We start from the raw sequence: 57671 nt of genomic DNA on the forward strand, positions 1-57671 counted from the left end.
TCTGCAGAACGCCGAACAGCGAGATGAATACAAAGCCGGTGAGCAGGCACCCCACCGACGCCCCCAGCGTGTTCAGCGCATACAGATACCCCACCTGCGTGCCGAGGCGGGCGTCGTCGGTGACGTAATACTTGCTGATGATGGGAAGCGTCGCGCCCATGAATGTCGTCGGCACGAACATCAGCAGAAACGCCAGCAGAGCTTTGATGGCCGCGAACAGCACGGGCGAGTCCGGGACGAACTGGTGGAACCACGCGTAGAACACGTGGAACTTGTAGAAAATGAGGCTGAGCAGCGCCGCCGAGGCGAAGATCAGGATCTCGATGAATGCATAGACGACGAGCGGCGGGTGCTTTTCCTCCTCCACCGCGCGGTCGATGACATGGCCCCACACGTAACTGCCGAAGCCCAGCCCCGCCATGAACGCCGCAAGAACCACCGAAACGGAGTACACCGTGTGGCCGAACACGAGCGTCAGCATCCGCGTCCAGATGATTTCGTAAACCAGGGCCGTGATCCCCGAAACGAAGAAAAAGCCGTAAACCATTGGGGAACGGTGGATTGAGCTCATGCGCGCGGGGCCTTCCTGATCGTTGACATTGTAATGGGGGTGAAGTAGTGTAAAATCAGTCTGTTTCCGATGTGACCTTAAATCAAAAATGCGCTTTATTTCAAGCCCGCATTTTGGGAAAATACCGCTATGCAAGAAGATTACACAGCCCACGAAAAAGAAATCGAGGCCTCCGACCGCATCGATCACCCGTACGCCGACGAAAACGGCGTGGAGTGGACGGTCGAAGCCTGGGAGCGGGTCAAGCACGCGCCGGAGTTCGTGCGTCCCGGCATCCGCAAGTTGATGGTCCAGCGGGCCGTCAAGAGAAACTACAAATATATCACGTCCGACTTCCTCACAGAAATCCGCAACGAGTCGATGATGCTGGTCTCCAAGCGCGTCCGGCAGTTCGGCTTCGAGGAATTGTCGATGGGCGCGTTCGACGTCGCCAAGCAGAAGATGGCCGAGAGCCCGCGCAAGGTGGAAGTGATCGAGGAGATCCAGGACTTCCTCGCGCTCCGCACCGAAAAGAAAGAAGACATCGTCGACAAGTTCAAGAACTACATGGAATCCGCGCCGACCAGCGGCATGCCGTGGACGCAGGACGCCATGGAGAAGATGGAAAAGGTGCCGCCGTTCGTGCTGGGCATGGCCAAGCAGACCATCGAGGCGCGCGCCCGTCAGCGCGGCGACAAGATGGTGACGCCGGATATCATCGACGAAGTGTTCACCAACGTCATGCCCGCCTCCGCCAAGGAAGCGATGGGCATGGAAGTGACCGAAGAGGACAAACAACGCGACGTCGACTACGCCAACCAGCAGGACGACGAGCCGGATTTCGGCATGCCGTGGGACGACGACGCCAAGGCCAAGGTCATGCGCATCCCCATCCCGTTCATTCGAGAAATGGCGATCCAGCGCATCGAGCAGGAAGTGTCCAAGGAAAACGCCGAACGCGTGACCATGGACCTGTTCGAGAAATACCGCTTCTCGTTTTAATCACGGGCCGGCGGAACCCGGAGGGACCGGAAACAGGGCGGCATCGCCCACCTCCCTCCCGTACTTTGAAAGGAGCGCGTCATGACGTTCGCCAACGTGGATGGATTGCTGGTGCTGGGAATGATGGTGTTCGGCTTCAGCTTGTGGTTGTTCTCGAAAGGCGCGCCCACGCCGCAACGCATCCGGCGCGACGACGACCGCCGCTCCCGCAGGCGCTGACCGCACCGCACGATACCGAATAACACAAAACCGGAACCCCCGAGCGGGGTTCCGGTTTTTTTTGTTTGATTCACAAACCGGTCGGGTAGTCGAGGAAGGTGGTTTCCAGACCGAACTGCTCTTCGAGGTGTTTGCCCACGGCCTTCACGCCGCCGGTTTCGGTCGCATAGTGCCCGGCGAACATCAGGATGCACCCGTTCTCCATCGCATCGTGAAACTGGTAGGCATCGCCTTCGCCGGTGATGAAGCAGTCGAGTCCTTCACGGATGGCCTCGCCCAGAAGTTTCCCCGCGCCGCCGGTGACCAGCCCCACCGAACGGATCACCCCGTCGCCGATCACGCGCACGTTCGCGCTGAGCGCTTCGGACAACATGCCGCCCAGTTCGTGCCCCGTCTTCGGCGCAATCGTCCCGCGCAGGCCGATGTGCTGGCCGTCGTGAAAAGCGAATTCCTGCAGGTTGCCGAGGCCGATCACATCCGCCAGTTGACGGTTGTTGCCGAGCACCGGATGCACGTCCAGCGGGATGTGCGCCGAGTAGAGGCCGAGGTTGGCTTCCATCATGTGCGCGAGTTTTTTGTAATGCGCGCCGCGCACCGGTTGCAGTCCGCCCCAGAACAGTCCGTGGTGGACGAACATCATGTCGCATTCGGCGTCGATGGCCATGTCGATGGTGGCCTGGCAGGCATCGACGGCCAGCCCCACTTTTTTGATGTCGCCGGTGCGTTCCACCTGCAATCCGTTGACCGCGCGGGAGGCATCCTTGATATTATGGATGTCGAGAAGTTGGTCGAGGTAATGGCTGATCTGTATAATGTCCATGCTCGAAGTATAGCAAAATGCCGGGCCGGGGCAACCGACCGCAACGTCACAAATTTTAAAGCCGTTAAATGACCGCATTCATCATCCGCAATATCGGCCAGCGCATCATCCTGCTGGTGTTCATCTCCATCATCGCGCACACCATCGTGCACCTGGCGCCCGGCGAGCCGAGCCTGGTCGATCCCGCCAACCCGCGCATGAAGGCGGAAGACATCCAGCGTATCCGCGACGCCTTCCACCTCGACGACCCCATGCACGTGCAGTACTTCTACTGGATGCGCGACCTGTTCACCGGGCAGTTGAAATCGTTCAAGGACAACCAGCCGGTGCTGGCGAAAATCTGGGACCGTTTCCTGAATTCCCTGCCGCTGTTCCTCGTCGCCACGCTCATCACCTGGAGCATCGCGTTTCCCATGGGCATCAAGGCGGCGATCCACCGCAACTCGGCGTTCGACCGCTCGACCACGTTCCTCTCGTACGCATTGATCTCGATCCCCGGCTTCTTCCTCGCGTACATCCTCATCATCTTCGTGGTGCAGAACCTCAACGTGTCGGTGATCGGCAGGCAGACGTTCGGTTTCGAGGACGCGGGCCTGCTGTTTAAGTCGATGGACTACGTCTGGCACCTCACCCTGCCCTCCCTGATGACGGCCATCACCGGGCTCGCGGTGCTGTCGCGTTACGTGCGCTCGCAAATGCTGGAGGTGATCAATCAGGACTACATCCGCACCGCCCGCGCCAAGGGACTGGACGAAGACACGGTGATTTACCGCCACGGCCTGCGCAACGCCTTGTTGCCGTTCATCACCATGTTCGGCCTGATGATCCCCGGCCTCATCGGCGGGTCGGTTATTTTCGAAACCATCTTCGCCTGGCCGGGCATGGGACGCCTCGGCTACGAAGCGATCCTGGCGCGGGATTTCCCGGTGATCCTCACGCTCAACTTCATCGCCGCGGTGCTGACGCTCATCGGCACGCTGGTGTCGGACATCCTGTACGCGGTGGCCGACCCGCGCATCAAATTCTGAGGACCGTATGAACGAAGCCGCATCGCCCACAGCCGAAACGCTTGCCGCCGAAGGCATGGTGCCGGAGGAGACTCCGTTCCAGGAACGCTGGCGCGTCTTCAGTCGAAACAAAATGGCTCTGGCGTCGATGTGGTTCCTCGCGTTCCTGTTCGTCGTCGCCGTCGGCGGCAAACTGCTCACCATGCACCACGAGCGGTTCGATCCCACCACCGTGCGGCTGGCGGAAAAGTTCAAACCGCCCATGACTCCCTACAACACCGAACTGGTGAAGGAGGCCGAACGGCCTTTGATGGGCATCTATCTTCTGGGTACGGACGAGTTGGGGCGCGACGTGTTCGCACGCATGCTGGAAGGCACGTTCGTGTCGCTCACCGTCGGTTTCGTCGCCGTCGGCATTTCCGTCACCGTCGGCATTTTTTTGGGCGGGCTGGCGGGGTTTTACGGCCGGGTGCGGCTGGGATTCATCACCGTCGATACGATCATCATGCGTTTCGTGGACATTATGCTGTGCTTCCCGACGTTCTTCCTCATCCTCACCGTGGTGGCGCTGTTGCCGCCCAGCATCTACAACATCATGATCGTCATCGGCCTGACCAGCTGGATGGGCACGGCCCGGCTGGTGCGCGCCGAGTTCCTGGCGCTGCGCGAACAGGACTACGTCCTCGCCGCCAAGAGTCAGGCGATCCCGGAAATGCGCATCATCTTCCAGCACATCGTGCCGAACGCCATCGCGCCGGTGCTGGTGTCGGCGACCATCGGCGTGGCCACGGCGATCCTCACCGAGTCGGCTTTGAGTTTCCTCGGTTTCGGCGTGCAACCGCCGGACGCGACATGGGGCAACATCCTGTCCGACGGCAAGGCGTTCATCTTCGATGCGCCGTGGTTGACGTTCATTCCCGGCTTCACCATCCTGTTCGTGGTGCTGGCGTTCAACCTGTTCGGCGAAGGCCTGCGCGAAGCGTACAACCCCAAACTCCGCCAGCGGTGACTGTTTTCAATCCATGATCCAACTTCAGAATCTCAAAAAACAATACGGACCGAAGGTGCTGTTCGACGGCGTCGGGTTCCACCTCAAGCCCGGCGAGCGCGTCGGCCTCGTCGGCGAAAACGGCATGGGCAAGACGACCCTGTTCCGAGTCATCGTCGGGCAGGAGGAAATCGATGGCGGAATGGTTCATATCCGCAAGGGCGCACGCGTGGCCATGCTGTCGCAGGAGTTGGAGACGGTGAATCAAACCGTGCTGGAACGCGTGGTGGAGGGCGATGCTCGTTTCGCCGAAGTGCAGAAGGAAATGGAACGCCTGCACAACGACACGGCGTTCCACGACAGCAAACCGGAAGAATGGAGCCGCCGCTACGGCGACCTGCAACACGAGTTCGAACGCCACGGCGGTTATGAACGCGAGTCACGGGCGCAGTCGATTTTGTCCGGACTCGGTTTCCGCGCCGACCAGGTGAACAAACCGCTGGAGACGTTTTCCGGTGGCTGGCGCATGCGCGCCGAGCTGGCTCGCCTGCTCCTGCAAAGCCCGGACGTGCTCCTGCTCGACGAACCGACCAACCACCTCGACCTGCAATCGGTGGTGTGGCTGGAATCGTTTCTGAAATCGTATGAAGGCAGTCTGCTTTTGATCTCGCATGACCGGCGGTTTTTGAACGCGCTGGCCGGGCGCATTGCCGAACTCGACCGCGGCAAACTCACGGTGTACACGGGCAACTACGACGACTACGAACGGCAGAAGGCCGAGCGCATCGCGCAACTGGAAGCCGAAGCCGCCAACCAGCAGAGGCGCGTCGCCGAAATCGAGCGGTTCGTCGAACGCTTCCGCGCCAAAAACACCAAGGCGACGCAGGTGCAAAGCCGCATCAAGCAGTTGGAGAAGATGGAACGGGTGGAGACGCACCGCGGCACCAAGACCATCCACTTCCGTTTCCCGCAACCGGGCAGGACGGGCCGTATCGTGGCACGTCTGGAAAACGTGGACAAGGCGTACGGCCCGGTCACCGTGTACCGCGACTTTTCCATCCAGATCGAGCGCGGCATGAAGATCGCCTTGGTCGGACCCAACGGCGCCGGGAAATCGACGCTCCTCAAACTGCTGGCGGACCAGGTGCCCGCCGACGCCGGGACCATCGAGCTCGGCCACAACGTGACGCGCGCCTACTACGCCCAGCACCACGTCGAGACATTGAACCCGAAACACACCGTGTTGCAGTCTCTGGACGAAACCGCGCCACAGTTAACGCTCACCGAACAGCGCAACATCCTGGGCGCGTTCCTGTTTTCCGGTGACGACGTGGACAAGAGAGTCGGCGTGCTCTCCGGCGGCGAACGGTCGCGTCTGTCGCTGGCGCGCATGCTGGCCGCGCCCGCGCCGTTTCTCCTGCTCGACGAACCGACCAACCACCTCGACATCCGCTCGTGCGAAATCCTCGCGGCCGCACTTTCGGATTTCGACGGCACGGTGGTGACGATTTCCCACGACCGCTATTTCCTCGACGGGCTCATCAACCGCGTGTGGGAGGTGGACGGCGGACAAGTAAAAGAATACCTCGGCAACTTCAGCCATTACGAATGGATGAAACGAAAAGAGGAAGAACGCGCGGCGGAGGTGGAGCCGAAAACCCCTGCCTCCGAAACCGCCACACCCGCCCGCCGCGACAAGGAACAGAAACGCAAAGAAGCAGAAGAACGGAACCGGCGGTACCGTCAATTGAAACCGCTCAAGGAACGCGCCGAGGCGCTGGAGAAAAAGCTGGAGGACGTGATGGGTGAAAAGGCCGAACTGGAAGAACGGCTCGCCGACGCCGACATCTACCAGGACCGCAACAAGGACACGCTCCTGCAGGCCCTCACCAGGCAAAAGGAGTTGACCGCCGAGGAAAACGCCCTGCTCACCGAATGGGACCGGGTCCACTACGAGATCGAAGCTCTCTCCGACAACGCTTCCACCTCATGATCGCCGACGTTGCCTCGTTCCTGCTCCTTGCCCTGGCGCTTCTTCTTGCGTGGGTGGTGCTGGGTCCGGTGTTCTTCGGCGCGCCGTGGCACTGGACCGGCCAAGGCGCCCTGCGCCGCGCACTGGACCTCGCCGACGCCCAGCCCGGCGAGACGCTGGTCGATCTCGGATCCGGCGACGGACGCGTGCTCATAACCGCCGCCCGGGATTACGGCCTGAAGGGGGTGGGGATCGAGATCGATCCCGTCAAGGTCTGGGTCTCCCGCCTATGGGCGAAACTGTCGGGTGTGAGCGACCGCGTTGTCATCCACTGGGGCAACGTGGCAGACCACCCCTGCAAAGAAGCCGATATCGTGTACCTCTACCTCAGCCACCAGGCGGTGGACCGCCTGTTTCCGGCCCTATTTGCATCGCTCAAACCCGGCGCCCGGGTGGTAACCCAGCGCTTCTGCCTGCCGGGCCTGCGTCCGGACAAAATCGATTGCGGTGGCACCCTCTTCCTTTATACTGGACGGAAAGGACAGAACGTGGACGGGTACCGCTGATCCCCGGAAATTGGGCCTGCGGCGAAACTACAGTTTTCCCGTAAATCGCCGATATGGTAATAGTTTCCAACTCCTTATGCTATACTTCGGACATCGAACCCGTGTGATTTTGAGTGGGAGCCCCGGTGCCGGAGGGTTATTGGCTTTCGGTGATCCCGTGAATTCAAGGTTGCAGACATGAAACTCAAAATTCTCGTCGCTGACGACAGCATCAGCATCCAGAAACTGGTGGCCATGGCCTTCTACAACGAAGACATGGAAGTCGAGGGCATCAGCGACGGCATCAAGGCCTTCAATTACCTCTCCGATTACAAGCCCGATCTCGTCATGGCCGACATCTATCTCCCCGGCATGAACGGCTTCGAGTTGTCCAAGAAAATCAAGAATTCCGACGAATTCCAGAACATCCATGTCCTGCTTTTGACCAGCGATTTCGAGGAACTGGATGAGATCATGTACGCCGATTCGGAAGCGGACGGCTATATCTCAAAACCGTTCAAGACCGACGAGATCATCCGCATCGTCAAGCGGTTGTTGGACGGTGAGGCTGCGCCGGAACCCATCGCCGAGGAAGAAAACGAAGAATACGAAATCGAGGGATTCGACCCCAATTCCGAGGTCGAAGTGGAAGTGGATGCCGGGGACGAAATCGAAATCGAGGCGGTGGATGAAGAGAACGAGGGGGATGGACCGAATTGGATTGAGCTCTCCCCCGAAGACCTGGTTCCTCCGGACACTTCCCCAAAAGAGGAACCCCAGGCCGAAACCGCGGTAGAAGCCGTTTCGGATTCTATTGAATCCGGCGACTCGATTCCCGCTGCCGTGCCCGACAGACAGCAACGGCAGGCTGCCTTTCAGGAATCCATGGATGAACTGGACCTGTTTTTCCGCCAGTTGACGGAAACCACCGCAACCCGCGCACCCGCCGAGGAGCAGGAATCCGCCGAGCCACGGATCGAATCCCCCCCCCACCCGGACCTGATCCAGGAAGCGCTGGCGATGATGGGCGAGGAGTCGCCTTCCTCCAACGGCGGTCATGGCTCCACCCCAACCCGGGCGGAACCGGTTCCCGTACCCGGACTGAACGGCGATCCCCTGCAGGACGTCGTGCACCAGCACATTCGCTCGACCCTGCGAACGGAGATGGCCGGCCTCTCCGGCACCATCCGCGAGACCGTGCGGCAGGTGGTGGAGGAAGTGGCACCGGACATCATCCGGGAGGTGATTCAGGAAGAAATCGCACGCCTCAAGAAGTCGGAAACCCTCTGAACGAGAGCCCAAACTCCCGGGCACCCGGTTACAATCCAATCGCGCGTCGGCCCGGGCGCAGCACCCTTTAAAAAAATCGCTTTGAGATTTAAAGGGCCGGTGGCACACTTTCATTCCCCGTCATGACCTTGGGACACACGAAACACCCTTTTTTCGGTTTATGATTCAACTCGACAAGAAATACCAGCCGCAGGAAGTGGAGGACAAGTGGCTTCGCCACTGGGCGGAACACCGCCTGGCGCATGCCGATGAAACACGCGACGGCGAAACCTTCTGCATGGTCATCCCGCCGCCCAACATCACCGGCTCCCTGCACATCGGCCACGCCTTCAACAACACCCTGCAGGACATCCTCGCCCGCTGGAAACGCATGCAGGGGAAAAACACCCTGTGGCAGCCGGGCACCGACCATGCCGGCATCGCCACGCAGAACGTGGTCGAGCGCCAGCTCGCCGCCGAAGGCACGACGCGCCACGACATCGGCAGAAAAGCCTTCATCGAGCGCGTGTGGAAATGGAAAGGCGAGTCCGGCGGCAACATCAACAAGCAGCTGGTGCGGCTGGGCTGTTCGCTGGACTGGGAACGAGACCGCTTCACCATGGACGAGGGTTTGTCCAAAGCAGTGCGCGAGGTGTTCGTCACGCTCTATGAAGACGGGCTCATCTACAAGGGCGACTACATCATCAACTGGTGCCCCCGTTGCCAGACGGCGCTCTCGGATCTCGAAGTCGAGTACCAGGAAAAACAGGGGCACCTGTACCACATCCGCTATCCCTTTCAGAACGGTGGGGATCATGTCACCGTCGCCACCACGCGTCCGGAGACCATGCTGGGCGACACCGCGGTGGCCATCAACCCGGAAGACGAACGCCACGCCGGGAGAGGAGGCAAGATTCTGCTGCTCCCCATCCTCAACCGCGAACTGCCGATCATCGAGGACAGCTACGTCGATACCGAATTCGGCACCGGGGCGTTGAAAGTGACCCCCGCACACGACCCGAACGACTTCGAACTGGGCCGCCGGCACAATCTGCAATCAATTAATGTCCTGCATCCCGACGGCACCATGAACAGCGAGGCGGGACCGTTTGAAGGCCAGGACCGCTTCGAGGCGAGGAAGAACGTCGTCGAAGCACTCAAGGACCGCGACCTGCTGGAGAAGATCGAAGACCACACGCATTCCGTCGGCCACTGTTACCGTTGCAAGACGGTGGTCGAGCCGTACCTCTCCAAACAGTGGTTCGTGAAGACCGAGCCATTGGCCAAACCGGCCATCGAGGCCGTACGAAGCGAACAGATCAAAATTGTCCCGAAGTTCTGGGAAAACACGTACTTCGAGTGGATGGAGAACATCCGCGACTGGTGCATCAGCCGCCAGATCTGGTGGGGTCACCAGATTCCCGCGTGGAACTGCGGCGACTGCGGCGAGTTCACCGTCGCCCGCGAGACGCCCGCCGCCTGCAAACAGTGCGGCGGCAAGAAACTCACGCAGGAAACCGACGTGCTCGACACCTGGTTCAGTTCCGCCCTGTGGCCGTTCTCGACGCTGGGCTGGCCGGAGCAAACCGAAACGCTGAAGAAATTCTACCCGACGACGGTCCTCTGCACCGGTTTCGACATCCTGTTCTTCTGGGTGGCACGCATGATCATGATGGGCCTCCGGTTCCGGAAGGACATTCCGTTTGAATACGTTTACATCCACGCCCTCATTCGGGATGCCGAGGGACAGAAGATGAGCAAGACCAAGGGCAACGTCATCGATCCGTTGGTCATGATGGACAAGTACGGCACCGATGCGCTCCGCTTTACCCTGACGGCGTTCGCCGCACAGGGACGCGACATCAAGCTCGCCGAGGACCGTATCGACGGCTATCGTAATTTCTGCAACAAGCTGTGGAACGCGTCGCGCTTCGTGTTCATGAACCTGGAAGATTACACCGGCACCTGCGATTTGCAGGAACACACCGACCGCAGTCTTGCCGACCGCTGGATTCTGAGCCGCCTGAACAAAACCTGCACCGAGGTCAACGCGGCGCTGGAAGCATTCCGCTTCAACGACGCCGCCAACGCCATTTACAAATTTTTGTGGAACGAGTACTGCGACTGGTACATCGAACTGTCGAAGTCACGCTTAAATGGCTCCGGGCCCGAACGCACCACCACGCAGAATGTCATGCTTTACGTGCTGGAGTCGTCGCTGAAACTCCTGCACCCCGTCATGCCGTTCATCACCGAAGAGATCTGGCAGAAACTACCGCGCGAGGGGGTGAGCATCATGGTCGCGCGTTACCCGTCACCCGATCCCTCGCTGAACGACGAAAACGCGGAAAAGGCATTACAGGTGGTGATGGACGTCATCACCCGGGTGCGCAACATCCGCGGCGAAATGAACTTCAACCCCGGTCAAATGCTGGAGGTCCACATCAAGACATTCGATAAAGACCAGGAGCGCTTGATCGAAAATAACAATGGGTATATCAGGGATTTGGCACGGGTTTCGGAAATGATTCTCGGTCCCAATATCGAAAAACCGAAAGCCGCCGCGTCCGCAGTTTTAACAGGGCTGGAGCTTTATGTCCCTCTGAAAGGGTTGATGGATTTCGACGAGGAGAAAAAGCGGGTCGAAAAAGAGTTGAAAAAAATCGACAAAGACATGGTATTCTTAAAGAAGAAACTATCCAACCCAAACTTCGTAGACAAGGCGCCTCCCGAAGTCATCGCAAAGGATCAGCAAAGGCTTGAAGAGTTGTCCGAAAAGCAGGCCAAATTGCAGATTCATTTAAAAACGATTGTTGAAGCGACGTCCTGATTCAATCCCCTGCATCGTATTGACGTCTTGATCTTGTTTCGTGGCCGGACTCACGCATGGATGCCACCAGTGAACTGTTGACCCGTGACCAGGTTCCCGAGAACGCAAAGTGGGACCTGAAGGGCCTCTACTCCTCGAATGAAACGTGGGAAGCGGATTTCCTCTCGTTGGAATCTCAACTGGAAACCTACGCTACCTACCAGAGCACGCTTGGGGAGTCCCCCGCGCGGCTGAAGCAGTGCCTCAAGTTTGATATGCAATTTTCGCAGACGCTGGATGCGGTGTACACCTACGCGCACCTTCGAAGCGACGAGGACAAGACGCATCCCGGCAACCAGGCGAATCACGAACGGGTGTCGCGGCTGCTCACGCAATACCAGCAGGCGCGCAGTTTCATCAGTCCGGAGTTGATGGCGATTCCGGAAGAGACGATGAAGACGTTCCTGGAAGACCCGGAACTGGAGTTCTTCCGTTTTCATCTCGAAAAGGAACTGCGGTACCGTCCGCACACGTTGCCGAAATCCGAAGAGGCGCTGTTGGCCTCGGCCTCGGAGGTGGCACAGTCGCCGCAAAAAGCGTTCACCATGCTGGACAACGCCGACCTGCAACTGGGGTCGGTTGAAGACGCCGAGGGGCGCCGGATCACGATCACGCACGGCAATCTGCAAAGCCTTCTGCAGAATTACGACCGCAACCTGCGCAAAAACACGTTTGAGACGTTTTACAAGGCTTACGAGGCACACCAGCACACGTATGCGGCTTTGCTGGCAGGCAGTATCAAGAAGGATATTTTTTTCACGCAGGCACGGAAGTTTCCATCGGTTCGCGAGAAGGCGTTGTTTTCGGAAAACATTCCGGTGGAGGTGTACGACAACCTGATCGACACCGTCCACAACAACCTGAAACCGCTGTACAAGTATTTTGACCTGCGCAAGCGTGTGCTGGAACTTGATGAACTGCACGTGTACGACGGAAGCGTGCCGCTGGTGCGCGACTTCAAGTGGGAGATGCCCTACGAAGAGGCGGTGGAGGACATTGCCCAGGCTCTTGCGCCCCTGGGGGAAGAATACGTCAATACCCTCAAGCGCGGCCTGCTCGACGAGCGCTGGGTGGACCGGTACGAAAACAAGGGCAAGCGCAGTGGCGCGTATTCATCCGGGTGTTACGACTCGAACCCGTTCATCCTTATGAATTACCACAGCGACCACATCAACAGCGTCTATACGCTGGCGCACGAGGCCGGCCACTCGATGCACACGTACCTGTCGAAGAAAAACCAGCCGTTTTTGTACGCGGACTACACGATCTTTGTGGCGGAGGTGGCGTCCACCTTCAATGAAGCGCTATTGACCCGCTATTACCTCGGCCGCGAATTGAGCCGGGAGATGAAAATCTACCTGCTCTGTCGGGAAATCGACAACTTTCGCGGCACCCTGTACCGGCAGACCATGTTTGCCGAGTTCGAACACCGCATTTACGCGGCGGCGGAAGCCGGAAAACCGCTCACCGTGGACACCTTCAAGGCGCTGTACCACGAACTGCTGACGGTTTACTTCGGCGAGGGGGTCACACTGGACCCGTGCCTCGACCTGGAATGCTTCCGCATCCCGCATTTTTATTTCGGCTTTTACGTGTACAAATACGCGACCGGAATTTCCGCCGCGTATGCGCTGGCCGAACGGGTGACCCAAGGCGGCAACGCCGAACTGGCGGACTACCTGGGCTTTTTGAAGTCGGGCGGCTCCGCTTACCCGATTGACCTTCTCCGCAACGCCGGGGTGGACATGGGTTCGCCAAAACCCGTAGAAACCGCGCTCGGCAAGTTCACCGACCTGGTGGACCAGCTCGAAACGCTGATGGGTTGAAACCCTGCCCCCGGCCAGCAACGCGGACGGTCAAACAGTCCCGGTTCGACATTCCCTGCACAACGGAGGCCTGTCGTTCCGATTAAAAACCTTTCGTAAAGGAACTCAGATCTTGCGAAATTCCAATTCCACGAACCAACCCAACCGGCAGAACAAAAATCGTCCCCGGTCCGGGAAAAACAACGACCAAGGCAACCGTCAGCGTTCTCAAGGCCCCGCCCGCAACCGGCAGGCCACGGAAATGTGGATGGACTCGAAGACCCTGACCTCGCACATACCTCAGGCAAACCGGTCCAACCAGAAATCCAACGGACGCCGCAACGATTCCCAGAACAACGGCAACGGCCGTCATAAAAACCACAATCAGAACGGTCCGCAGAAAAACCGCGCGTCCACCAATCGGCAGGACAACCAGAACCGCCCGCGCAACGACCGCAATCAATCCCGCCCGGCACAGCAGACCGAGCCACGCGCACAGACAGCACCGCGCAACGGCGATACCGCTTCGTCCGCTCCGTCGGGCAAACTGGTTGCGGGCATCGAACCGTTCGAGCTGTTCTGCGCGTACCACCTGGGCATCACCCGGGACAAGGGTTACAAGCCGTCCAACATCAACGAAGTCGCACGACGCTTCAACAGTGAACCGGCCATGGTCAAGCAGGCGCTGCAGGAATACGACATGGATCCGGGCTCTTTGCTCGACCGCGACTTCGACATGGCACTTGCGCAGTTGGACATCCAGGTGGCTCCGGAAGGAGTGGACCGGAAGGAACTCGCTAAAAACATTTACGAGGATTTTCAGAACGCCCCGCGCGCCAAGCGGGACTGGAAAAAGCTGCTGGAAGAGGACAGGAAGGAAAACCAGAAGATTTTCAGGGATTGATTGGGAAGGTTTCCACCTTTTGGTTCGACGGTGCCCCTGCGTCCGCACCACCACTCCGTTTGAAACGCAGGGCCAGGTCCAGAATATCGTCCTCCAGTTTCATGGCCTTTCCGTTCGAACAATTCAAATCGTTCAATAAAATCGAAAACGCAAAGCGTTCTCCATCCATCGACTGAAAATACCCCGACAACGCGCTGACGTGGTTCAGCGTGCCCGTCTTCGCCCGGATTTTCTGCGCGTCCCGGATGCCGTTCATGCGGTCGATCACGCTGCCGTCGATGCCCATCACCCCCAAGGCGGCAATGAACTCCGGAAAGATGGCGAGGTCGCGGTACGCGTCCTCCAGCACCGCCACGATCTGATCCGGCGACACCATGTTCTGCCGCGACAGGCCCGACCCATCCACCACATTGTAACGGTCGTCATCGAATCCCAGGCTTCGCATGTACGCTTTCACCAGCTTCACACCGTTTTCCGTGGTGCCCGGCGCGCCATACACATCCGCCGCCATCGTGCGAAGAATCTGCTCGGCGATGAAGTTATTACTGAACTTGTTGAGCCCGCGCAGGATGTCGGCCAGAGGCGGCGACTCGTGTTCGTAGAGAAGCCGCGCACCATCCACCACCCGGCCGCGCTCCAGGCCGCCTTCCACCGTCACCCCGGCCTGCTCGAGGTATTTGCGGAACACGTGCAGGGTGTACCACTGGGGGTCGGTGACATTCAGAAAATATTTCTTGCGCGCCATGGTTTTCGGCAGGGTGCCGGTGACGATGATTTCATCGTAGCCGCGCCGGGGCAACCGGTTGACGATCAACCGTTCGTGATCACGCCGGTTCCCCACCGTCCGCGCCGTGTTGTGGATGCGGATGTATTCGGTTGCGGGGTCCACCACCACGACAGGCGGCTCGCCTGCAACGGGCGCCGGTTCCACGTACACGGTGACGGTGTTGAAGTTGAAGGACAACGCCCCCATCGGCGCGAGGTACGCCTCCGGCCCGCGATAATTCGCCCACGTCGCCACGCGCTCCTGGTCCTCAAAAAAATGATTGTCGGCGATGAGGTTGCCTTCAATTTTCTTGATCGGCAGGTTTCGCAACCCGTTGACCAGCACCCACATCTGTTCCGTCACCAGCCACGGGTCGCCGAAGCCTTTGATGAACAGGTCGCCCTTTAATGTGTCACCTTCAATTCTGCCGTTGGTGTACAGCCGCGTGAAGAAACGGTAGTCCGGCCCGACGCGTTTCAGCGCCATGGCTGAGGTGATCATCTTCATGTTCGAGGCGGGCGTGAACAGCACGTTGCTGTTTTTGGAAAGCAACGTCGTTTTGCGTTCGAGCGAGTACACCTTCATACCGATGCGTGTGGTTCCGTTGCAGTCGCGTTGCAAAACGGATTCGATGTCCGACCACAACTGCACCGCCGCGGGATCGTCGTCCATAGGCTGTGCCGCCGCCACTGCGGCCCACGCCAACGCCGCAAGAACTACCAACAATTGATTGATTTTTATCATTTTATTCAACATGGCCTTCAGATTTTACAAAGGACCCGCGGGCATTGCAATCTTTCATTGGCTTCCACCCAGGGCAACACCCGGGAACAACGCGTTTTTCGCCGCCCGGTTGACCTCCGCCGCCGCATGCGGTAGTTTTAAACCCTCACCCGGAATACAATGCATCCCATAACAAGGTTAGGAGGAACATGAGCTACGATCTGGTTGGCATCGGCAATGCGCTGGTGGACATTGAAGTGCGCGTCAAGGACGATTTCATTCAACAGTACAAGTTCACCAAAGGGGGCATGACCCTGACCTCGCTGGAGGACCAGAACAAACTGCTGGAGGAATTCGACGGCGCGGCGCACAAAATCTCTTCCGGCGGATCGGCCGCCAACACAGTGCACGGCATGCGCGTGCTCGGCGCCAACACGTATTACCTCGGTCGTGTGGCCGACGACCGCTACGGAAAACACTACACGGAGGACATGCAGTCCTGCGGCGTGGGCTTTCCGGGTCCGGACGCGGCGGATACAGGCACCGGCACCTGCCTCATCCTCGTCACGCCGGACAGCGAACGCACCATGCTCACGAATCTCGGCATCTCCTGCGAACTGCACCCGGACAATGTCGACGAAACCATCGTCAAAACCGCCAAAACGGTTTACATCGAAGGCTACCTGTGGACCGGCGACGAAACCCGCGCGGCGGCGATCAAGATGGCCGATATCGCGCGCAAGAACCGCATCCCCGTCGCCTTCACCTTAAGCGACGCGTTCGTCGCCAACACGTTCAAGGAAGACCTGCTCGATTTCATCCGGTGGAAAACCGACATCCTGTTCTGCAACGACGTCGAGGCAAAAGCCATGGCCGATTCGGAGGATGCCGAAAAAGCGTTCGACAAATTGAAGCACCTTGCGGGAACCGTCTTCATGACGCGCGGCAAGGAAGGCTCCTGGGTGGGCAGGGACGGCGATGACACCATCGCCGTCAACGCGTTCACGGTGAAGGCGGTGGACACCACCGGCGCGGGCGACCTCTACGCCGCAGGCGCGCTGTACGGACTCAACCAGGGCCTCAGCCTCAAAGAGTCGGCCATCATCGGTTCCTACTGCGCGGCCCAGGTGGTGACGCATTTCGGCGCGCGCATGCCTGCGCACTCGCACACCGACATCAAAAAAATCCTGGAAAGTTATTCGGAGTGAGCCCGGAAGGATATCAGGGTTGGGGACCGGTCTTCGGTCCGCCGGCCGTATCCGCGGGCGGTGCTGGCGGAATGTGTTTGGCCACCCAGGCTCGGCAGTGCGCCGGCCCCAGTTCGCGGAACCCTTTCAACCGCCCGCCCCAGTGCATGGCCAGCAGGCGGTAGCATTCGCGCGCCAGCAGGTCCTCCTTTTCACGAAGCCGTTCCGGCTCGACCCGGATTGAGGTACCGAGCCAGGCGTCCTCGCCGAAAACACGCATGGCGGCGAAGCGGAACGCGCGGTAGCCGTCTTCATAAAACTTGAGGGTGCGTTTCAGGTCGTCGTGTGAACCGGGCCGGTCGCCGTGTCCCGGCACATAGGCGAGGAAATCCATCTGGTTCAACCGTTCCAGCACCAAAACCCGGCGCTCGATGGGCTCGCCTTTTTCCAAATGCGGCACCCAGTTGGGAATGGCACGGTCGGGAAGCAACCCCACTTTCAGGTCCGGCACGAGCACCAGCGTGTCGCCGTTGCCTTCGCCGCCGATGTGGTGTAATTCCAGCGTCATGAATTCGGTCGCCAGCCGGTAATCAGTGGTGAAGCTCATGTGCGGCAGCGGGACCTTTGCGGGGTTGTTTTGCTTCAGGCGGAGGGCGATGACCTCCTGCGCGATGACCGTCACCTTGTCGCCGAAGCGCGAGGCGTCGCCGATGTGCCGCGGGCTGTCGTTGGAATACACGATCACCGTCACCGGAAGTTCCGTCACCTCACGCATGGCTTTTTTGATGAGTTCCGCCGAGCCGAAAAGGGGATCGACCAGCACCACCCCGTCCGCCGTCACGGCAAACAGGGTGCAATCGGTGCCGTTCGAAAAAAAGTACACGTCCTTGGCCAGCGGTTTCAGCAGGTAACCTTTTTCCGGAAGCGTGGACAGCACCCCCTCCTTATCCGAAAACGCGGAAACGGGTTCGATCAACGCGTGCAGGGGATGGTTTTCTTCGGGAACGCTTTTTTGAACGGCGGGTTTGGTTGCACAGCCCCACCCGAAACCCACAAAAACCAGAAACAGCAGAACGAACGTACGGCTGGCGGGACCCATGCGGCGGGGATTATACATTTTCGCGGGAATTTGATACACTGCTCGTGACTTTCTCCAAATACGAGGCGACCGTTTACAAAGTATTGCAGGCATTTCGCCGCCTGGCAACCTAATTTGAGGAGGCCCCGATGGATCGACGACGCATTTCCCTTTTTGCTGTACTTGTGATGCTGGCTGGACTGACCGCCTGCGGCACCGTGGGCCGCGACTTCGACAACACGAACGTCGAAAACATCCACAACAACGTCACCACCAAAGCCATGATCGAGGAATGGTTCGGCGAACCTCATTCCACCGGCCTGCAGAACGGCCTGATGATGTGGACATATCAATACGACCGCTACAGCGCGTTCGGCAAGGACTGCTCGAAAGAACTGGTGGTGTTGTTCGATGCGAACGAAAAAGTGAAAGCCTACCGTTACAGCACCAACATCGAAGAAGACAAGAAAGAATAACGCCCCCTCCCCCGCCTTCCCGGCGGGGTGGAACGCATCTTCCCTCATGACCCCATTTTCGCTTTACGTGTTTGACTTCGACGGCACGCTCGTTGACACCAAGCTCGACATCGCCCATTCGGTCAACCTCGCCCTGCAGGAAATGGGACGCGAGCCGTTGCCCAAGGAAGTCACCTTCGGCTACGTCGGCCGCGGCGTGCGCCACCTCATGACGCAGGCGCTGAACGGCGACGGCGGTGACAGCGATCTCGAACGCGCCGTCTCGCTGTTCATGAAGCATTACGAACAGCACCTGATGGACCAGACCGACTTCTTTCCCCACTGCCGCGACCTCATGGATCACTACGCGGACAAACAACTCGCCGTGGTGTCCAACAAACCGGAAAAATTTGTCGAGCGGATCCTGGTCGAACTGAACAGCCGGGAGGCGTTCCAGAGCATCGTCGGCGGCGACACGTTCGAGAACAAGAAACCGGACCCGATGGGCCTGCGTCATGTGATGCAGGTGGCGGGATTGAATCCGGAGGACGTGCTGATGGTGGGCGACAGCGAGGTGGATGTCGCCACCGCCCGCGCGGCGGGCGTGAAAGTGTGCGGCGTCACCTACGGCCACGCATCAAGGGAAGAGATGGCATCCTACCACCCCGACTGGCTCATCGACGACATCCGCGAGATGAAGGAGTTGTTTGGATGAACAAAGCTTTTCTAAATTTAAATTATTAATTTGTTTTTTAAGATAATTAAGGAACCCTCTTAAAAAGAATGCATTTTTAACAGATTGAAAATATACCTTAAGAAAGGTTTTGAAAAAGCTTTGCGCAACTAAGGGTTCTCATAAATGGTCTATCCAGATTTAAATTGGTATACCTCTATTAGCAAGGAAAATAGTCTGATTCCACGTTGCCCCTTCGCTACCGTTACTGAATGCCCTAGGTTTTTTCAAAGTCTTTCTTTATTAAAAGAGCTGGGGACAACCGAATTATCTCCTCAAGAGGACGAAAAACTTCTCAACCTATGGGAAAAATCTGATCTTTGGCCAAAAATTAAAGAGGAGGCTACTTCCGTATGGGGTGGGAAATATAAAAATTTATCGAACTTCTGCCCGGAAGTTTCATACTTAAGATACGGTTTATTTGCGTCCGATTTACATAGTTATAGCGATGAAATAGACTTAGAAGTAGCACACCACCGACTTGGGAATCAGAAAAGTTTAGTTGAAGATTGGAGGTGGGAATGGGAAAAAATAAGAGAAATGCACTATACCGACTGCCCCTTATATTCACCTCTAAAGTTTCGCTCAAGTCTCAATTCTAAAACTGAATCAAAAATATTGAGCTTAACCCCTAGTCTCTACGGAATAAAATTGGATATACCGGCTTTGTGGCACCGTAAAATAAAGCCATGGTTAGATCGTCTAATACGTTAACCACATTTGAGAAAAAGGCTAACTGCACATTAAATATACAAATTAATTCTTTCGATGCTTTTCCATCCATTCTCTGGCTAACCTTTGCGCTTCGGCGACTTGCTCTTTTGTCATAAGTTTTTCAACTTGATCCCTATTGATTCGACCAAATGAATATCCCATTGCTGACCCAATATTAAACCACATGTGAGCTTTTATATAATCTTGAGGAAAACCTTTCCCATTTGAATACATTAGCCCAAGGCTATTAAAAGCATTACCAAATGAATATTCTGAAAACAAATGATTCCAAAACTCAAGCTCAATTGGAAGCTTAGCCACTTCCCGTTTTGCGGCCTCACGGTACCATTTGATTGCCTCTCTATAATTTTGAGGCATACCTATCCCATATTCATACATGTAACCAAGCTTAAATTGGGCAATCGGAAAATCTTGATCGGCCGCCTTGCGATACCATTTAATAGCCTCCGCATAATCTTGTGAGGGCCACCAAATATTATCGTCTTCAAATAATTCCCCAAGAAGATATTGAGCCAATACATTATTCCCCTGATCTGCAGCCTTACGATACCAATGATAGGCTTCCTTATTTTCCTTGCTTACAAGCTCGTTATACTTCTCTTGAGACCAATCTTGGGACCAATCAAATGAATTTATATTGTGTAATTCTCTCCGATCATATATCCGTCCTAACTTTGCCTGAGCCATAGAACTTCCCTGCTCTGCAGCTTCACGAAAGGATTTAGCTGCCTTACGAAACCATTCTAAAGATTTTTTCAAATCTTTAGAAAAATTTTCCCCACGCAAGTACATAAATCCCAAAAGCCACTGTGCATCTGCATTACCTTGATTTGCACATGACCTAAGCTTTCCGTACTCGCTGTGTTTATAAGCTTCAAAAGCGTTACATTTATGTTCCTGAGCATTAAGCGGTGTTATAAAAATTAGAATAACGGTAATAGCTATAAAAAATTTAGGTAACTGCAAAGAATTTGCCTCAAAAGTAATTTGCTGCATTGTCAGCTTTTTATATGATTCGAAAGATCCAAGTTAATTTGAGTAATTTATCTCAAGTAAACCTTAAGTTGGACCCATCTTCCAAATACAGCTCAATCGCTTCTTTGATGTTTGCGATGGCTTCTTCGCGGGTTTCGCCCTGGGAAATACAACCACGGAGGGAGGGAACATAAACGGTGAAACCGCCTCCTTCCTGCGGTTCCAGAACGATGGCGAGTTTCATAGAGTTACCCTTGATTGAATAGGGATATTTTTGTGTCCTTAAATTATAGGCATAGTGGGCAAAACTGGCAAACCGGGTTTGAATTTCTCACTTCCCGCCCTGAATCCACCCACCGCAGGCAACCAAACATAACCCTTTGTTTTAAAGCCCTTTCTATCACCCTAACTCTTGACTTTACCGTGAGTTGGGCCTAGAATTTCTGCTTCCATGAAATCCGAATCCGACGCCCGCCAATCCATCTACCTCATCGCCGTCTGCGGCACCGGCATGGCTTCGCTCGCGGGCCTGCTTAAAAAAGCGGGCCACCGCGTTCTGGGCTCCGACGCCAACATCTACCCGCCGATGAGCACCCTGCTGGAACAGATGGGCATCGAAATCCGCCCCGGCTACAAGGCAGACAACATCACCGGCGACATCGACCTCGTCGTCGTCGGCAACGCGGTCTCGAAGGACAACGCGGAGGTCCTCGCCGTCCAGCAGGCGGGCATCCCGTACATCTCGTTCCCGCAGGCGCTGGCGCGGTTCTTCCTTGAAGGGCGCACCTCGCTCGTGGTCACCGGCACGCACGGCAAAACCACCACCACCGCGCTCCTCGCGTGGGTGTTCGAGGCGGTGGGACGCAAGCCGGGCTTCATGGTCGGCGGCTGGCACAAGAATTTCGACAGCAATCATCAAGTCCCGCAGGGCGATTTCTTCATCACCGAAGGCGACGAATACGACACCGCATTCTTCGACAAGGGGCCGAAGTTCCTGCACTACCGCCCGCACGGCGCAATCTTGACCGGCATCGAGTTCGACCACGCGGACATCTACCGCGACCTCGACCACATCAAGGACGCCTTCCGCCGCTTCGTGGAAACCGTTGACCCGGAGGGCTTCCTTCTGGTGGAATGTGCCGACGGCAACATCAAGGACGTGCTGGAGGGCGCGCGATGCAAGGTAGAGACCTACGGCTTCAGCAAGGACGCGGACTGGCACATCGCCTCCTTCGCCTGCACCGACGGCGTCAGCGAGTTCGACCTGCACCATCAGGGACGCTACATCGCGCGCTTTTCTTTGCCGATGATCGGCCGTCATAATGTTCTCAACTGTGCGGCGGTTATCGCGGTGGCGCGGAACTCCGGCATCTCGGTGGAAGAGATCGCCTCCGCCCTGCCCTACTTCAAAGGCATCAAACGGCGGCAGGAAGTGGTCGGCGAGGCTGACGGCGTGGTGGTGATCGACGATTTCGCGCACCACCCAACGGCAATCGACCTCACCCTCGAGGCGGTGAAGGAAGCTTGGCCGGAGCGCACGCTGTGGGCGGTGTTCGAGCCACGCTCGGCCACCTCCAAGCGCAACGTGTTCCAGTCGCGCTTTCCCGACAGCTTCCTGAAAGCGGACAGGACGGTGATCGCGGCGGTGCCTGCGCCCGAAAAGATAAAAGACGATGAACGGCTCGATCCTGCCGCCATTGCCGAAGCCCTCAAAGCGCGCGGCAAAGAGGCCTGGCATATTGAGTCGGTGGCGGGTATCGTGGACCATATCGCACAACACCACACGTCGAACGACGTCGTGCTGGTGATGTCGTCCGGCGGCTTCGACGGCATCCACCAGAAACTGCTCGACCGGCTGGGAGCACAATGAACACGCTTGGGAAACTGAAACTCGATCTGATGGGACGCGGCGTCGTGCTGCCTGAAGCGGTGCGCAAGGACGAACTCGTCGCCGCCTCGATGTACAAGGACCGCGGGCGCGACGAGTTGGCGTTTTTGCTGTCGGAGGATTTCTTCGTGCGCGCGGCGGTGCAGTCGGAGGGCGCGGACAGTCCGACGCTTCATATCGAGAAGGACCGCTTCGTACTCAGCCACGGTCCGGGCGAAACCACTGTGCGGCTCATCCCGCCGCCGCAGTTTCTGCAGGTGGCCGATCCGGCAAAAAAACCGGTGGCGGCGAACATTCAAATGGACGGCTACTGCCTGAACCTGTTCCTGCGCTCCGACCCCAAGACCGAAAAGCTGAACATGCCGGAACGCGACATCATCTCCCTCATCCGCTCGGCGTTCGAGGAAGGCGTGGCCGACCTCGTGCAGTTGAACCTGGAGTTCTGCGAAAAGGAAGACCGCTGTCTGCACGCCATGACGCCGGTTATGAAAAGCATCAAGAAAAATTTCCGCACCTTCGTCGCCCTGCGCGGCTTTTTGCCGGACGACCTGGCGACCATCGACCACATGTACGCCGCCGGGGTGGATATCATGGTGTTTGCCTTCACAGGCGGCGGTCATTCGAGCGAAAAAGAACAACGCGCGCTGGAATACTCGACGGGGGTGTTCACGCCGGGGTCGGTGTTCATCGAGGTCGGGTTCGGGCACGGCGACCTGTCGGCGGTGCAGGATCAACTCACCCACCTGACGAAAATGGGCGTCATCCCGCTTCTCAAACTTCCGGAGGACGGTGTGCGCGACCCGGCGGAGTTCGAGCGCATCCACACGCTGGTGGAGCATCTCGCAAAGAGCGCGCAGAAGGATCGCCTCAACCTGAAATGGCTGTATCCGTCCGGGCGGATGGTGACCCCACTCGACGCGCCGTTTTTCATGGAACCGCCGGAGACCGCCCGGCTGGCCCTGCGACCCGTGTACAAATCGCGCCTCGGCCGCACTGCGCTGGAAGGCTTCGCCGCCCTGCGCCGCAAACTGCGCGTCAAAAACATCAGCGACTCGTACGAGTCCGCCGGCCTGTAAGCCCCTGTAAGTTTTCCCCGACCGCACCGACTCACCTCCCAAGCGGCCCCAACCGGGCCCTAATGAAGTTGAACCGTAAATTCCCTTTCTGTTAGGATGGCACTATGGAACTCGCACCGAAGGTCCCCATTCCAGAGCAGGCGCCGGTGATCGAAAAGGTCCCGGAAGTGCCGATGACGGGGCTCGAAACCCTATGGCTCCAGATCGGTGGCACCTTGTGCAACCTCGCCTGCACGCACTGCTTCATCAGTTGCCATCCCAAAAACGACACCATCCCGTTCATGACGCTGGAGCAGACCCGCTGGCGGCTGGAGGAATCGAAGCGACTCAACGTGAAGGATTATTACATCACCGGCGGCGAGGTGTTTCTCAATCCGGAGATCTTCGAAATCCTGGAAGCCATTCTTGAATACGGGCCGTGCACCATCCTCACCAACGGCCTTCTTTTGACGCCGAAACGTGTCGAGCGGCTGGTTGAAATTCAAAACAAGGCCGCTCACGAAATGCATTTCCGCGTGAGCCTCGACAGTCTGGACGAGAAGGAAAACGACGCCATCCGCGGCGAAAACTGTTTCCGACTCGCGCTCCAAGGCATGGCCAATCTTTCCAAAGCGGGATTCTCGACGCACCTGACGATGGTGCGAAGCTGGGACGATGAGGAGGACGCCATCTGGGAAAAGAAAGCCCTCGCTTTCATGAAGGAACATCACGTGCCGGAACCGCAGGTGAAGTTCCTGCCCGGCTTCCTGATGGGCGAACTGGCGCGCACCGAACGCGGCTATCACGAAAACGAACGCGTCACTGAAAAATGTTTCGAGAACTATCCCATCACCAACTTGCAATGTTCGTCGTCGCGCATGGCGACGTCGCAAGGCGTGTACGTGTGCCCCATCCTCGTCGAAGAACCGTCTGCAAAAATGGGCGACACGCTGGAAGAAACGATGCGCCCGTTTCCCCTGGGTCATCCCGCGTGCTACACCTGCCGGATTTCCGGCATGACCTGCAAAAGCTGACCCCTCATTCCGGTCTGTTTCGTATTTCCATTTCCGGTTGAGTCCCCCCGGACCGCGTGCTAGCATGGATTCATTCCAGAATGCCACGCCCCAACAGGCGTCCGGCTCGCATGCATACCGGACTTTCATCCATAATAAGGAAAGCATCATGGCATTGGCCCATTCTACGATGGTTCCCCTGGGAACCCAGGCACCTGACTTTTCCCTGCCCGGCACCGACGGCAAAACGTACTCTCTGGACAGCTTCAAAGACACGGAAGTGCTGGTGATCATTTTCATGTGCAACCACTGTCCGTACGTGAAAGCGGTTCTGCCGCGGCTCATCGACCTGCAGAACAAATTCGCAGACAAAAGCGTGCAGATCGTAGGCATCAATTCCAACGATGCCGTGAAGTATCCGGACGACTCGATGGAAAACATGAAGAAGATCGCGATTGAAAAGAACATCCCGTTTCCATACCTGTTCGACGAGACGCAGGCCGTGGCGAAAACGTACGACGCCGTGTGCACACCGGATATTTACGTTTTCGGTCCGGAACGGAAACTCCTGTACCGCGGCCGCATCGACGACAACTGGGAGCATCCGGAACAGGTCACACGACGCGACCTGGAAGACGCCATCAACGCCATCCTCGATGGTCAGCCCATGCTGGAGGAACAGATTCCTTCGATGGGATGCTCCATCAAATGGAAATGAACGGATAACGAAATAATCTTATGAAACTGTCCCGCAAATGGTTCGTGACCCTCGTCGCAGTGGTCCTGTTTTTCCTGCTTTTCACCGAGAAGCTGGTTACCTTTTATATCGATCTGGTCTGGTTCGAAAAATATGGATTGTTGTCTGTCATCTGGACCATCCTCGGCTCGCAGTTCGGCTTTGGTTTTCTGTTCGGTGGCCTGTTTCTTGCCGTGACGTTCGGTACTCTTCGCCGGGTGTACCAGAAAACGTCGCACCTGCCTGTGATCCTCGCCGACCAGACTCGCCGCGACATGCCGTTTCTGGAAATGGTCGCCGACAACCTGAAACCGCTGATCCTGCTGCTGCCCCTGATCTTCAGTGTGTTCGTCGGCCTCATCGCGGCGGAACGCTGGGATGTGACTTTAAAATTCCTCAATCACGTCCGCTTTGGCGAAGCCGACCCGATTTTCAACAAAGATTATTCGTTTTACATATTCGTTCTGCCGTTTCTGGAAATGATCAAGAGCTGGCTGTGGGCGGGGCTGGCGTTGATCGGTTTCGGCGTCTCGCTCATTTACTTTTTCAAGCAGTACATTTTTTTGTCGCCGAAAGGATTCGCCACGCTCCCCGAGGCGCGGCGCACGCTTTCATGGCTGGCGGCGTTTGCGTTTCTCAACCTGGCCTTCGACATCTATTTGCGCCGTTACGGGCTGCTCATTCAGTCGCAGTCACAGGTGGTGGCGGGTATCAGCTACGCCGACGACTGGGGACGCCTGCCGGCTTATAACCTGCTCATCGCGCTGGCGTTCGTGGGAACCGCATTGAGCATTTTGAACATCAACCGCGAAAACCTGCGGCGCATTTTCATCTGGGCCGTTGCGGTGACCGTGATTTACGCCACCGGCAACGTTTATCCCAGCCTGCTCAAACGGTTCGTGGTCGACCCCAACGAACTTGAAAAGGAAACACCGTATATCGAGCACACCATTGCCGGAACCGTGCGCGGTTACGGCCTGACCGATGTCGAGGAAAACGTGCTGACCGGCGCCAATTCTCTGAAAGCCTCCGCCATTCAGAAAAACTACCTCACCATCGAGAACATCCGCCTGTGGGACCAGGATCCTTTGCTGGATACTTTGGGGCAGATCCAGGAAATCCGCACTTACTACCAGTTCAGCGCCGTGGACAACGACCGTTACATGATCAACGGCAAATACCAGCAGACCCTGCTGTCGCCGCGGGAACTGGACTCCACCAGCCTGCCCAACCGAACGTGGATCAACGAGCACCTGACCTTCACCCACGGCTATGGCGTGTCAATGAGCCCCGTGAACCAGGTGACGCCGGAAGGCTTGCCGGTCCTGCACATCAAGGACATCCCGCCGCAATCCTCCATCGACAAGCAGATCACGCGGCCGGAGATTTATTACGGCGAGCTGACCAAGAACTACGTGTTCGTGAATACGGGCACCGAAGAGTTCGATTACCCCAAGGGCGAGAAGAACGTTTACAAGAATTATGAAGGCAAGGGAGGCATTGCAGTCAATTCCTTCATGCGCAAGGTGCTGCTGGCAGCACGCTTCAAGACGCTGAAGATTCTTTTCTCAAACGATATCATGAACGAAAGCCGTGTGCTTCTGTACAGGAACATCACCGAGCGCGTGGAGAAGGTCGCGCCGTTCCTTCGACTGGACCGCGACCCTTATATGGTGATCAACGATGAGGGAAGGCTGGTCTGGATTTGCGACGCCTACACCACAAGCGACAAGCTCCCCTACTCGCAGTCTATCCGCGACCCGGAAGTGATCCGCGGTGTGGCCAATTACATCCGAAACTCGGTGAAGGTCACCATCGACGCCTACGACGGCACGATGACGTTTTATGTTACTGATCCCAAGGACCCGATCATCGCCACCTATCAGAAGCTGTTTCCGGTCATGTTCCAGCCTTTCGAGAAAATGCCGGAGGACATCCGCAACCACATCCGCTACCCGGCAGACCTGTTTGCCATCCAGGCGTTCGTGTACGGCACCTACCACATGGAAACACCGCAGGTGTTTTACAACAAGGAAGACCAGTGGCAGATCCCGATGATCGACGGCAAACTGATGCGGCCTTATTACACCATCATGAAACTGCCCAGGAAGGAAAAGGAGGAATACATCCTCATGCTTCCCTTCACTCCGCGCAACAAGGAAAACCTGTCTGCATGGATGGTCGCCCGCAGTGACGGCGAAGATTACGGCAAGATGGTGGTGTATACGTTTCCGAAACAGAAACTGGTGTACGGTCCGTCGCAGATCGTGGCGCGCATCAACCAGGACGCAGAAATATCACGTCAGATTGCCCTTTGGGACCAGCGCGGCTCCAACGTCATCCAGGGCAACCTGCTGGTCATTCCCGTGGACGAGTCGTTGATTTACGTGCGCCCGCTCTACCTGAAAGCCGAAGGCGGGAAGATTCCGGAACTGAAGCGCGTGATCGTCGGTTACCTGGACCAGATTGCCATGGAACGCACGCTCGATGAGGCGCTGGGCAAGATTTTCACGAACCTGGGTACGCTGAAAGAGGCGCCGTCTTCATCCGAAGACCAGTTCACAGGAAAAGAAGAAAGCGAATCGGGCACCCTGCAGGCGAAAGTGCCTTCGGGAACAATTGTGCTCAAGCGGTCGGATTACCTGAGGATCAAGGAATATTACCAGCGCACCCTGCGCTCGCAGGCCCTTCTCGACAATGCGATTTCGGGTTACAAGGAAGACCTGAAGGATTTGGGGGCTTTGCTTGAAAACGCAGAGGTGGTGGAACCCACCATAGAGAAGAAAAAGGCCACCGTTCCGCCGACTGAAACGCCCTCCCCCTGACGAAAACCTGCGTGAAGGGCCTGTGTGCTCCGGAGGAGTCACACGTCCGGCGTTTCGCTCCCGAACAGCTGCAGTTGCACCGGTTGATGGCCGCGGCCGTCGATGTCCACCGGGTACTGTCCATCGAAACACGCCGAGCAGAACTTTCCACTGTCCTCGCCCATCATATTCAGCATGTTTTCCAGGTGCAGGTATTCCAGTGAATCCGCCGTGATGAAGTTACGCGTTTCCTCCAGCGTGTGGCGGGAAGCGATCAGCTCGTCGCGGTTGGGCGTATCGATGCCATAAAAACATGGAAACAGGGTCGGCGGTGAACTGATGCGTACGTGTACCTCCTTCGCTCCGGCATCGCGTACCATCTTCACGATCTTGCGGCTGGTGGTGCCCCGCACGATGGAGTCGTCAATGATGATCACCCGCTTCCCCGATATCAGCTTCTTCACCGCGTTCAGTTTCACCTTCACGCCGAAGTGACGGATGGGTGACTGCGGTTCGATGAACGTGCGCCCGACGTAGTGGTTGCGGATTAGCGCCATCTCGAACGGAATGCCGGATTCTTCCGAGTAGCCGAGCGCCGAGAGATTTCCCGAGTCCGGTACCGGCACCACGATGTCCGCCTCCACCGGCGACTGGTTCGCCAGCGCTTTTCCCATACGCTTGCGCACCGAATAGGTGTACTCGCCGAAAATCAGGCTGTCCGGCCGTGCAAAATAGATGTGTTCGAATATACAACGCCGTGTCTCCTGCCGGTGAAACGGGAAAAAGGACTGCAATCCATCTTCATTTATAAGCAGGACTTCGCCCGGCTCCACTTCGCGCAGGTATTCCGCTTCAATGAGGTCCATGACACAGGACTCCGATGCCACAATGTACGCTCCGTCCAATCTCCCGAGGCACAGCGGGCGGAACCCGTGCGGGTCGCGGGCCACAACAACTTCGTGTTCTGTCATAAGCGCCAGCGAATACGCCCCCTGCACTCCGGCCAGCGCCTCGATCACACGGTTGACGAAAAGTTCCTGGTGGCTGTGCGCGATGAGGTGGACGATCACTTCACTGTCGTTGCTGGACTGGAAGATCGCGCCTTCATCGACCAGCGCTTCGCGAATCTGGTCGGCATTCACCAGGTTGCCATTGTGCGCAAGCGCCATTGAGCCTTTGGCGTAGTTGATGAGGCAAGGCTGGGCGTTGACGATCTGGCTCACGCCCGCGGTGGAGTAACGGTTGTGGCCAATAGCGATGTTACCGGGAAGCTTTTTTATGCGCTGGGAGGTGAAGATGTCCGCCACCAGGCCCATGCCCAGTTCAACGTACATCTTGCCGCGGTCGCTGGTGGCGATGCCCGCGCTCTCCTGCCCCCGGTGCTGGAGGGCATAGAGTCCGAGGTAAACGAGGTTGGCCGCTTCGGGGTGACCGTACACGGCCACCACGCCGCACTCCTCGTGAAACTTATCGTTAGCGGGAAACTCGATTGGCATAACCGCTCAAAGAATGTTTCCAGATATCGGCGAGCGTCTCCACATCTTCCTGGATGTACGCTTCGCCATTGATGCTGAACCGGAACCCCGACCCGCCGACCGTGCCCAGCGTTTGAAACGCGACACCCGCCTTTTCCGCGTCGGATTGCAGGCGCGTTTCCTGCGACTCTTCAAAAGAAACCACGATGCGCGACTGCGACTCGCCAAACGCCAGCGCATCCGGCCGCAATGTGGTTTCCATTTCCACCACCGCACCCAGCGGTTCGAGTCCGGAGAAGCAGGACTCCGCCAGGGCCACCGCCAACCCGCCTTCGGAACAGTCGTGCGCCGACGCGATGAGGCCGTTCCGAATCCAGTCGCGGCACACCCGCTGGACGTCCATTTCTTCCTTGGGATTCAATACGGGAGGTTTGCCCTGGCACCGGTTGAAAATGCGTTTCAGGTATTCACTGCCGCCCAACTCTTCCAACGTCAGGCCCAACAGACCGATCCTGTGCCCCGGCCGTTTGAACCACTGAGTCATGTGCCGGGACCGGTCCTCCAGCAACCCCACCACCGCCACGGTGGGCGTGGGAAATATCGCTTCGCCTTTAGTTTCATTATAGAGACTGACATTGCCACTGACCACAGGAATGTTGAAAAAGCGGCAGAAATCGCCAAGACCCTGCACCGCCTGCTGGAACTGCCACATGATTTCCGGGTTCTCCGGGTTGCCGAAGTTGAGGCAGTTGGTCACGCCGATGGGCTCCGCGCCGGAGCAGGCCAGGTTGCGGCAACCCTCGGCCACCGCGATCTTCGCTCCCTGAAAGGGGTCGAGGTAACAGTAACGGCTGTTGCAGTCCACAGAGATGGCCAGCGCCTTGTCGGAGTCCGGCACGCGCAGAACGGCGGCGTCCGACCCCGGCAGAACCAGCGTGTTCAATCCCACCATATGGTCGTACTGGTCGAATACGATTTCCTTGCTCGCAATGGTCGGGCTGGCCAGCAGTTTTTTGAGCGCGTCTCCGCCGGGGTCCACCACCTCGATCTCGTTCAGGTCCAAGTGCTGGACGGCATCGAGGTATTTGGGTTTCCGGGTGGGGCGGTGCGTCTCCGTCGCGCCGTGCACCACCACTTCGATGGGCAGGTCCACCACCACCTCGCCGCCGAAGCGGATGCGCATGTGGCGGTCGTCGGTGACGCGCCCGATGACGGCGGCGTCGAGATCCCACTTGCGAAAAATCTCCAGCGCTTCGTCCTCGTGCCCGCTTTTGATGACGAACACCATGCGTTCCTGCGATTCGGACAGCATGATCTCGTAGGCGTTCATGCCCTCCTCGCGCATCGGCACTGCGTCGAGGTCCAGTTCCACCCCGCTGTCGGCGCGCTCGGCCATCTCGAACGATGAGGAAGTCAGCCCCGCCGCGCCCATGTCCTGCACACCCACCACCCAGTCCTTCTGCATGATCTCGAGGCAGGCTTCGAGCAACAGTTTTTCCATGAAGGGATCGCCCACCTGCACCGTCGGGCGTTTTTCTTCCGTCGAGTCGTCAAACTCCGCCGATGACATCACCGCACCGTGGATGCCGTCGCGGCCGGTTTTCGATCCGACGTACAAAATCGCGTTGCCGACGCCCGAGGCGCGGCCGAGGAAAATCTTGTCCGCCTTCACCAGCCCCAGGCAGAACACGTTGACCAGGATGTTGCCGTCGTAGCACTCGTCGAAGTAGATGTCACCGCCGACGGTGGGCACGCCGATGCAGTTGCCGTAACCGGCAATGCCCTTCACCACGCCGTGGAACAGGTAGCGCATCTTGGGATTGTCCGGGTTGCCGAAGCGCAGGGAGTCGAGCAGTGCGATGGGCCGCGCACCCATGGTGAAGATATCGCGCAAAATGCCGCCGACACCCGTCGCCGCGCCCTGGTACGGTTCGATGAATGAAGGATGGTTGTGGCTTTCGATCTTGAACACCGCCGCCTGCCCGTCGCCGATGTCCACCACACCTGCATTTTCGCCCGGACCCTGCAGAACGCGCGGGCCTTCGGTCGGCAGGGTTTTCAGGTGCGGCTTGGAGCTTTTATAACTGCAATGCTCGCTCCACATGGCGGAGAAGATGCCGAGCTCGACGAGATTCGGCTTGCGTCCGAGCAGGTCGCAGATGCGGTCGTATTCACCGCGGGTGAGCCCGTGCTGGGCGGCCTGTTCGGCGGTGATGAGCGACGGCGCACTCATGCCCGCACCCCGGTTTTATGGAACAGCGAATCGAACAGCTTCTGACCGTCAATCTGCGGCCATACCGGATCGGCACAGCGCTCCGGATGCGGCATCATTCCCAATACGTTTCCCGCGTCGTTGACGATGCCCGCGATGTTGGCAAGCGAGCCGTTGGGGTTGGCCTCCTCCGTCACGTTTCCCTGCGCATCGCAGTAACGGAACACGATGCGCCCGGTGTCCTCGAGTTTCTTCATCGTGTCGGCATCGGCGTAGTAACTGCCCTGCGCGTGGGCGATGGGGATGTTCAACACTTCGCCGGATTCGCAGGCGCGGGTGAAGGGGGTGTCGACGTTTTCCACCTTCAGGTGAACGTAACGGCACATGTATTTCTGCGTGCGGTTGTCGAGAAGCGCACCCGGGAGCAGTCCCGCCTCCACCAGAATCTGGAAGCCGTTGCAGATGCCCCACAGCAGGCCGCCCTTGTCGGCGTATTCCACCACGGCTTTCATGATGGGCGAGAAGCGCGCGATCGATCCGGCGCGCAGGTAGTCGCCGTACGAAAACCCGCCGGGCAGGACCACGAGGTCGAATCCGTCGAGCGACGTGTCCTTGTGCCAGACCCTCGTGGTGTCCGCGCCATAGACGTTTTTCAGGATGTGGAAGCAGTCGCGGTCGCAGTTGGAGCCGGGAAATGTGACGACGCCGCAATTCATGATTCGATCACCGGACGGTCAGTTCTGAGGTTCGAGGGTGAAGCGGTAAGATTCTATGACGGTATTGGCCAGAAGTTTCTCGCACATGTCGCGCACGCGCGCTTCAGCCTCCGACGCCTCGACGCCTTCGAGTTCGATTTCCATGTAGCGGCCCAGGTGCACGTCCCGCACCTCGTTGTAGCCGAGGTCGTTGAGCGCGTGGTGCACCGCCTTGCCCTGCGGATCGAGGACGCCTTGCTTCAAAGTGACATGGATTTTTGCGAGCATGTATGGGTGTTCGGGACCACGCAGCGTAACTTGAGCCGTGAGCCGGGTCCGGTTTGAGAGTCGATTCGGGCGAATCGGGAAGGCACCGTCCAACAGGGCGAAAACCAACGCCCACCGCCTTGGATTCGCGGCAAGATTAGCACAGAACCCCGCCGAATTCATCCGACTTTTATTGCGCTGGCGCGCGCCCGGGTTAATCCTCTGTATTTCATAAATTTTCCGCTTGCTGATTTTGCAACTTTATTTGCCGGGCCGGATTTGTTATTTTGCTTTCCATGAAGAATCGCTGGAACGATAAAGAGGCGCAGGCGGCCATCGAACGCTGGTCGAACGTGAACGAGGACATTGCCCTCCGCGTGTACACCTCGCGGCTGATCGGCGCGGATACGGAGCTGGTCCTGCACGGCGGCGGCAACACCTCGGTCAAATCGCGCATCCCCGACCGCTTCGGCGAGGACATCGACGTGCTGTTCGTCAAAGGCAGCGGCTGGGACCTGGACTCGCTGGAGCCGCCCGGCCTGCCGGGGGTGAAACTCGGCCCCATCCAGAAACTGCGGCAGTTGGACGGCCTGTCCGACGAGGCGATGGTCAACGACCAGCGCACCAACCTGCTGGACGCCTCGGCGCCGAACCCGTCGGTCGAAACCCTCCTGCACGCGTTTCTGCCGCACAAATTCGTCGATCATTCGCACGCCGACGCCATCCTCGTCATCGCCAACCAGCCGGACTCGGTGGAAATCTGCAAGGAGATTTACGGCGACGAGTTAGGCGTGGTCGATTACATCATGCCGGGGTTCGATCTGGCGAAAGCGGCGGCGGAAGCCTACGAAAAAAATCCGAACGTGAAGGGGCTGGTGCTCATCAACCACGGCCTGTTCACCTTCGCCGAGACGGCGAAGGAAAGCTACGACTACCACATCGACGCGGTGACGAAGGCGGAAGACTACATCGCCAAACAGCAGGTCAAAAAACTCACACCGCAGACGATGTCGATTGGCTCCAAGAGCCCGGACGAAATTTTCCGCCGCATCGCCCCCGCCCTGCGCGGCATATACGAAAAAGAATCAGGCGTGCCGTGGCTGGTGCATCACCGGCAAAGCGAGACGGCGTACCACTTCGCCACCAGCGAGGAATGCCTGACTTGGTCGCAGATCGGCACCGCCACGCCGGACCACGTCATCCGCACCAAGCAGAAGCCGCTCCTGCTGAATCTCCAGAATCTTGACGATCCGGAAAAACTGTGGGATGAACTCACCGAAGCGTTGCAGAAGTACATGGACGCCTACCACGCCTACTTCAAAAAGAACTGCGATGCCAAGGGCATCGAGAGAAAAGAACTCGACCGCCTGCCGCGGGTGATTCTGGTGGCGGGACTGGGGCTCATCACCGTCGGCAAGAACGCGAAGGAAACGCGCATTTCCGCCGACATCTACGAACACACCATCGACATCATCCATCAGGCGTTCAACGTCGGGACCTACCAGCCGCTGTCGGACTTCGACCTCTTCGACATGGAGTACTGGTCGCTGGAGCAGGCCAAGCTGGGCAAGGCCAAGCCGCCTGTGTTGAACGGCAAGGGGGTGTACGTAACGGGTGCCGCCTCCGGCATCGGCCGCGCTACGGCGCAACTGTTCGCCGAGCAGGGCGCGAACGTGTTCATGACCGACATTAACCCCAACCAACTGGCGGAAGCCGCTGACGAAATCAAGAAAGCAACGAAGGCGAATCTGTTGGCGCGGGTGGTGGACGTGACCGACGAAAAGGCCGTGCGTGAATCGTTCGAGCAGGTGGTGCAGCACTTCGGCGGCATCGACATCCTGATCTCCAACGCCGGCAACGCCGTGCAGGGTCCCATCGGCGAGGTGGACAGCGCCACCTTGAGGCAGAGTTTCGAGCTCAACTTCTTCGCGCACCAGTCGCTGGCGTCACAGGCGGTGCGGCTGTTCAAAACGCAACGCACCGGCGGCGTGCTGTTGTTCAACGCGTCGAAGGCGGCGTTCAATCCGGGCAAGAATTTCGGACCCTACGCCCTGCCCAAAGCGGGGGTGGTGGCACTCACCAAGCAGTACGCCCTCGATTACGGCGCCGACGGCATCCGCTCCAACGCGGTCAACGCCGACCGCATCCGCACCGGCATCTTTCCGCCGGAATTCGTGAAAGAACGCGCCGCCGCGCGGGGTCTCAGCGCCGACGAATACTTCCAGGACAACCTCTTGAAACGCGAAGTGACCGGACGCGACGTGGCCGAGGCGTTCCTCGACCTCGCGCTCGCCGAGAAGACCACCGGCAGTATCGTCACCGTCGATGGCGGCAACATCGCCGCCTCCCCGCGATGACGTTTCCTTACCTTACTCACCTTCATTGTCTTTTGAACTAAATCCGCCAGCCGTGGACGTGGAAGAGTTTCATGAGCGCGGGCAGGAGCGTGATCGACGTGATCATGCAACTGCCGACGCCGAGGCTCAGCACCTGCCCGACGCTGTACACACCCTGGTGCTCCGCCACCATGAGACTGCCGAATCCGATGATGGTGGTGAGCGACGTCAGCACCACGGACATGCCGGTGCTTTTGGAGATGACGTTGCCGCCCTGGTCCGGGGTCTCCCGGTAACGGTGCACGATGTGCACGCCGTCCACCACGCCGATTCCGAGGATGAGCGGCAGGATGACGAGGTTGGCCATATTGAAGTTGACGTTGTAGAGCACCATCAAGCCCAAGGTCAGCACCGCACCGGCAAGTGTCGGCACCAGAACCAGCATGGTGGTATTCAGATTGCGCAGTGAAAAGAGCAAATAAAGGAAGATCGCCCCCAGCGCGTAGATGCCGCCGCGGATGTATCCGTCGATCATCAAGCGGCTCGACTCATACATGTGCACCGCGTTGCCGGTGACGTCGGGATCGATGCGCCGCATCTCGGCGAGAAACGTTTCCATCTCCTCCCGCTCCCAGATGTTGATCGAGGGATACACCAGCGTCAGGTAGCGCCCGTCCTCACTGATGAAACGGTTTTTGAGGTCGCGCGGCAGGTCGTCGATCTTCACCTCGGACGGATGCGCCGCGGCCTTGAGATCGGCGATGCGTCCGCGGTAATCCTCGAACAGCGTTTTCGAAAACGCGGAAAGGCGTTCGGTCGCAGTCGCTGCATCCGTACTGTCGAGATCCTGTTGAAACCGCGCCACCCACTCCGACGCCTCCGCCACCTCATCCGTCGGCCCGCTTTTTTCCTTCTTGCGCAGTTTGAAACGGATCTTTTTCATCGTTGCCGAAAGTGCGCCGAGCGAAAACGACTCGTTGGAAACTGCGACACGGTATCCATCGATCTCAGGTGCGTAATCGGCGATGAGTTCCATTTTTTCCTGCTGGCTCTCCGGCACCGCTTCAAACAGGCCTTCGACCTTGCCGACGCTGGTCATGGTTTTCAGCCGCTCGTATTTCGCCCGTGCTTCTTCACGGGATTTGGAGATGAACGCCGCATTCCACGACGCACGCTGGGCGTTATCGAGGATTTTCATTTCATAACGCACCGCTTCGATGCCTTCCGCCTGCATGTTGAGCAGGTTGTAATCGAAACGCAGGGACTGAGACGCCCACGCCGACGCCAGCAGGACCGCGAGCGACCCGAAGATGATCAAGTAATAGTGCGCATAAAAACGTTCCATGAGGTTTTCGCGCAGGTCGACGTAGCGGCGCTTGACGTATTTCGGTTTCAGCCAGCGCTCTTCCAGTGAGATGCACGCCGGGAAGGTGAGCACCATGGCCAGGAAACAGAGCAGGATGCCCCCGGCGGCGATGACGCCAAGCTCTGCGATGCCGATGAAATCGGTGAACGCCATGGCTCCAAAGGCGATCGCCGTGGTGATGGCGCCTGCAAGGTTTCCACGTCCGGTTTTCTGCAAGGTCTCGCGCATGGCAGAAAACGAATCGAATCCATTCCGCCGCTCTTCGCGGTAGCGTCCGAGGATGTGGATGCCGAAGTCGATGCCGAGTCCGATGAGGATGGTGGTGAACACCACCGACATGATGTTGAGGTGGCCGACCGAAAGCGTCGTGTAACCCATCGACCACGCCAGCCCCAGCACCAGGCTGAACACGGCGAGGATGGGTTTGCGCACTTCGCGGTAACAGATGATGAACAGGATGGCGACCCCCGCCAGCGCGATCTCGGACGCCTCCTGCGCATCGGTCATGGTGGTGTGCATTTCGTCCGACGCGATCACCTCCCCCCCGTCAACCCCACCTGCACCTGCGGGAAGTCCGGTTTCACTTCCCGGATCATGCTGCGGATGAGCTCGATGGAATTTTTGGATCCGGCAAAGTCGCCTTCCGTTTCCACCGGGTTGAGGAGCACGAACAGCAGCCGGCCGTCGTCACTGACGAGATAGCCGTCCTTCTCCAGCGGATTCTCGTCATCCTGCAAAAACGAACTCCACGGAGAACGGTATTCCGCGTCTGGGTCGCTGAGGTGAGCCCTCATCTGCTTGACCAGCGCAATGAGCATATTGAGGTCCGCGGTGTCGTCTTTTTCCTCCCCGCCGCCGGTGCCGAGGAAATCCGTCATGAGCGACCCCACCATGCCGGCACTGATCTCGCGGTTGATGCTTTCTAGCAGGGTGTTGAGCCCCGGCGACCGGTTGACACTGGAAAGGAAATCATGGTGCGTCTCCAGCTTGCCGCCCAGTTCGCGGATTTCGTCCGTTTCCAGGTAAAGCAGGGCCTTGTCGCGAAAATAACCGGTGTCGATCCTGTAATAAATTTCCGAGAACAGCTCCTGCCTCGTTTGCAGGCGGGACACCAGGGCTTCGGCGAAGCGGCGCATCGGTTCAGGCCGGTTGCCTTCCACCACCACAATCATGCCGTCAAAATCTTCAAACGCTTTGCGGTAATCCTGGAAGAGCTGGTGGAATTTCTGGGACGGGGAGATGAGGTCCTGCCGGCTGGTGTTGAACGTGAGGTGGTGCGCCGTGTACCAGAAACTGAGGCACGCGAGAAGGAGCGATGCCGCAAGCACCCAAAGCGAATGGCGATAGGCCAGCACCTCCAGTGCATTGAAGGCACGATCGATCGGGCTGGGCCTGGAAGCGGTCGGGTTGTGGCCGGGATGGCTGTCGCTCATGGTCACCAGGGGTTGAGGGAACCGGGCGCGCGCGGCGCCCCACCCTGCACGGGTGAGAAGGCAAGATTATAAGCGATCCCGGCCGTAAGAAAAAGGTTTGCCGGGCCGGAACCCGCTCTAGAACGTGAACCCGATGGTGAAGACGTGGGCGTTCAGGCCGACGTTTGGTTCCTTGATGTCGGAGTTGGACAGGTGCCAGAAATGGTAATTGAAACTCACCGCCCGGCCGTTTTCAAAGAAGTATTCGATGCCGCCGCCGGTGTTAAGAACAAATTCGAACGGCGTACTGATTTCATCGGCACCGTGCTGGAAGTCGCCTACCGACACCCCCGCGCCGCCGAAAACGAACGGCGCCCAGCGGCGGTGAGGATTGAGGAATTTGTATTCCAGCTGAATCGGCACCAGCGCCACGACGAAATTCGGGGCGTCGTCGGTTTTGACACTATTGATTTCCGGGTCGGTGACGTTCGCCACCACGCCACCTTCGACCACCCAGTACAGGGCACCCTGGTAAGGCCCGTCTCCCACCACTCCGGTCAGGTTGTATTTCCATTTGGGGAAAAAATAAACGAACTCGATATCCGTGCGGTCACCCAAAGAAGGAGGCGGAGGCGGCAGATCGAAAGTGAAGCCGTACCCGATTTCAAATCCCCACAGGGTCTGCCCCTGGTGAAACTGTTCCATGAACCCCGGGATGACCGGGTCCGGGGACTGTCCCAGTACCACCTTGGAAAAGTATTTGACGGGCGCACTCTGGGCGAAAGGGGTTTCCGATTCCACGCTGGGCGAGGAAAAGTCCGTTGAAAAGTAGGAGCCCTCGGCGCCCACCGGAGAAGGCAGCCCCATCCAAAGCACAAACACAAACAACCCTGAAAACCTGAGACCCTGTTTCATACCACTCGTCGAAGAAAAAGTTGAAAAAGATGCGATTTTACCACAGTGCCGCGCTAACTGCTGGTTTTTAAACCTTTTTTTAGTCGCAAAATGAGCCATACCTTACAGATGAATTGAAACCCGTTCCCAAAAACCATTCCCAACCGGCACCCCTCTCCCCGTTGATCCCGGCAATTGCCGTAAAACCCGCCCCGCGTGGTTCCCATTCCCGGGCAACGGTGATAGAATCGGAAATTCCACGCCGGTTTTCGCACAATCGGTGTGTATCGGTCGATTCCGGTACCCGGATATGACTTGAAAATCCGGGTTGCAGTGGACTCCGGGACGGGAATTAATGAACCGTTTTCCGTTTCCCCGGCATCTTAAATTTCAAAGGGCGAGGCCCCTTTGGGATGGATCACGAGCCGCTGCTGAATCCGTAAGGAATCCCCCAACGCGCACATCCCAGGGTGTCAACGCATGCCGACGCAGGAAGAAAAAGAGCAGGACGATCTGCTGGTCCGGGACCTGAAAGCGGGCAGTCACGAGGCGTTTGAAAAAATCGTTGAGTCGTATCAGCGAAAAATCTATGCCCTCGCGTTCAACATGACTCGCAACCAGATGGATGCCCAGGACATCACGCAGGAAGTGCTTCTCAGCATATACAAAAAGATCGACACGTTTCAGGGCAAGTCCGCATTTTCGAGCTGGGTTTACCGGATCACCCTGAACGCGACATACATGAAGCTTCGCAACAAGAAGAAAGAGCAGTATGTCCCATTAGATGACATTCTGCCCGCCTTCAATGGAACGGGGTTTCAGACCGAAAAATTGATGGACTGGTCGGATTCGACGGATTCCCTGCTGTTCTCCAACGAAACTCGGGAGATCATCGGCAAGGCTGTCGATCAATTGCCGGAAAAAGAGAAGGTGGTGTTCATTCTGCGGGATGTGGAAGGACTCTCCACCGAAAAGGTGAGCGAGATTCTGGACCTGACCATTGCAGCGGTCAAATCGCGACTGCATCGGGCGCGGCTCTTTTTGCGTAAGAAATTGTCTCACTATTTTGAAGAATACCAAGCGCAGGGGGAAAAGAAGAAATGATCTGCTGTAAGGAATGCATCGATTTGCTGTACGACTACCTGGAAGGGGCGCTGAGTGAAGAGGCTGCAAGCGCACTGGAAGAACACTTTCAGGACTGCCCTCCCTGCATCGCTTTCCTCAACACGTACAAATCCACCAGTGACCTGTGCCGGGAGACCATGGGAAAGATTGAAATCCCCGAAGTGGTCCAGGCCAAGCTGCGGGATTTCATAAAGGAAAACACCTCCAAAGCCTGACTCCCCACCCCCTCCCGAAGGGCCGTTTTGGAGGCTCCTGCCTTGATAAAACGATGATTGAAAAAGGGTGGGGATTGATTTAGTATTTAAATGTGATCTCCTAAACGACTGCGCCAAACAATTTTCTCCTTACCAATTGATTGACGAGGCTGTTCTCAATGGTTGAAATGAAAGTAGATGGGCTCACGCTGGATCCCTTGACGAATATGCCCATCATCATTCTCAAGGATCTGGAAGGCAATCGTGCCCTGCCGATTTGGGTCGGGTTTTTCGAAGCGAACGCCATCGCCCTTGAGATCGAAAAAATCTCCACCCCGCGTCCCATGACCCACGACCTGATGAAGAATCTCATCGGCAACATGAAAGCAGAGATCAACCACATCCTCGTCAGCGAACTCAAGGACAACACTTTCTACGCCGTCATTTCCATGGTTCACGGTGGAAGCACATTGAACATCGATTCGCGGCCAAGCGACGCCATCGCCCTGGCGCTTCGCACAAAGTCTCCCATCTTCGTAAACGAAGAAGTCATCGAGGCGGCCAAAAGCCTGGACCTTCCCGACACCAGCAAAGCCTCTCCTGAAGACAAGGACCAGTGGAAGAAGTGGCTGGACAACATCAAGCCGCAGGACTTCGGCAACCTCTGAGTTTTTCCCACCCATTCCCATCGTCTCCTGCGAAGCAAGGAAAACTTGCGCCGAAACGGGAAAGTTCTATATGATGCCGTAAGGAGTACGCCAGCGTCCGCCGGAAGACGCGGCTTCCCGAAAGGAATTTTCGTGGACACCATCAAATCCATCGGCATTTTCTGCAAACAGAAACCCCATATCAGCCAGGAAGTCCTCCAGGAACTGGTGGACTGGCTCCGCCAGCGCAACTACCAGGTTTTGATGCCACCCGATACCGCCGCCATCGTGCAGGAACCCTCCTCCGACGGCAATGACGACATTCCGGGAAAAAGCGATCTGATCATCGTGCTCGGCGGCGATGGCACCCTGCTGAGCGTCGCGCGCCTGACCGAAAACCACGAGGTGCCGATCCTCGCCGTCAACCTCGGCAGTCTTGGGTTTCTCACTGAAGTCGCTCTTCCGGAGCTGTACTCGACGCTTGAAAAGGTGCTGAAAGGGCAGTCTGCGGTGGAAGACCGCATGCTGTTGCGCTCCTGCCTCAAACGGCACGGCGAGGTTCTGCGCAGTGACGTTTCGCTCAACGACGTGGTCATCAACAAACGCGACGCCCGCATCGTGAACCTGGAAGTGCACGTGAACGACCAGTACATGACATCGTACCGCGCCGACGGGTTGATCATCGCCACGCCGACGGGTTCCACCGCGTATTCGCTTTCGGCAGGCGGCCCCATCATTCACCCCAGCATGAACGCCCTGCTGCTTTGCCCCATCTGCCCGTTCACGCTGACCAACCGGCCCATCGTCATTCCCGACCGGGCGGTGATCCAGGTCAATCTGACCACGCAGGAAAAAGTGCAGATCACGCTCGACGGTCAACTCGGTTACGAAATGACCAGCGAGGAAACCCTGGAAGTGCAACGCGGGCCGAAGCCGGTGCACCTCATCCAGGCGCCCGGTAAAAACTATTACCAGATTCTGCGCCAGAAACTGCATTGGGGGCGTCCCGCAGAAGATCGCAAACAATGACACAGCGCCGCCCGGCGCCCCGGCATCGCACATCATGCAAGACACCACCCCCAGTCAAGTCATCGTCGCCTGCGGCCGAACCGTGGATATCGACTCGCCGGTCGTGTTGTGGAACCACGCGGGCGGGTTTCGCTGTCCTCATCCGCGCGGACGCGCTTCGTGTCATCAACATCCTGCGGAACTGAATGACGCACCAACACAGCCTTTCGACGCCTACCGGATCGCCGATCCTGATCGTGCTTACGAGGAACTCACACAAACGGTGCACCAGTTGGTCCTGCATTACGACGTGTGCTACACCTCCCGCCACTGCCATGAAGTGCTCCAGAAAAGCGCGTTCATGGGAAGCCATTTTTATCTCGACCTCGACGGCACGCTCTACCAGACCTGCGATCTGTACTGGAAAACCAACACGGCTCCCGCCGACGACCGCAAAGGCAACGAACGCGCCATCCATGTGGAAATGGCGAACCTCTCGTGGCAGGCCCGGGCGGAGGAGTCCGACCTTTACCGCGCCGAGAAGGATGCCTACGTGAAGCAGGGGACACACTGGCGGTTGCAGTTGCCGCAGGCGTACCGGAACACGCTTCGCACTCCCGGTTTTGTGGCCAGGCCGGCCAGAACGTACGGCCAACGGGGTTATTTCAGCCGCAGGGTCAACGGCAGGATGGTACGCATGTGGGATTTCACGGAGCAGCAGTACGAGGCGCTCATTCGGTTGTGTTTCGGAGTCCACGCCCTGCTACCGGGTATTGGCTTGAAGGTGCCCTTCGACAAAAATACAGGTAGAACGCCGCTCTCCCGCCTGCGCAATTTCGCCACCTTTCGCGGAATTCTTGGCCATTTTCACGTTCAGGCGGGCACCACCCCCGGCGTCAAATGCAAATACGACCCCGGATCCGCCTTCGACTGGGGCCGGGTCCGGCGCGCACTGGAAACGCAGCAACAAACAACACGGCTTGGCAACGCTTCCCGGTAAAATATTTGACCTCTCCCCGCCTTTGAGGTTAGGGTTTAATCAAATCCCATTGCCCGATTCCCGTGCCCTTTTCGGTCCGGGACCGCCTGTTCCTGCACGGAACCCTGCGGTGAAACACCGCTGCATACCATAAGGATTCAATACCCATGAAACTTGGAATATTCCGGGACGAACTGCCCGGCGAACGAAAAAGCATCATCAACCTCATCATGGCGGGTTACATGGTGGTGATCGCCATTCTCGGCTACATGGCGTTTTACCTGAATATCCAAATGGCCCAGGTGGAGCGTCTGCTGACGGGCATCGACCCGGTCACCCTGAGCGCGGAACAGTTCGGCCTGCTCAAGCAATCCCTCATGCGCACCGCGGACCGCCTCGGCAACGAATCGATCTGGATCGCGGTGGTCGGCGGGTTGTTTTCGCTGATAGCGGCAGGATACACTTATAATCTGGTCATCCGCCCGCTGCGCCAGTTGATCATTTACACGGAAACCGGCAAAGGTGAGCTTCCTGAAATCAAGAACAACAACGAGATCAAGCAACTGATGACGGCCATCCTGGAAAAAGAGGGGTCCGGGCCACAGAACGGGGCGGGTTCCAAACAATCCGCAGAATCTTCCGGCGGACGGTAATGAATTGGGGAGAAATCAGGTGCCGGCCAGGTCTTCGGTCATTCCCTCCAGCTTTTCGGTGAAGGTAAACACTTCACTTTCCTTCATCCCGATCTCCCCAAGCAACTGAAGATACTTGAAATAATCCAGCTTCTCTTTCAACTTCTCAAACGCATGACCGATGGCACGGGGGTTGTCCTCAAGCGGAATGAGGTCGGCGCAGAACAACTCCGGCGTCATTCCACCCAGCCGCGTGTCCTGAAACGTCTCCACCAGGCTGGACTGGTACTCTCCTTGCGGAGTTGATACGCGTTCCGATTGTTCCTGTTTCAGGTAGTAAACGCACTTTTCACGCAGGATAAGGCCTTTTTCCCATGGGCCTGCCTGGCCCCAGCGAAGGCGCTCGGCCAGCATGCTGGACAGGCGGTTGGTATAGCGGATGTTGGAAACCGCTTTGGCATGATCTTCCAGACGCGCTTCCCGCGCCTTTTCCATTGTTTCCTTGCGTTCCCGCCTCTGTTCCAGACGAAACTTCGGGTCCTGTTTGAACTGTTTCTGCCAGCGTTCATAGCGTTCAAGATAAAGCTTTTTCATTTCGATGTCTTCCAACTCGGAAAACTGCCGAAACGCCTCGAGGAAGTGCAATTCTTTTATTTCTCCCACCGCCTGCTGGTAACGGAAGGCGTCTTTATTTTTCAGGCTCTGAAAGTAAGGCTGGAAGTAATAATAGGCCATCACCCCAAAGGCGATGAACATCAACGAAGCGTAAAAACCAGCGATGATGAGTTTTTCAAGCAGGAGCACCGAAAACCGGATTCTCGGCAATTTGAATTTGAACCTGGATGTGATTTGGGTCCAGTTCATGACGGCCCTCCGTAAAGACCCGTTTCATGTTTCTAGAATAAACAGGCCCCGCAAGTGCATGGGAAGAATTTCTGGAGATATCGTTTTGGACAAATCTTTTCAATTCTTTACGGAAGAATTTCCGTAAAGTTGAGGGCCGTGGGGAACACGGGACACGAAGAGGAGGGAGAAAGGGACCGGAATCAGTGTCGGAAGTGGCGGATGCCGGTGAACACCATGGCGATGCCGTGGTCGTCCGCAGCTTCGATCACTTCCTTGTCACGGATAGAGCCGCCGGGCTGGATGATGGCCCGGATGCCGCTTTTCGCCGCAGCGTCGATGGAGTCGCGGAACGGGAAGAAGGCGTCGGAGGCCATCACGCATCCATCCACCGGCTTGTTGGCCTTGTCGATGGCGAGGCGAGCGGAGTCCACGCGACTCATCTGACCCGCACCGACACCGACGGTCTCGGTATCGCGGGCGTAAATGATGGCGTTGGATTTGACGTGCTTGGCGACGGTCCACGCGAATTCCAGCGTGCGAAGGGTGGCATCGTCCGGTTGCAGTTTGGTCACCGTTTTGAGCGTGGTGCGGTTGAGCGTGACGTCGTCCGCATTCTGCACCAGCAGACCGCCACCAATGCGTTTCAGGTCGAGGCGTTTCTTTTCGGGGTTGGGTTTCGCCGTGGGCATCTCCATCACACGCACGTTTTTCTTGGCGGCGAACAGGGACAGGGCTTCCGGCTCGAAACCCGGGGCAATGACGACTTCCACGAAGTTTTTGAGGATCTCTTCCGCCGTCTGGGCCGTGACCACCTGGTTGAATCCCAACACTCCACCGAATGCGGAGACGGGGTCCGTCTCCCGCGCCCGGATGAACACATCCAGTTGGTCCTTTCCGATGGCGACGCCGCACGGGTTGGTGTGCTTGATGACCACCGCCGCCGGCTCTTCAAACTCGATGGCGCATTCCCATGCTGCGTTCATGTCGATGAAGTTGTTGAACGACAGTTCCTTGCCCTGCAGCTGCCGCGCCTGCACCACATCCGTCTCCAGCGTCTGGTACTCACGGTACAAGGCCGCCGCCTGATGCGGGTTTTCGCCGTAACGCAGGTCCTGAACCTTGAGAAAAGTCTGCTGGTAGGTGGGCGGAAAACTGTCCGGACCCTCGATCTGCAGGGACAGGTAACGGTTGATGGCCGCATCGTAGCGCGCGGTCAGGGCAAACGCATCGCGGCTCAGCCGCTGGCGCGTGGCCTCCGTCACTTCTCCATTGTTGGCGTCCATTTCCTCGATGACCACCTTGTAGTCGTCCGGATTGACCACAATGGCGACGTCTTTGTAATTCTTCGCGGAGGAACGCACCATCGTCGGACCGCCGATATCGATATTCTCGATCGCGTCGGCCAGCGTGCAATCGTCCCGTGCGATGGTCGCCTCGAACGGGTACAGGTTGATGACGACCAGATCAATGGGTTCGATGCCGTGGTCCTTCATCGCCTGCATGTGTTCGGGGTCGTCGCGGCGCCCCAGGATGGCCCCGTGCACCTTCGGGTGCAGGGTTTTGATCCGGCCGCCCATCATTTCCGGGAATCCCGTGTAATCGGAAATGGGAATGACCTGGATGCCGTTTTCTTCCAGCATCCGCGCCGTACCGCCGGTGGAAAGAATCTGCACACCGCGTTCGCTCAACTGCTTGGCGAATTCGACGACATCCGTCTTGTCAGAGACGCTGATCAGCGCCCGTTTGATGGTTCGCATGGGTTGGGTCAGACTCGGTATTTTTTCTTTGAGGGATTTTTCTGCACCAGCGCGTCCGGGGTCAGCATCTGGATTCCCTTGAGCATCCAGACGGGAAACGTGCCGTACGATTCCATCATGCCCGGATCTTCCTTGCGCGGGTCCAACTGACCGGATTCTTCTTCCACAAACTCGGGTTTGGGAAGGATCCTCTCGGGCTTGGGCGGTGGTGTGTCGATGATGATTTTGCTGTCCTTGTTTTCTTCTGCCATAACAACCTCGTGACTCAATACCCGCCGTAGAGGCCTTGCGGAAGGCCTTCCGGCTTCAGGGTGGAGAGTGATGGTACACTCTTTTTCCGCTTTTGAAAATCAAAAAAACGGTCCGGGCGGGACCGCTCTCCTAACCTCCTGAAACCACACCGTATTCACTGCAAAAGCAGGCCGCGGGTGAATTTCCAATCGATCTTCTCCTTCAGGTTCAGCCTGCCGAAATGGTGTTCCAGGTTGGCGACCGCATCTTTCAGCAACTGCTCGAGGGAAGCCCGGTCCTCGTCGCTCCACGCCATCGAAGTGCCCAAAAGCGTGTCCCGGAAGGCCGCCACCTTGTCCTCGTCCACGGTGTGCGGGTCGTCGGCATGGATGTTGTGGACGAACACGGTTTGCAAAAACGTTTTCGCAGCCACCTCCGGCAGGGGGTCGCACGCCAGATGACCAAACAGCGTGGACTGCGCCAGCGCTGTGGTGGTCAAAACAATTATATTGATGTCGTCGACGGACGCGGGATGCGTGCACTGGTCCTTCAATTTTTCGATGCGTTTTTCATCCAGATTGAATCCCTGCTTGGCCAGCCGCACGTAAAACCGGGTTTTTATCAGGAAATCTTCCATGAGAGCGAGGTCTTCCAGCGCGCGCGGGTGAGCCCACTGGACGTTGGTTTCGGCGATCTCGTCGCCCTCCTGCACCAGCACGCCGATTTTCGGGAAGCGGTCCACGATCGCGGCGAAGTGATCGACCAGGCCCGAAGGCAACACGTACTCCACCAGCCGTCCGTTTTCCTTGAGCAGCTTCTCGCCTTCCCACTTGAGCCGCATAAGCGCCGCGTACCCCACCTGGAACAGCGACTGCATGTAGGTTTTGGTGAGCAGGGTCTCGCCCTTCTGGATGTCCCCCCCCCGCACCGAGTTCGAGGCCGATGTTGATGTAGCCCAGAAGTTTGCGCATCGCCTCGTGACGCTGGTGGATGTCGGCAAAGTCACGCCGGTCTGCCACCATCACTTTATGAAACAGCCACGCCAGTTCCCAACTGATGGCATGGAACCGTTCGGCTGATTTCACGATGGCCAGGCACTGCCCAAAGAACGTTCCCGGATCGAGGTCCTCCAACGGAAACGCGGGAGCGAGGGTGTGGCGGATGTCCTCGGTGCGGAAATCGTCGGCGGAGGGCAGTGATTCCTTGAGCGTCTGCGCGTCGAGCAGGCTGTACACCTGGAAGGCTTCCTCGAACGAAAGCACCCCCCGCTCCTCATTGCGCGACAGGTACCAGCGGTAGGACGTCTCCACCGTCGGTGTCACGCCGTACCAGATGACGCCCTCCATAAGCGAATGCAACAGTTTCTGGTTTTCGCTATACAACATTTTGAAAATACGGGTGAGGGGTTTTTCCGCCTCGGCGTCCTTGAAGTAAATGTCATAAACCCCGTCCGGCGAGTAATGCGGCAGGTTCTCCACATTCTCATACTGGTCCGTCATCTCGTCGCGCTTGTACACCTTGATGAGGGACTGAAGAACCATGACCTTCTGGTCGAAGTCCTCGGTATAAAGCCAGTGCAGGATTTGCTGGTCGTTGGCGTCGGCGACCAGTGCCAGCCATTCCACGGCCCGTTTGGGAGAAAATTTATCCGCCTGCCACCACTCCATGTCAAACATGAACTGGAGTTGCTTCTGCGAACAGATGGCTATGAGCGGCAGGGCGTCTTCCTGCCCGATCTCCTTCACCGTCTGGTACAGCTCCTCGTCCGGCAGGGCGCGCACCACGGACATCGCCTGTTTCGACAGCAGGATGAGTGCCTGTTGTTGCACGCCGTGCAGTTGCAGGACACAGCGGGCCTGGTCCGCTACCGATAATTTGTTGAGCAATTCCTCAACCTTTTGAGGCTGGGTTTTAATCCATTCAACGGGAAATGGCAGTTTGGGTGCGGGAGTCTGGGACACGGGATACTTTTCGGATGAGATCGTGGTTACTTGACTTATTCAAGAGACAGCGCCGAAGGATTGCTTTCATCCGAACCGGTGCCGCCTTCTGATTCAAAATCGGATCGTGATGGAAAATATTGTAGCACGAACACGCGAGCAATCCGGCCTGGCAATGGGGTAATTCAGTCTTTCAGCATGGCGAGGGTGATCATGCGTCCGGTTTGCCCTTCCCTGCGGTAGGAGAACCAGCGGTCAGGATGGCAGGCGGTGCAATCGCCGTGGAGATGAATGTGATCTGGAAGGATACCCGCCCGTTCGGCTTCCATGCGGTTGGCCATCCATAAATTTAGCATGTACTTGCCCGGCTTGCCCGGTGTGCTGAAGGCCTGCCAGCCCCCATCCCGGTTTTTGAACGGGGTGATGCAATCCTCGTCCACCTCGTAACAGCAGGGGCCGATGGACGGCCCGAGCCCCATCACCACCTGCTCCGGACGGCTTCCGTAGATCACTTTCATGGCATCGAGCGTTCGAGTGAGGATTCCCTGCTGGGTGCCGCGCCGCCCGGCATGCACCACGCCCACGGCATGCGCCTTTTCGTCGTAGAGGATAATGGGAACGCAATCCGCAGTCATCACTCCGACAGGCGTGTTTTCCATATGGGTCACCAGCGCGTCCGCTTCCTGGCCGCCCACCTGCGCCGGGGTCATCGATTCGCGGTCGATCACCACAACACGGTCGCTGTGAACCTGCTTTGCGAGGAACAGGCGATCGTGTTCGATACCCAGTGATTGTAAAAACCATCGGCGGTGCTCCACCGACGCGCTTTCCATTTTGTCTCTTCCCAGATGCAACGGTTCGACGGTTCCATCCTCATGAACCACGCAACGCGGGCTGACCCCGTGAACAAGCCGCGAGCACATGTCCAAACCGGGAATGGGGTGAATGGGGATACGAACACTCATAAATTTTTTTCAGTTTTTTTCGGTTCTGGTTCAACATGCAAAATGTTCATTGCTCAAAACTTTTTTTTGATGCAAAAAAAGCAGTCCTCTATTCTAAGGCCATTTTATGCATGTTTCCGACATGCATGCTATAAAACAAATGGAGCACACACGCTGTGGAACATGCAGACAAAACCATGAACACGTCACCCATCAAACCACAACTGCCTCATTTTTTGACAATATTTTCTTGACAAAGTAAGTGTATGGAATAAAATACCTTAAAATATTTGGGCGCTGAGACATACCAGATATTTTTAAACGAAAGGAGTTCTTGATGGCAACCAAGAAGAAATCCAAAGCAAAAACCAAGACCAAGACCAAGGCTAAGGCGAAAACCAAAGCCAAGGCGAAAACGAAAAAGAAAGTAACAAAGAAAAAAGCAACAAAGAAAAAGCCACGAAGAAAAAGGCTACCAAGAAAAAAGCTACTAAGAAAAAAGCGACCAAGAAGAAGGCAACCAAAAAGAAAGCGACCAAGAGAAAAGCTACGAAACGGAAGAAGAGCTGAGGTTGCTCCCGCTTACTTGGTATTGATTTGGGATTGTTTCTCTTTTACAAGTTCGAAGGTTGTATTCAGGGAAATCTCAAAGCAGTTATTTGCAACTGGTATCGTTTCAGCGCCCAAAATTTTCCTCTCCTTCTGATTCATCATTCCTTTTTGCGCGTTTTCCCTGCCCTTAGCGCTCCAGTAACTCCTTATATTCGTTGATTTAGGCAGAAAGCTCCAGAAACACCCCCTTGAGATACGCTCCTTCCCGGAAGGTCACCGGGTGATCCGGTGCATGTCCCGTTTTGATCTGGCTTCTGGCGGTTCGGCCCGCGGATTTCAGTCCCTGCTCGACTGCCCGGTAAAACTCATCCGCTTCCACCGGAGCGGAACACGACGCCGCGAACAGAATCCCGTATTTTGAGGTCACCCGGGCCCCCAGTTGCACCAGCCGCTGATAAGCGCGAAGCGCATTCGGCTTGTCCTTTTTGCTTTTGGCGAACGCCGGTGGATCCAGGATCACCAGGTCGAATGTTTTGCCTTCCGTATGCAGGCGTTCCAGCACTTCAAATGCATCTCCCTGAATTTGTGAGAACCGCCCCGAACTCGCTACCTCTTTACCGAAATTCAACACCGCATTGGCACGCGCGCCGTCGAGCGCGGGTCGGCTGATTTCTAGTTCCGTAACCGATTCGCATTCTCCTGCCAGCGCGTAAACGGAAAATCCTCCGCTGTAACTGAACACGTTGAGCACCGTTTTGCCGGAGGCACGCTGGCGCACTTCCTGCCGGTTGTCACGTTGATCGAGAAAGAACCCCGTCTTTTGTCCCGCCAACACATCGGCTGTGAAACGCAATCCGTTTTCCAGAAACTCGACCGGACCCGCAAGCGGCGCGCCGGCCAGCACCTGCCCGTCCCGGTATCCGCCTGCATCGACTTTCTGTACGTGGCGGCTCAAACGTAGAACCAATCGCTGTGCGCCGAACTCTTCCGTCAACAACGCCATCAGAATCGGCAAATGCGGCAACCATGCGGAGGTGTACACTTTCACGATCTGGGTTTCCGCGTAGCGGTCCACCACCAGCCCCGGCAGGGCGTCGTTCTCTCCGTTGACGAGGCGGTATCCCGTCGTGGCCCCGCCTTCCAGTCCTTCGCGTAAAACCGCCGCGGAATGCAACCGCTCCATGAAAAAGTCGCGGTCGATGATCACCGGTTTGCGGGTTTGCAGGATACGCAGACGGATGTCGGAGTAAGGATCAAACAAACCGATGGCGAGGAACTTGTTAGCGGAATCGTACACCACGCCCAGGTCGCCTGCGGCACCCGACACCTTGCGGTCTTTCATCTGGTAGAACCGCACCCACGGATCGCCGCTCAATATGCGCTTCTGCACTGTTTTCGAGACCTTGATTTTGATTTTTCCGGAACGCACGGAAAACGCTTTCCTTTCGTAAGACAAAAAAATACCCTGCAATTCACGCAGGGTGAATGGTTTCAATTATACAGGTTGGGAGAGGGATTGCCGAAACGTGATGCGAGCGCGGGAACCGATCAGGAGTTGGCTTTCTTTTGCGTTTCGGACCTGACCTGCAGGAAGGGTTTGCCCTGCAGAACCGCGTCGTAATGCCGCACCCGGGAGGTGAATTCATCCATCGCCTGCGAGGGGATTCGGCGCACGTGGGTTTTGTGGTGCCTGAACTCGAACGGGTTGTGAATGCGGCCGCCCTTGCCCAAGCGGCGCACCTCGTAGTGCAGATGCGGCGCGAAACTGCGTCCGGTGTTGCCGGAAGTGCCGATCTGCTGGCCGCGTTTCACGTATTCTCCCCGCCGCACCATAACCCGGTCGAGGTGCAGGTAGAGTGTGCGTACCCCTTCGCGCGGATGCACGATCTCGATGCAATACCCGTTGTGACTGCGGTTCCAGTTGGTGCGGGTGACGCGTCCGTGGAAACTGGCGTAAACCGGCGTGCCCACTTCGGCCTTGAAGTCGGTACCGTGATGTCCGTCCACCTTGCCCCTGCGATAGTCGCCGGGCAGTGAGGTGATGGCTTCATATTCCCGGATGGGAGCGCTGTGGTTGCGCAGACGGGGAAACAGTTCGCGTCCCGATTCATCGAAATAACTGCCGTATTTCATGTTGGGTGCGCGGTAGTAGTTGGCCTCGATCACCTGTTTCAGAAAATGACTGTCGTACACCAGCTTCAGGATGCGAAAGCGTTCCTCGCTTTCAATTTCCTCGTAGATGAGGGACAGGCGATCGCCCTTGCGCACCGATTGACTGACATCGAGGTACCACGACAAAATGCGCGCGGCATAGGCGGACAGGCGTTTGCAGTCGTCGGCAGGCAGGCGCGCACACAACGAATGCGTGAGCGACAGCTTCACCTCCAGGTCGAGCGTGTACAGTCGGCTTTGTTCCAGCGCGGAAGGGTCGTACGCCGTCTTCTTTACCTCCGGCAGAACGGACGATTCCAGCTCAGCCATGAAAGCTTCCGCATTACCGGCGATCCAGCCGCCTTCATTCGGCAAGTCCTGGGTTTTCTCCTCCACCCAGTCCACCGCAGGGCCCAGCGGCGTGGCATCCACCATCTCCTGCACCGGTTTCTGTGGAACGAGGCCAAGGAGATCCCGAACCAGATCGGTGTCTTTATTGAAAAAAAAGAACGTGCCGACACCCATCAGCGTGTACAACACCACCCAGAACGGACTCGGACCTTTTTTCTTCTGTGGCCAGTCCTGGTCTCTTAATAACGAAGATTCCTGCGTTGGTTCCAAATCCATTTCAGCCACTCAAAAGTCCGGCCCGGAGACCCAAAGGGAAAATCCGGCAATAAGGAGGACAGGCGGGAAAGTGCTTGATTTCACGTTCCCTCCTCCTCTAAAAACCTGTATATTATCGCAGATAGCCCCCATTCAGACAATAGCGAAAAATCGAATAAAGTTAATTTTTTCAATAAAATAGGCCATGCCCTTCGAACCCGACCTCATCGTGCTGGACGCCCCGGCGGCGGACCACCCTTTCACCCAAAGGGTGCTGGAGGCCCTTCCCGGCGTACCCGTGCGGCGTGACCACACACCGGCAAGTGCGGTCGAAACCCTGCGCGAGGAAGCGGTCGATGTGTTCGGAGCGGCCAAGCGGCAGCTCGTCCTCACCACCTTCAGGGGATCGTTTCTCAAAAAGTGCCCGGGGCTGAGTCCCGGCATGGTGTGCTGCAACTACTACGTCGTCAACCTGATCAAAAACTGCGTGTACGATTGTTCATACTGCTTCCTGCAGGATTTCCTGGAAAACAATCCCCTGCTCACCGCCTTCGTCAATATCGACGACCTGCTGGTTGAACTGGAAGAGGAGTTTCGCGAACACCCGGACCGGTCGTTCCGTGTCGGCACCGGCGAGGTCACCGACAGCCTGGCGCTCGACGACCTTCTTCCTTACACCGACTACCTGGTGCCGTTTTTCAACCGGCAGAACAACGCGGTGCTGGAACTCAAAACCAAGTCCGACTGCGTGGACAACCTGCTCAAACAAAGCGACCCCACCAACGTCATCGTGTCGTGGTCGCTGAACCCGGATGAAATCGTCGAGCAGGAAGAAGTTGGCACGCCGTCACTGCCCAAACGGCTGGACGCGGCGCGGCGTTGCGCGGAACACGGTTTCAAGGTGGGGATCCATCTCGATCCGGTAATCCTGTTCGACGGTTGGGAGAAAGGGTACGGGCGGTTGATCGAACAGGTTTTCGACACCCTGCCTGCTCACCAGTTGGAATGGATCAGCCTGGGTAGTTTCCGCTACCGTCCGAACCTGAAACGCATGATGCAGGAGCGGCATCCCCATACCCGCCTGCTCACGCAGGAGCACGTCGCCGGGTCGGACGGCAAGTTCCGTTACCTGCGGCCCCTGCGCAATCACGCTTACGACACCCTGCGCACCACCATCAAGCGGCGCGCGCCGGAAGTGGACGTCTATCTGTGCATGGAGACGAAGGAAGTGTGGGAAGGCGTTACCGGGCATTTGCCCCGCGCGGACGAAACCCTCGACCGCTTTTTCGATTTTTAAAAAGAAATCAGATTGAGGTGGGGACGCGCCGGATCACAGCCGCATGGGCATGACGATGGAAAGGTAGTCCTTGTCGTCGTTGATGGTCAGCAGGCAGGAGTGGTTTTCATCTTTCAGGTTCATCACCACCTCCGGTTCCTCCACCACCGCCAGCACATCCAGGATGTAGCGCGCGTTGAGGCCAATGGAAACCGGTTCGCCGTCGTAATTGATCTCCAGTTCCTCGGTGGCGTTGCCGATCTCGGTTCCTTCCGAAACCAGCGTCATCAGCCCGGGGGTGATGTCGAACCGCACCATCTTCGATTTTTCATCCGCCAGAAGGGCCACGCGCTTGAGCGCATGCACCAGCGATTCGGTGTTGACCGTCACCTTGAGTTTGTTGTCGCCGGGGATCACCTGCCGATAGTTGGGAAACTTGCCGTCGATCTTGCGCGACACGATGACCTGCTGTTCCTGGATGAACGCGAGCTGGTTGTCCTTCACGGAAAACGAGCAGGTGGCGTCGTCGCTTTCCATCAGCTTCAACAATTCCGTCAGCAATTTCTTCGGTAAAAGGTAACCGGACTTGTCCACCTTGTCGGCGTTGGCCTTGAGCAGGGGCCGCTTGATGAACGTCATGCGATGGCCGTCGGTGCCAACCAGGTTGACGTGGTCGTCTTCCTTTTCCAGGAGCAAACCGTTCAGGGCCTGCCGGGTTTCGTCCGGTGAGATCGAGAAATAGGTTTTGCGGATCATTTCCCGCAGTTGCGGTCCGCTGAATTCCATGAGCGGCTCTTCGCTGTATTCCGGAAGCTTCGGGTAATCCGCGGCCGCCAGGCCGGGCAGGCGGAACTTCGACTTGCCGCAGGTGATCGTCACCCAGTCATTGTCCTCCTTTTTCAGCGTCACCTCCAGGTCCGGAAGCTCCTTCAATATATCGAACAGCTTGCGCGCGTTGACGGTGACCGAGCCCTGTGTGACCACGTTGGCCGGGCAGAACCGCTTCATGCCGATTTCGAGGTCGGTCGCCTGCAGGTATACGCCTTTTTTTTCAGTGGAGATCAGCGTGTGGGACAGGATGGGCATGGCGCCTTTGCTTTCAACGATGCCCTGAACCTTGTGCACCCCGTTGAGAAAGGCATCGCGTCCGATTTTGATTTCCATCCGGCCTCCGGGAGTGAGTGGTGCGTCTAAAAAAGGAGAGAATCCTCAAGAGTTTGTTAATTATCACACTTCCATGAAAGCTGTCAAAAATTTCATCTCCCGTCCGGCCCGCCCCCTGCTGAAACCAGGAAAACACAAAGGTGGAACCCTGCTTTGCAGCCGGGTGTGGAAAACGGTTGAATTGTTTGTAAAGTGCTGTCTTGACTGGATTTTTAAAAGCATGCTAATTTGATACCAACCTCACAAAAGGAGTTGGCAATGATCGTAGTGCTCAAGGCGGACACCTCCCCTGAGGAGGTCCAGGCCGTGAAGGATAAAATCAAGGAAAACGGATTCACTCCCCACGAGATCCAGGGAGTGGAACGCAAAGTCATCGGAGCGGTCGGTGACGAACATTTCAAGGATCACCTCATGGAAGTGCTCGACTCCATGCCGGGTGTCGAGGACGTGATTCCCATCCTCAAACCGTACAAGCTGGCCGGACGCGAAATCAAAAACGCGAATTCGGTGATCGAGTGCGACGGGTTCGCCATCGGCGGCGACCGCCTGGCGCTGATTGCCGGTCCCTGCTCGGTGGAAAGCCATGACCAGATGATGGCCACCGCCAGTTCCGTGAAACACGCCGGAGCCAACATGCTGAGAGGCGGCGCTTTCAAACCGCGCACGTCTCCGTACAGCTTCCAGGGTCTGGAGGAAGAAGGCCTCAAACTCCTGAAAGAGGCGAAGGAATCAACGGGCCTGCCCATCGTCACCGAAGTCATGAATCCCGGCGACGTGGAACTGGTCGCGCGGTACGCCGACGTGCTGCAGGTGGGCGCCCGCAACGTGCAGAACTTCTCTCTGCTCAAGGAACTGGGCAAGGTGAGCAAACCCGTGCTCCTGAAACGCGGCATGATGACCACCATCAAGGAATTCCTCATGTCGGCGGAATACATTCTGTCCGAGGGCAACAAGGACGTCATCCTCTGCGAGCGCGGCATCCGCACCTTCGAAACCGCCACCCGCAACACGCTGGACATCGCCTGCGTGCCGGTGCTCAAACGCGAAACCCACCTTCCGGTCGTGATCGATCCCAGCCACGCCACCGGTCACTGGGACCTGGTGGAGCCGATGGCACGGGCCGCCGTGGCCGCCGGAGCGGACGGGTTGATGATCGAGGTGCATCCGGATCCGGTCAATGCCTTTTCCGACGGACCGCAGTCGCTCAAGCCTTCAAAGTTCGTCAGGCTGGTGGAAAACATCCGCCCGTTTGTGCAACTCATGGGCCGGACCCTGTAGCCTCGACATAACCTACTGATTTTTCAGGCAATTCTGAGGCGCTCCGCTTGAAACACACGGGGGTTTGGTTTATTCTGCTGGGTGATACAATCCATTTTATTTGAACCTTGTGCGGTCCTGCCGTCGCTTTTCGAGCCCGGCAGTCAGGTGGCGAGTCCAGATGCTTGAACTGTATCAGACCAACCGAAAGCAAGCTCAGGAATACAGGGAGAGTCTCGTCTCCCAGCTGAACCAGCTCACCGACCCGCAGGACCTGCCTTCCATCCAGGACAACAACCCCCAACCGTTTTACCTGGAATTCAAAAAGAAGCTCGCCCTGTTTGTGCAAAATGAGACCGACCTGTTGCAGGAGGAACTCCAGCAGTCCGAGAACAGCCATCTGCTGCTGCTGAAACGCACGGCACTGGTCGATGCGGTGGTGCAGACGGGTTTTGCCCGCGCGGTGTGGATGTGCAACCGCGGCAGAACCGAACCGTGGGGGAGTCATGATTTCCCGGTGGCGGTGATCGCCCGCGGCGGGTACGGCCGCGAGGAGATGTACTTCCACTCCGACGTGGACATGCAGATCGTGGTCCGCACCGGGGCGACAGAAGAAGAAAAGGAACGGGGTTACCAGCTGATCAATTTCTTCGATTACCTGCTGGTATACCAGGACATCTTTCCCACCGCCGCCAGCACGGGCCATTCAGAAATCGATACCGAAAGCCTGGACCTGAAGGAAAACGAGGTCGCGTCGTTCCACTCCCTGCTCGAGCACCGCATGGTGGCAGGCAATCCGCTGGTGTACCGCGAGTTCACCAGCTCCATAAAAACCGCGAGCCTCATTCACAAGGACAAAATCATCCGGCACTGCCTCCAGTACAAACATTATTTTGAAGTGCCGAATACGGTGTTCCGCCAGGAACCGAACCTGAAAGAAGAACTGCGGCGCCTGTACTGGGCGCTCAGTCTGGTGCGCATCCAGGAGGGGTATCACGAAATCAACCAGTTTGAACTGCTTGTGGAGCTGTACAACACCGGAAAGCTGAGCACGACGGCTTTCAAGAACATGAAAAAAGCGCTCAATTTCGTCTCGCGCATGCGCTTGTTCCTGCATTGCCACCAGAAAGGATCGCACCGAGACGTACTCAGCTACGAGGTGCGGGAAGTGATCGCGGAGTCGATGGGCTACGCTGGAAAGGTTCGGGAATTTTTCCAGGAATACTTTTTCAACGCGGTCCTGCCGATGAAGCGTTTCAGCCGAAACCTGTTCTGGGACGGCATCACGCCCTCAACGGAAAAAGCACGGCGGCTGTCGCCGGATTTCGCACTCAACTCGGAATCGCAGATCGTACTCCAGGAAGGCAGGGAAGACGTGACGTGGGATTCGCCCCTGCCCATCCTCGAGTTGTTCGTGTGGGTGTCGCGAAAGAATTACTTCCTTTCGTACCCGGTCGTTCGCGCTATCGAACGCCATGCCGATCAGATGCTGCCGATGTTCCAGAGCGGCGCGGATCAGGTACAGATTCAGCAATTGTTCCACGCCATCCTGCGCGGCAAACACTTCGCCCGGGCCCTACGCTACCTGCACGAATTCCGCCTGCTGG

Annotated in this window: 51 protein-coding genes and 1 pseudogene (1 of these 52 cut by a window edge); 30 read left to right on the plus strand and 22 right to left on the minus strand. The window is 57.4% G+C overall.

The genetic code is table 11. From position 1 onward, the window contains the following. A partial coding sequence (locus TX82_RS16085) for a fused MFS/spermidine synthase (protein ID WP_187291881.1) occupies positions 1–571 on the minus strand: 571 nt, incomplete at its 3' end. A gap of 129 nt (positions 572–700) precedes the next feature. On the opposite strand from TX82_RS16085, the gene TX82_RS00690 reads away from it, so the two are divergent. Further along, positions 701–1552, plus strand: a complete 852-nt coding sequence (locus tag TX82_RS00690; RefSeq protein ID WP_005011139.1) for a PCP reductase family protein — start codon at positions 701–703, stop codon at positions 1550–1552. A gap of 81 nt (positions 1553–1633) precedes the next feature. Further along, a complete protein-coding gene (locus TX82_RS16090; RefSeq protein WP_187291882.1) occupies positions 1634–1771 on the plus strand; it encodes a hypothetical protein in 138 nt (45 codons plus the stop codon). A 70-nt stretch (positions 1772–1841) separates the two neighbouring features. On the opposite strand, the gene TX82_RS00695 is transcribed toward TX82_RS16090, so the two are convergent. Further along, positions 1842–2591, minus strand: a complete 750-nt coding sequence (locus tag TX82_RS00695; RefSeq protein ID WP_005011142.1) for a Nif3-like dinuclear metal center hexameric protein — start codon at positions 2589–2591, stop codon at positions 1842–1844. Between the two features lie 68 nt (positions 2592–2659). Between TX82_RS00695 and TX82_RS00700 the strand changes: the two genes are divergently transcribed. The 8 genes from TX82_RS00700 (at position 2660) to TX82_RS00735 (ending at position 13950) form a co-directional block, all read left to right on the plus strand. Then, positions 2660–3619: an ABC transporter permease gene (locus TX82_RS00700; RefSeq protein WP_005011146.1), complete on the plus strand. Its 960-nt coding sequence runs from the start codon at positions 2660–2662 to the stop codon at positions 3617–3619. Positions 3620–3626: 7 nt separating this feature from the next. Further along, positions 3627–4607, plus strand: a complete 981-nt coding sequence (locus TX82_RS00705) for an ABC transporter permease (RefSeq protein ID WP_005011148.1) — start codon at positions 3627–3629, stop codon at positions 4605–4607. A gap of 13 nt (positions 4608–4620) precedes the next feature. Then, positions 4621–6579 (plus strand): ATP-binding cassette domain-containing protein, encoded by a 1959-nt coding sequence (locus TX82_RS00710; RefSeq protein WP_005011150.1) that lies wholly within the window; start codon positions 4621–4623, stop codon positions 6577–6579. After that, positions 6576–7124 carry an SAM-dependent methyltransferase gene (locus TX82_RS00715; protein WP_005011152.1) on the plus strand — a complete coding sequence of 183 codons (549 nt, stop codon included), beginning with the start codon at positions 6576–6578 and terminating at the stop codon, positions 7122–7124. The genes TX82_RS00710 and TX82_RS00715 overlap by 4 nt, the downstream gene beginning before the upstream one ends. 177 nt (positions 7125–7301) lie before the next feature. Then, on the plus strand, positions 7302–8393 hold the full coding sequence (locus tag TX82_RS00720) for a response regulator (RefSeq protein ID WP_005011154.1): 1092 nt from the start codon (positions 7302–7304) through the stop codon (positions 8391–8393). 160 nt (positions 8394–8553) lie between these two features. Continuing rightward, on the plus strand, positions 8554–11202 hold the full coding sequence (locus TX82_RS00725; protein ID WP_005011155.1) for a valine--tRNA ligase: 2649 nt from the start codon (positions 8554–8556) through the stop codon (positions 11200–11202). 56 nt (positions 11203–11258) lie between these two features. Continuing rightward, positions 11259–13067, plus strand: coding sequence for an oligoendopeptidase F (gene pepF, locus TX82_RS00730; protein WP_005011157.1), 1809 nt, complete (start codon positions 11259–11261; stop codon positions 13065–13067). 247 nt (positions 13068–13314) lie between these two features. Beyond that, the gene (locus TX82_RS00735) at positions 13315–13950 is read left to right on the plus strand and encodes a hypothetical protein (protein ID WP_187291883.1); all 636 of its coding nucleotides are present in this window, start codon (positions 13315–13317) and stop codon (positions 13948–13950) included. On the opposite strand, the gene dacB is transcribed toward TX82_RS00735, so the two are convergent. After that, positions 13940–15472, minus strand: coding sequence for a D-alanyl-D-alanine carboxypeptidase/D-alanyl-D-alanine endopeptidase (gene dacB / locus TX82_RS00740; RefSeq protein WP_144079045.1), 1533 nt, complete (start codon positions 15470–15472; stop codon positions 13940–13942). The two genes, TX82_RS00735 and dacB, sit on opposite strands and share 11 nt — an antisense overlap. Before the next feature lie 176 nt (positions 15473–15648). On the opposite strand from dacB, the gene TX82_RS00745 reads away from it, so the two are divergent. Continuing rightward, positions 15649–16647 (plus strand): adenosine kinase, encoded by a 999-nt coding sequence (locus TX82_RS00745; protein WP_005011165.1) that lies wholly within the window; start codon positions 15649–15651, stop codon positions 16645–16647. Positions 16648–16660: 13 nt separating this feature from the next. Here the strand turns inward: TX82_RS00745 and TX82_RS00750 are convergent, their stop codons facing one another. Beyond that, positions 16661–17743 carry an MBL fold metallo-hydrolase gene (locus TX82_RS00750; protein WP_042250210.1) on the minus strand — a complete coding sequence of 361 codons (1083 nt, stop codon included), beginning with the start codon at positions 17741–17743 and terminating at the stop codon, positions 16661–16663. 110 nt (positions 17744–17853) lie between these two features. On the opposite strand from TX82_RS00750, the gene TX82_RS00755 reads away from it, so the two are divergent. The 3 genes from TX82_RS00755 to TX82_RS15875 all read left to right on the plus strand — a co-directional run bounded on the left by TX82_RS00755 (position 17854) and on the right by TX82_RS15875 (position 19606). Then, on the plus strand, positions 17854–18180 hold the full coding sequence (locus TX82_RS00755) for an outer membrane protein assembly factor BamE (protein WP_005011169.1): 327 nt from the start codon (positions 17854–17856) through the stop codon (positions 18178–18180). Between the two features lie 46 nt (positions 18181–18226). Further along, complete coding sequence (locus TX82_RS00760; RefSeq protein ID WP_005011174.1) at positions 18227–18874, plus strand: HAD-IA family hydrolase; 648 nt, start codon at positions 18227–18229, stop codon at positions 18872–18874. A gap of 144 nt (positions 18875–19018) precedes the next feature. Continuing rightward, entirely contained in the window at positions 19019–19606 is a 588-nt protein-coding gene (locus tag TX82_RS15875; protein WP_005011176.1) for a hypothetical protein, read from the plus strand. Positions 19607–19648: 42 nt separating this feature from the next. Here TX82_RS15875 and TX82_RS00765 read toward each other — a convergent pair whose 3' ends face one another. Further along, entirely contained in the window at positions 19649–20623 is a 975-nt protein-coding gene (locus TX82_RS00765; protein ID WP_005011178.1) for a tetratricopeptide repeat protein, read from the minus strand. A gap of 52 nt (positions 20624–20675) precedes the next feature. Continuing rightward, entirely contained in the window at positions 20676–20846 is a 171-nt protein-coding gene (locus TX82_RS15545; protein WP_005011180.1) for a type II toxin-antitoxin system HicB family antitoxin, read from the minus strand. Between the two features lie 207 nt (positions 20847–21053). Here TX82_RS15545 and mpl point away from each other — a divergent pair, with 207 nt between their 5' ends. The 5 genes from mpl to TX82_RS00790 all read left to right on the plus strand — a co-directional run bounded on the left by mpl (position 21054) and on the right by TX82_RS00790 (position 28119). Then, positions 21054–22472, plus strand: coding sequence for a UDP-N-acetylmuramate:L-alanyl-gamma-D-glutamyl-meso-diaminopimelate ligase (gene mpl / locus TX82_RS00770; protein ID WP_005011184.1), 1419 nt, complete (start codon positions 21054–21056; stop codon positions 22470–22472). Continuing rightward, complete coding sequence (locus TX82_RS00775) at positions 22469–23566, plus strand: hypothetical protein (RefSeq protein ID WP_005011195.1); 1098 nt, start codon at positions 22469–22471, stop codon at positions 23564–23566. Before mpl ends, TX82_RS00775 begins: the two co-directional genes overlap by 4 nt. 104 nt (positions 23567–23670) lie before the next feature. Then, entirely contained in the window at positions 23671–24579 is a 909-nt protein-coding gene (locus tag TX82_RS00780; protein ID WP_005011200.1) for a radical SAM protein, read from the plus strand. Between the two features lie 148 nt (positions 24580–24727). Beyond that, the gene (locus TX82_RS00785; protein ID WP_042251511.1) at positions 24728–25276 is read left to right on the plus strand and encodes a thioredoxin family protein; all 549 of its coding nucleotides are present in this window, start codon (positions 24728–24730) and stop codon (positions 25274–25276) included. A 20-nt stretch (positions 25277–25296) separates the two neighbouring features. After that, complete coding sequence (locus tag TX82_RS00790; RefSeq protein ID WP_005011206.1) at positions 25297–28119, plus strand: UPF0182 family membrane protein; 2823 nt, start codon at positions 25297–25299, stop codon at positions 28117–28119. Between the two features lie 38 nt (positions 28120–28157). On the opposite strand, the gene purF is transcribed toward TX82_RS00790, so the two are convergent. The 4 genes from purF to purS are packed head-to-tail and all read right to left on the minus strand — an operon-like array spanning position 28158 to position 32768. Continuing rightward, positions 28158–29594, minus strand: coding sequence for an amidophosphoribosyltransferase (gene purF / locus TX82_RS00795; RefSeq protein ID WP_005011207.1), 1437 nt, complete (start codon positions 29592–29594; stop codon positions 28158–28160). Continuing rightward, positions 29572–31806 (minus strand): phosphoribosylformylglycinamidine synthase subunit PurL, encoded by a 2235-nt coding sequence (gene purL, locus TX82_RS00800; protein ID WP_005011208.1) that lies wholly within the window; start codon positions 31804–31806, stop codon positions 29572–29574. Before purL ends, purF begins: the two co-directional genes overlap by 23 nt. Further along, complete coding sequence (purQ, locus tag TX82_RS00805) at positions 31803–32501, minus strand: phosphoribosylformylglycinamidine synthase subunit PurQ (protein WP_005011209.1); 699 nt, start codon at positions 32499–32501, stop codon at positions 31803–31805. The genes purL and purQ overlap by 4 nt, the downstream gene beginning before the upstream one ends. An 18-nt stretch (positions 32502–32519) precedes the next feature. Further along, on the minus strand, positions 32520–32768 hold the full coding sequence (gene purS / locus TX82_RS00810; protein WP_005011210.1) for a phosphoribosylformylglycinamidine synthase subunit PurS: 249 nt from the start codon (positions 32766–32768) through the stop codon (positions 32520–32522). Between the two features lie 275 nt (positions 32769–33043). On the opposite strand from purS, the gene TX82_RS00815 reads away from it, so the two are divergent. Next, a complete protein-coding gene (locus tag TX82_RS00815) occupies positions 33044–35104 on the plus strand; it encodes a bifunctional aldolase/short-chain dehydrogenase (protein WP_005011211.1) in 2061 nt (686 codons plus the stop codon). Positions 35105–35141: 37 nt separating this feature from the next. On the opposite strand, the gene TX82_RS00820 is transcribed toward TX82_RS00815, so the two are convergent. The 3 genes from TX82_RS00820 to TX82_RS00830 all read right to left on the minus strand — a co-directional run bounded on the left by TX82_RS00820 (position 35142) and on the right by TX82_RS00830 (position 38776). Further along, a complete protein-coding gene (locus TX82_RS00820) occupies positions 35142–36986 on the minus strand; it encodes an MMPL family transporter (RefSeq protein ID WP_005011213.1) in 1845 nt (614 codons plus the stop codon). Beyond that, positions 36983–37882: a hypothetical protein gene (locus TX82_RS00825; RefSeq protein WP_005011214.1), complete on the minus strand. Its 900-nt coding sequence runs from the start codon at positions 37880–37882 to the stop codon at positions 36983–36985. Before TX82_RS00825 ends, TX82_RS00820 begins: the two co-directional genes overlap by 4 nt. 117 nt (positions 37883–37999) lie before the next feature. Continuing rightward, positions 38000–38776, minus strand: coding sequence for an acyloxyacyl hydrolase (locus tag TX82_RS00830; RefSeq protein WP_005011216.1), 777 nt, complete (start codon positions 38774–38776; stop codon positions 38000–38002). Positions 38777–39235: 459 nt separating this feature from the next. Here TX82_RS00830 and TX82_RS00835 point away from each other — a divergent pair, with 459 nt between their 5' ends. The 6 genes from TX82_RS00835 (at position 39236) to TX82_RS00860 (ending at position 43361) form a co-directional block, all read left to right on the plus strand. After that, complete coding sequence (locus tag TX82_RS00835; RefSeq protein WP_005011223.1) at positions 39236–39859, plus strand: RNA polymerase sigma factor; 624 nt, start codon at positions 39236–39238, stop codon at positions 39857–39859. Beyond that, positions 39856–40095, plus strand: a complete 240-nt coding sequence (locus TX82_RS00840; RefSeq protein WP_005011226.1) for an anti-sigma factor family protein — start codon at positions 39856–39858, stop codon at positions 40093–40095. Before TX82_RS00835 ends, TX82_RS00840 begins: the two co-directional genes overlap by 4 nt. A gap of 158 nt (positions 40096–40253) precedes the next feature. Continuing rightward, positions 40254–40742: a bifunctional nuclease family protein gene (locus tag TX82_RS00845; RefSeq protein ID WP_005011229.1), complete on the plus strand. Its 489-nt coding sequence runs from the start codon at positions 40254–40256 to the stop codon at positions 40740–40742. A 132-nt stretch (positions 40743–40874) separates the two neighbouring features. Continuing rightward, entirely contained in the window at positions 40875–41750 is an 876-nt protein-coding gene (locus tag TX82_RS00850) for an NAD(+)/NADH kinase (protein ID WP_005011233.1), read from the plus strand. A gap of 34 nt (positions 41751–41784) precedes the next feature. Beyond that, positions 41785–42729 (plus strand): peptidoglycan recognition protein family protein, encoded by a 945-nt coding sequence (locus TX82_RS00855; protein WP_005011234.1) that lies wholly within the window; start codon positions 41785–41787, stop codon positions 42727–42729. A gap of 146 nt (positions 42730–42875) precedes the next feature. Then, on the plus strand, positions 42876–43361 hold the full coding sequence (locus tag TX82_RS00860; protein ID WP_005011236.1) for a hypothetical protein: 486 nt from the start codon (positions 42876–42878) through the stop codon (positions 43359–43361). A 15-nt stretch (positions 43362–43376) separates the two neighbouring features. Here TX82_RS00860 and TX82_RS00865 read toward each other — a convergent pair whose 3' ends face one another. From TX82_RS00865 to pgeF, 6 genes and pseudogenes are all read right to left on the minus strand, one after another. Then, entirely contained in the window at positions 43377–44204 is an 828-nt protein-coding gene (locus TX82_RS00865) for a hypothetical protein (RefSeq protein WP_005011238.1), read from the minus strand. A 182-nt stretch (positions 44205–44386) separates the two neighbouring features. Then, a complete protein-coding gene (purH, locus tag TX82_RS00870) occupies positions 44387–45943 on the minus strand; it encodes a bifunctional phosphoribosylaminoimidazolecarboxamide formyltransferase/IMP cyclohydrolase (RefSeq protein WP_005011239.1) in 1557 nt (518 codons plus the stop codon). A gap of 8 nt (positions 45944–45951) precedes the next feature. Then, positions 45952–46194 (minus strand): hypothetical protein, encoded by a 243-nt coding sequence (locus TX82_RS00875; RefSeq protein WP_005011246.1) that lies wholly within the window; start codon positions 46192–46194, stop codon positions 45952–45954. 155 nt (positions 46195–46349) lie between these two features. Then, a complete protein-coding gene (locus tag TX82_RS16095) occupies positions 46350–47051 on the minus strand; it encodes a DUF6178 family protein (RefSeq protein ID WP_244874996.1) in 702 nt (233 codons plus the stop codon). 58 nt (positions 47052–47109) lie between these two features. Next, a pseudogene (locus tag TX82_RS16600) lies at positions 47110–48135 on the minus strand (DUF6178 family protein); the annotation flags it as partial. Between the two features lie 164 nt (positions 48136–48299). Further along, entirely contained in the window at positions 48300–49079 is a 780-nt protein-coding gene (pgeF, locus tag TX82_RS14875) for a peptidoglycan editing factor PgeF (RefSeq protein ID WP_005011251.1), read from the minus strand. A gap of 316 nt (positions 49080–49395) precedes the next feature. Here pgeF and TX82_RS16100 point away from each other — a divergent pair, with 316 nt between their 5' ends. Then, positions 49396–49764 (plus strand): hypothetical protein, encoded by a 369-nt coding sequence (locus TX82_RS16100; RefSeq protein WP_042250219.1) that lies wholly within the window; start codon positions 49396–49398, stop codon positions 49762–49764. A gap of 66 nt (positions 49765–49830) precedes the next feature. On the opposite strand, the gene TX82_RS00900 is transcribed toward TX82_RS16100, so the two are convergent. Both TX82_RS00900 and TX82_RS00905 read right to left on the minus strand, forming a co-directional pair. After that, a complete protein-coding gene (locus tag TX82_RS00900) occupies positions 49831–51039 on the minus strand; it encodes a class I SAM-dependent rRNA methyltransferase (protein WP_237100522.1) in 1209 nt (402 codons plus the stop codon). 119 nt (positions 51040–51158) lie between these two features. After that, a complete protein-coding gene (locus TX82_RS00905) occupies positions 51159–52388 on the minus strand; it encodes a M23 family metallopeptidase (RefSeq protein WP_005011254.1) in 1230 nt (409 codons plus the stop codon). A gap of 184 nt (positions 52389–52572) precedes the next feature. On the opposite strand from TX82_RS00905, the gene TX82_RS00910 reads away from it, so the two are divergent. Further along, positions 52573–53664, plus strand: a complete 1092-nt coding sequence (locus TX82_RS00910; RefSeq protein ID WP_005011255.1) for an SPL family radical SAM protein — start codon at positions 52573–52575, stop codon at positions 53662–53664. A 33-nt stretch (positions 53665–53697) separates the two neighbouring features. Here TX82_RS00910 and dnaN read toward each other — a convergent pair whose 3' ends face one another. Further along, positions 53698–54807: a DNA polymerase III subunit beta gene (gene dnaN / locus TX82_RS00915; RefSeq protein ID WP_005011256.1), complete on the minus strand. Its 1110-nt coding sequence runs from the start codon at positions 54805–54807 to the stop codon at positions 53698–53700. Between the two features lie 258 nt (positions 54808–55065). On the opposite strand from dnaN, the gene aroF reads away from it, so the two are divergent. Then, on the plus strand, positions 55066–56085 hold the full coding sequence (aroF, locus tag TX82_RS00920; RefSeq protein WP_005011260.1) for a 3-deoxy-7-phosphoheptulonate synthase: 1020 nt from the start codon (positions 55066–55068) through the stop codon (positions 56083–56085). A 160-nt stretch (positions 56086–56245) separates the two neighbouring features. Then, on the plus strand, positions 56246–57671 hold the 5' portion of the coding sequence (locus TX82_RS00925) for a [protein-PII] uridylyltransferase family protein (protein WP_005011261.1). It continues 1295 nt past the right edge of the window; 1426 of the gene's 2721 nt are visible here — the first part of the coding sequence; its start codon is at positions 56246–56248; the stop codon falls past the right edge of the window.

Origin of the sequence: Nitrospina gracilis 3/211 (assembly GCF_000341545.2) — a bacterium.
GTDB lineage: Bacteria > Nitrospinota > Nitrospinia > Nitrospinales > Nitrospinaceae > Nitrospina > Nitrospina gracilis.

Bases quoted from the DNA above. Each gene is read 5' to 3' on its own strand.
- pepF (WP_005011157.1), top strand. From the start codon at position 11,259: ATGGATGCCACCAGTGAACTGTTGACCCGTGACCAGGTTCCCGAGAAC.
- purQ (WP_005011209.1), bottom strand. From the start codon at position 32,501: ATGAATTGCGGCGTCGTCACATTTCCCGGCTCCAACTGCGACCGCGAC.
- TX82_RS00910 (WP_005011255.1), top strand. From the start codon at position 52,573: ATGCCCTTCGAACCCGACCTCATCGTGCTGGACGCCCCGGCGGCGGAC.
- TX82_RS15545 (WP_005011180.1), bottom strand. From the start codon at position 20,846: ATGAAACTCGCCATCGTTCTGGAACCGCAGGAAGGAGGCGGTTTCACC.
- TX82_RS15875 (WP_005011176.1), top strand. From the start codon at position 19,019: ATGGTCTATCCAGATTTAAATTGGTATACCTCTATTAGCAAGGAAAAT.
- pgeF (WP_005011251.1), bottom strand. From the start codon at position 49,079: ATGAGTGTTCGTATCCCCATTCACCCCATTCCCGGTTTGGACATGTGC.
- TX82_RS00750 (WP_042250210.1), bottom strand. From the start codon at position 17,743: ATGTATAATCCCCGCCGCATGGGTCCCGCCAGCCGTACGTTCGTTCTG.
- purL (WP_005011208.1), bottom strand. From the start codon at position 31,806: ATGAGTGCGCCGTCGCTCATCACCGCCGAACAGGCCGCCCAGCACGGG.
- TX82_RS00855 (WP_005011234.1), top strand. From the start codon at position 41,785: ATGCAAGACACCACCCCCAGTCAAGTCATCGTCGCCTGCGGCCGAACC.
- TX82_RS00875 (WP_005011246.1), bottom strand. From the start codon at position 46,194: ATGGCAGAAGAAAACAAGGACAGCAAAATCATCATCGACACACCACCG.
- TX82_RS00745 (WP_005011165.1), top strand. From the start codon at position 15,649: ATGAGCTACGATCTGGTTGGCATCGGCAATGCGCTGGTGGACATTGAA.
- TX82_RS16100 (WP_042250219.1), top strand. From the start codon at position 49,396: ATGGCAACCAAGAAGAAATCCAAAGCAAAAACCAAGACCAAGACCAAG.
- TX82_RS00825 (WP_005011214.1), bottom strand. From the start codon at position 37,882: ATGAGCGACAGCCATCCCGGCCACAACCCGACCGCTTCCAGGCCCAGC.
- TX82_RS00690 (WP_005011139.1), top strand. From the start codon at position 701: ATGCAAGAAGATTACACAGCCCACGAAAAAGAAATCGAGGCCTCCGAC.
- aroF (WP_005011260.1), top strand. From the start codon at position 55,066: ATGATCGTAGTGCTCAAGGCGGACACCTCCCCTGAGGAGGTCCAGGCC.
- TX82_RS00785 (WP_042251511.1), top strand. From the start codon at position 24,728: ATGGCATTGGCCCATTCTACGATGGTTCCCCTGGGAACCCAGGCACCT.
- TX82_RS16095 (WP_244874996.1), bottom strand. From the start codon at position 47,051: ATGCAGTCGCTGTTCCAGGTGGGGTACGCGGCGCTTATGCGGCTCAAG.
- TX82_RS00835 (WP_005011223.1), top strand. From the start codon at position 39,236: ATGCCGACGCAGGAAGAAAAAGAGCAGGACGATCTGCTGGTCCGGGAC.
- TX82_RS00860 (WP_005011236.1), top strand. From the start codon at position 42,876: ATGAAACTTGGAATATTCCGGGACGAACTGCCCGGCGAACGAAAAAGC.
- TX82_RS00830 (WP_005011216.1), bottom strand. From the start codon at position 38,776: ATGAAACAGGGTCTCAGGTTTTCAGGGTTGTTTGTGTTTGTGCTTTGG.
- TX82_RS00735 (WP_187291883.1), top strand. From the start codon at position 13,315: ATGGACTCGAAGACCCTGACCTCGCACATACCTCAGGCAAACCGGTCC.
- TX82_RS00715 (WP_005011152.1), top strand. From the start codon at position 6,576: ATGATCGCCGACGTTGCCTCGTTCCTGCTCCTTGCCCTGGCGCTTCTT.
- TX82_RS00845 (WP_005011229.1), top strand. From the start codon at position 40,254: ATGGTTGAAATGAAAGTAGATGGGCTCACGCTGGATCCCTTGACGAAT.
- purS (WP_005011210.1), bottom strand. From the start codon at position 32,768: ATGCTCGCAAAAATCCATGTCACTTTGAAGCAAGGCGTCCTCGATCCG.
- dacB (WP_144079045.1), bottom strand. From the start codon at position 15,472: ATGTTGAATAAAATGATAAAAATCAATCAATTGTTGGTAGTTCTTGCG.
- purH (WP_005011239.1), bottom strand. From the start codon at position 45,943: ATGCGAACCATCAAACGGGCGCTGATCAGCGTCTCTGACAAGACGGAT.
- TX82_RS00760 (WP_005011174.1), top strand. From the start codon at position 18,227: ATGACCCCATTTTCGCTTTACGTGTTTGACTTCGACGGCACGCTCGTT.
- TX82_RS00840 (WP_005011226.1), top strand. From the start codon at position 39,856: ATGATCTGCTGTAAGGAATGCATCGATTTGCTGTACGACTACCTGGAA.
- TX82_RS00725 (WP_005011155.1), top strand. From the start codon at position 8,554: ATGATTCAACTCGACAAGAAATACCAGCCGCAGGAAGTGGAGGACAAG.
- TX82_RS00705 (WP_005011148.1), top strand. From the start codon at position 3,627: ATGAACGAAGCCGCATCGCCCACAGCCGAAACGCTTGCCGCCGAAGGC.
- purF (WP_005011207.1), bottom strand. From the start codon at position 29,594: ATGCCAATCGAGTTTCCCGCTAACGATAAGTTTCACGAGGAGTGCGGC.
- TX82_RS00755 (WP_005011169.1), top strand. From the start codon at position 17,854: ATGGATCGACGACGCATTTCCCTTTTTGCTGTACTTGTGATGCTGGCT.
- TX82_RS00780 (WP_005011200.1), top strand. From the start codon at position 23,671: ATGGAACTCGCACCGAAGGTCCCCATTCCAGAGCAGGCGCCGGTGATC.
- TX82_RS16090 (WP_187291882.1), top strand. From the start codon at position 1,634: ATGACGTTCGCCAACGTGGATGGATTGCTGGTGCTGGGAATGATGGTG.
- TX82_RS00815 (WP_005011211.1), top strand. From the start codon at position 33,044: ATGAAGAATCGCTGGAACGATAAAGAGGCGCAGGCGGCCATCGAACGC.
- TX82_RS00905 (WP_005011254.1), bottom strand. From the start codon at position 52,388: ATGGATTTGGAACCAACGCAGGAATCTTCGTTATTAAGAGACCAGGAC.
- TX82_RS00720 (WP_005011154.1), top strand. From the start codon at position 7,302: ATGAAACTCAAAATTCTCGTCGCTGACGACAGCATCAGCATCCAGAAA.
- TX82_RS00790 (WP_005011206.1), top strand. From the start codon at position 25,297: ATGAAACTGTCCCGCAAATGGTTCGTGACCCTCGTCGCAGTGGTCCTG.
- TX82_RS00765 (WP_005011178.1), bottom strand. From the start codon at position 20,623: ATGCAGCAAATTACTTTTGAGGCAAATTCTTTGCAGTTACCTAAATTT.
- dnaN (WP_005011256.1), bottom strand. From the start codon at position 54,807: ATGGAAATCAAAATCGGACGCGATGCCTTTCTCAACGGGGTGCACAAG.
- TX82_RS00710 (WP_005011150.1), top strand. From the start codon at position 4,621: ATGATCCAACTTCAGAATCTCAAAAAACAATACGGACCGAAGGTGCTG.
- TX82_RS00700 (WP_005011146.1), top strand. From the start codon at position 2,660: ATGACCGCATTCATCATCCGCAATATCGGCCAGCGCATCATCCTGCTG.
- mpl (WP_005011184.1), top strand. From the start codon at position 21,054: ATGAAATCCGAATCCGACGCCCGCCAATCCATCTACCTCATCGCCGTC.
- TX82_RS00775 (WP_005011195.1), top strand. From the start codon at position 22,469: ATGAACACGCTTGGGAAACTGAAACTCGATCTGATGGGACGCGGCGTC.
- TX82_RS00695 (WP_005011142.1), bottom strand. From the start codon at position 2,591: ATGGACATTATACAGATCAGCCATTACCTCGACCAACTTCTCGACATC.
- TX82_RS00865 (WP_005011238.1), bottom strand. From the start codon at position 44,204: ATGAACTGGACCCAAATCACATCCAGGTTCAAATTCAAATTGCCGAGA.